Genomic DNA, 55,947 nt, shown 5'->3' on the forward strand with positions numbered 1-55,947 from the left:
TGTAGACCCGACCCCCGGGACGATACGAGCCGTCGTGGTCGTGTTACTTGCCTTCGCTTACGAACTTTAGATTTGGCCCCATCCTAACCGACAAAGGGCCCGGCGAACGACGGCCAAGGCTCCGCATCGCCAATATACAGGGTTTCAAAAACCTGCAATGGCGTTCTTTGCCCATCCGTTGAGCGTCCGGTTATCATACTTCAATTGCCTTGACTACAAGCCTCATTTCGCTCCGGAAACGGCCGTTTGCCGCATTCCGCACCGCCCATGTGGGCAGTGCGGAACGAAGCATCAGATCATGGCCATGCCGCCATTGACATGGATAGTTTGCCCGGTGACGTACGCCGCTTCGTTCGAACTCAGGTAGACGGCGGCAGCCGCGATGTCCTCGGGCGTCCCCAGGCGGTTGGCCGGAACCTTGGTCAGAATCGTTTCGCGCTGCTTGTCGTTGAGGGCGTCGGTCATCGGCGTCTTGATGAACCCGGGCGCGATGCAATTGGCGGTGACGCCGCGCTTGGCGTATTCGGCTCCCAGCGTCTTGATCATGCCGATCAGGCCCGCCTTCGAGGCCGTGTAGTTGCCCTGGCCGGGATTGCCGGTGACTCCGACCACCGAGGTGATGGCGATGATGCGGCCGAAGCGCTTGCGCATCATCAATTTGGTGGCGGCGCGGGCAAGCCGGAAGGTCGAGGTCAGATTGACGTTGATGACCTCCTCCCAATCCTCGTCACGGAGCTGCACGAAGAGATTGTCGCGGGTGATGCCGGCATTGGCGACGAGGATGTCGACCTGACCCATCGCCGCTTCCGCAGCAGGCACCAGTGCCTCGACCTCGTCGGCCTTGGAGAGATTGCAGGGCAATACGAAGGCACGCTCGCCAAGCTTGCCGGCAAGCTCATCCAGCACCTCCTTGCGCGTTCCTGATATCGCGACGGTGGCGCCCTGCGCGTGCAGCGCCTGCGCAATCGCCCCGCCGATGCCGCCGGTCGCGCCGGTGACGAGCGCCTTTTTGCCAGTCAGATCGAACATCGATAACAAACTCCCTCCAAAGCACGATCCGGAAAAGTGCGCAGCGGTTTTCCGACAAGATCGTGCGTAAACGATAGACTCAACCGCGATGACGAACCATCGTGGTTCAGCCCTGCTTCGCAGCGGCCAATGCATCCTTGGCGGCGGCAATATCGTTGGGACCGCCGACGGCGACGCCGACGGCACCGTCCGCAATGCGCTTGACCAGACCCGTCAGCACTTTGCCGGCGCCGATCTCGAAGAACCGGGTAACGCCCTGCCCTGCCATATAGGCAACCGACTCGCGCCAGCGCACGGTGCCGGTGACCTGCTCGACCAGGCGGCGCCGGATCTCGTCGGGATCGGTGATGGCGCTCGCCAGCACGTTCGACACCAGCGGCGCGGCCGGCGCCTTGATCGTGACCTTCGCGAGCGCGTCCGCCATGGCATCCGCCGCCGGCTGCATCAGCTTGCAATGGAACGGGGCGGATACCGGCAGCAGCATCGCGCGCTTGGCGCCCTTGGACTTGGCGATTTCGACGGCGCGATCGACCGCGGCCTTGTCGCCCGAGACGACCACCTGTCCGCCGCCATTGTCGTTGGCGGCCTGGCAGACTTGCCCCTGCGCTGCCTCCTTGGCGACCTGCATGGCAGCCTCGTAGTCGAGACCAAGCAGCGCGGCCATCGCGCCGGCGCCGACCGGGACCGCCTTTTGCATTGCGAGACCGCGGGTGCGAAGCAGACGGGCCGTATCTGAAATCGTCAGGCTGCCAGCCGCAGCCAGCGCCGAATATTCACCGAGCGAGTGGCCCGCGACGAAGGCCGCATCTCGTCCCACGGAAAAACCGGCCTCAGCCTCCAGCACGCGCAGGGTGGCGACGGACACCGCCATGAGTGCCGGCTGAGCGTTTTGGGTGAGCTGGAGGGTTTCGGCCGGACCATCCCAGATGATGGCCGTCAGCTTCTCGGACAGCGCAGCATCGACCTCGTCGAACACGGCGCGCGCTACCGGAAAAGCGTCGGCCAAGGCCTTGCCCATGCCAACCGCCTGGGATCCCTGCCCCGGAAATGTGAATGCTGCCGTCATCGGCGCCCCCTGCTTGTCGGGCACGATCCCTCCTAAGAACCGACAGCCGACGACGCGCGGCCTTGGGCCGTGGTTCCTTGGGCCGGGGTTCCTTGGACCATGTTTCGGGATGATGCTCCAAAGGGGGCCGTAGACACTGTCCGGGGCCGAACTGTCAAGCCGAGATGGGAACTCTGGCCGGCATTCGACCGGGGATAAGGCCGCTCAAAACCCGCCGGCGGTCTGGTTGGCGTCGACCTCCGAGCCGGCCTGCGCGCGGCGCGCGCTGTTCACCAACTGACCTGGCCGGTCATCGCGGTCGGGCTTCGCCGTCGCCAACCGCAGCACCGCTGCATAGCCCGGCTGCACCTCCATGCGGCCGGCATGCCGGCTCGCGCTCAGCAGCCGATGCACCTTCGGCAGATTGTAGCAGGGCACATAAAACAGCAGGTGATGTTCGAGGTGATAGTTCACGTAGTACGGCGCGATGAACAAGCGCTCGAGAAGATTGGCATGCGTGGTGCGGGTGTTGCGCAAGGGATCGCTGCTGTCGGGGACGACCGCGTGCTCAGCAATGTTACGGATGCGGGTGATGACCATCATCCAGGTCAGGAGCGGCACCAGCCATAGCAGCGGATAGGCCCACCACACGCCGGCGGCCGCAAGCGCTGCGAACATCACGGCATTGACGATGCATTGCGGACCGAGCTTGTCCCAGAAATGCGCCAGGCGCTGGCGCCACGGCCAGCCCTTCGAGCCGAGCGCGTTGAGCAGTTGCGCCTTGCGCTGCTGGTAGCCGGTCTGTCCGGTGATGTCGCGAATGAACTTGCGGCGGTAGCTCAGCTTCGTGATCGGAAACGGCGCCGACAGCACAAGATCGGGATCATCCTCCTGCTGCGTGCGCGCATGGTGCTGAAGGTGGTAACGCCGATAGCTTCGCGTCTCCGCAAACAACGGATAGGCACAGAACCACTGACTCAGGGTCAAATTGGTCTTCTCGTCGGCGGACAGGCAGCCATGGGCGCCGTCATGCATCAGGATCGCCAGGCCCAGCTGGCGCGAGCCGATGATGGCAACGGCGAGGACATAGGTGAGCGGATTGGGCCACCACGCGACCAGAGCGATCGCGGCAATGATCAGCGTCCAGGCGTGCGCGATCAGCGCAACGCCTTTCCAGGTCACACGCTGACGCACGTCGGCAAGCTGGTCGTCGGTCAGGAAATCGCGGGCACGCATGCGAAGCGCGGTCATGGCCTAACTCTCCCCATCCGAAGTGGTCGACGTGCCGCGCTCCTCAACGAGGCGCAGGCGCGCGGCATCGCCAGTGGATTTCGCCTGCTCGCCGAGCACGCGCAGCATCTCGGCGCAGAGCGCCTCGGGCGAACGGCCCATGGCGTAGCCTTCGAGAATGACGCCGATGGCGACGGCCCAGAACCGCCGCGAGCTTTCGTCGGGCGCGCGCAGCGAGCGCCAGCCGTGCCGCGCCACCTGGCTCGCATAGGCGCGAGCGCCTTCGCCGTGCAGGCGTTCGATCGTGCGCTCGACGAGCGGTGCAAGATCCTGCCGGCGCCGCGTCAATGTCAGCGCTTCGGCGAAGAAAGCGACTGAATCGCTCGCCGTCACGGTCCGCGCCAGCGCATGCGTGTAGTCCCGCGGCGTGCGCGCCTTCAACGCCGCCTGCTCGGTGGCGCGCGCCAGATACAGCAGCTCGCGGCAGGCGCATTCGACGAACAGCGCCTCCTTGGTGCGGAAATAATAGGTGATCTGGCTCGGGAACGCGTCCGCGGCGGCGGCGATGTCGGTGATCGCCGTGCCAGACAGCCCCCGCTCGCGAAATAGCGGGCTTGCCGCATCCAGCAGCAGCGAGCGCATCTTGCGGCCGGCCGAGCGCGTGGCTCGCGCGGCGTGCTTGGGGTCGCCTGCGGAGGCCTCCAGCGGAGCTTGGACCGATTCACCCGTCATCAGCACCTCCCGATTATTTGTTTGTATGACATACAAACAAGTAGGTCAAGCTGGTACGAGAGGATGGGTTCGGCCCCGTACCGGCACCAGCCGAAAACGCGGCGCTCCAACCTTGCCAAATCAGCCAAAATCCGTATAAGGCGCGCATCCGCAGACCCCGGCCGGGAGCTGAACGGACGGTCTCAGCAAATCATTCGTGATCTGGTGTGGCAGGGCCAGTCGGCCCGTCGTCCCGTGTTTCCGCCTTCTGAGCTTAATCCCAGAGTCCTTTCCGAAGGCCTCTTAAGGGCTTGACGCCGGGCGATGCGCCAACATGAGGAAAGGACCACCATGGCTCTTTATGAGCATGTTTTTCTCGCGCGTCAGGACGCGAGCACGCAGCAGGTCGAAGAACTGACTGCGCAGATGACCGGCATCGTCGAGGGTCTCGGCGGCAAGGTCACCAAGACCGAGAATTGGGGCGTGCGCTCCCTCACCTACCGCATGAACAAGAACCGCAAGGCGCACTTCGTGCTGCTCAACATCGACGCGCCGTCCGCGGCGATCGCCGAGATCGAGCGCCAGGAGCGTATCAGCGAAGACGTGATCCGCTATATCAGCGTGCGCGTCGAGGAGCTCGAGGAAGGCCCGTCCGCGATGATGCGCAAGGCCGACCGTGATCGCGAGCGTGACGATCGTGGCGGCGGCTTCCGCGGCGAGCGTGAAGGCGGCTTCCGTGGCGACCGCGAGGGCGGTTTCCGTGGCGGCGATCGCGACGGCGGTGGCTTCCGCGGTGATCGCGGGCCGCGCCGTCCGCGCGAAGAAGCTGCTGAAACCACCACGACGGATGGGGAGTAAGAACAATGGCTGAAGCTGGTGCACGCCGCCCGTTTTTCCGTCGTCGCAAGAGCTGTCCGTTCACGGGCGCCAATGCTCCCAAGATCGACTACAAGGACTCCAAGCTGCTGATGCGTTACGTCTCCGAGCGCGGCAAGATCGTGCCGAGCCGCATCACTGCCGTGTCCGCGAAGAAGCAGCGTGAGCTCGCTCGCGCTATCAAGCGCGCGCGGTTCCTGGGCCTCTTGCCCTACGTCATTCGCTAAGACGACAATTCGGCCGGCGGCCGTTGAGCCGCCGGTCGCCACTTTTCTGAACTCATAAGGCTTCCGGGTCGTCCGGTCGCCGATGGTTGGGGCCAGATGCCTCTAACCGCTCGAAGGGAGCGGGACAGCTGATGATGGCCTTTGTGCTGATAGCCGTGATCGCCGGCGCTGCGTCGGCCCTGATGTTCGCCTCGATCATTTCGGGCGCGCTGATCTCGCTCGTCCTGTTCTATCTCGCACCTCTGCCGCTGATGGTCGCCGCGATCGGCTGGGGGCCGCTATGCGCGAGCGTCGGCGGCATCGCTGCTGCGATCGGCCTCGGCGCTCTGTTCGGCCTGCCCTATTGCATCGCATTCGCCGTCACCGTCGCGCTGCCGGCCTGGTGGCTCGGCCATCTCGTTCTGCTCAGTCGGCCGGCGGAACATGTCACGCCAGACGCCGCCACCGCACCTGCCGCCGCGCCTGACCTCGAGTGGTATCCGGTCGGCCGCATCCTGCTGTGGCTCGCGGGCTTTGCTACGCTGACCACGATCGCCGCCCTGCTCACACTCGGAACCGACGCCGAGACCATCCTCGGCACGCTGCGGCGCGGCCTGATGCGTCTCCTCCGGTCCACCGACCCGCAAAGCTCCGGCGAAGCCGGTCACTTCGTCGACGCTCTGGTGCGAATCGCACCCGCCGGCGCCACCATCGTCGCGATGATGACGCTGACCCTCAACCTTTGGCTCAGCGCCAAGGTCACGGCGACGTCGGGCCGGCTACGGCGCCCGTGGCCGGACATGATGACGGCGGCGCTGCCGCCGATGACGCTGGTGGCGCTCTGCATCGCGCTGGCCTTCTGCTTCACCGGCGGGCTGCTTGCGATCGTCGCGCAGATCACCGCGGCGGCGCTGATGATGGGCTACGCGCTGACCGGCTTTGCCGTGCTGCATACGCTCACGCTGGCGCTGAAAAGCCGCACGTTCTGGCTCGGCTCGACCTACGCCGTCGTGGTCGTGTTCGGATGGCCGGTGATCGCGATGGTGATCCTCGGCCTTGCGGACGCCATGTTCGGTTTCCGCGAGCGCTTCCTGCGCAGCCGGCAGCCGCCGCCACTGCCGACACCTTAAGTTCAACCCCGAAAACTGAAACTCAGATCACTTCACAGGAGAACGAATATGGAAGTCATTTTGCTGGAACGCGTCAACAAGCTCGGCCAGATGGGCGAAGTCGTGAAGGTTCGCGACGGCTATGCCCGCAACTTTCTGCTCAAACGTGGCAAGGCACTGCGCGCCACCGCCGACAACAAGGCCAAGTACGACGGCATGAAGGCCGAACTCGAGGCTCGCAACCTTCAGAGCAAGGGCGAGGCGTCCAAGGTCGCCGAGAAGATCCAGGGCAAGAACATCATCGTGATCCGTCAGGCTTCGGAAGCCGGCCAGCTGTTCGGCTCGGTCAACGTGCGTGACATCGTGGTCGCGTTCGAAGCTGACGGCATTTCGCTGGCCCGCCCGCAGGTCCAGCTCGACGCGCCCATCAAGACCATCGGCAGGCGTTCCATCACTGTTGCCATCCACCCCGAGGTTGAAGTCGAGATCACCGTGACGGTCGCGCGCAGCCAGGACGAGGCCGAGCGCATCAACCGCGGCGAGGACATCTCGACCCGCAACGACGACCGCGACGCGGCCGCCGAGGCGATCGCCGCCGCCGGCGAGTTCTTCGATCCGGAAGCCGAGCGCGACGAGGCCGAGCCGGCGCCCGCTGAGGAAGAGAAGTAAGTACGTCAGCTCGTCATTCCGGGATGGTCCGAAGGACCATACCCAGAATCTCGAGAGTCTCCGGTGCGCAATTGCGCACCGGAGGTTCGATGCTTCGCATCGCCCCGGAATGACGGAGCAAAGAGCCCGGCTGCCTCAGGCGGCCGGGCTTCTCGTTTTGGAGGCGCCGTCATCGCTCAACATCGCGATCGAGGCCAACGCCGTTGCCGTGTGCTTTTCGACACCGTCGCTGACGCAGAACACGTCGGCCGCAACCACCGACACCTGACGGCCTGGCTTGATCACCCTCGCACGGCAGATCAGTTTCTCGCCGACTGCGGGCGCCAACAGATTGAGCTTGTATTCCGCCGTCAGCGCCGCCTGACCGCGCGAGGTGGCCGCTGCGATCGTCGTGGCGTTATCGACCAGGAAGGCGGTGACGCCGCCGTGGAAGAAGCCGTGCTGCTGCAGCAGCTCCGGCCGACGATCCACAGCAATCGTGCAGGTCCCGCGCGACAATTCCGAGAGCTCGGCGCCGACCAGGTTCATAAAGCCTTGACGGCCGACATTGGCGTGGATGCGCTCGGCAACGGCTGCGAATTCGGGATCAGCTTCGGCGCGCATGCAGTCTCTCCTCATTGCTTGTTGATGCGATCGAGCGGCCGGAGCGCACGGATGGCGCAGGCGATCAGCGTGTCGGCCTCGCTACGCGGATCAGTGCGGTCGCGTCCCGACAGGAACGCGCGGCAGAAAATCTGAGCCGGACCGATCAGCTGGCTGATGAACATCACCGGTTTCATCGCCAAGAGTTCGCCGCCCGCAACCAGTGGCGCCCGCCAGCGCTCGATACCCTCCGCGAGGCGCGCATTCTGTGCGCGCTGGGCGTCGCGCAAATCCTCGCCCCACTCGCTCCGGGAAATCTCGAAGAGGTAGCGCGCCTCACGACGGCTGGTGACGACCCAGTCGAGATGTGCCCGGATCAGCCGACCGATGCCCTGCTCCGCATCGGGCACCGGATCGAGCGCAGCGAGCACCGCGGCGTGATAGTGCTGCAAGACTTCCAGGAACAGCGCACCAGCAAGCTCCTTCTTGGAACCGAAGGCATGAAAGAAACTGCCATTGGAGGCGCGTGCCCGGGTGCGGATTGCAGCGACCGTCGCTGCCTCGAATCCGACGCGGTCGAACACGATCAGCCCGGCTGCCAACAGTTCGTCTCGCATGCTCGCCGTCATCGACGCCTCCTAGAGTATAACTCTAGAGCAATACTCTACTCTCGGTCAACACAACGCGGAGGCCGCGATGAACGCGGCCCCCGCCTGTTGAATTAAAAAGTAGCTGGCTTAACGCGAGATCGGCGGTGCCGGCGGACCGGCCGACTCGGCTGGGGCGGCGGGCGGAGCCGCAGCAGTCGCGGGCGGTGCCGGCTCCTGCGGCTTGGCCGCCGGTTCGGAGCTGGCCGCAGGCGCGGCCGCCTTGGGAGCAGCCTCTTCTGCGGGCTTGGGTGCGGCCGGCTCTGCAGGCTTCGCGGCGGCTGGGGCCGCCGGTGTGACCGGCGGGACCGGATCAGGCCGCAGGGCCGGAGCTTCACTGCCGCGGGGCTCGACCTTGGCGCTGTCCGGCCTGGTCTCAGCGGGCTTCTCCGATGCTTTGCTGATGTCGGGCTTGGCCTCATCGCGGCCGGACTCGACCTTGGCCGCGTCGGGCTTGGAATCGGGCTTGGGCTCGCTCTTCTTTTCTTCAGAGGCTGGCGCGGCCGTATCGACCTTCGGCGCCTCCTCAGGCCCGGGCTTGCCGCGGCGCTTGCCTTTGCGTCCCTCGGGCGACGCCTGTCCTTCGGGCTTCACACCGTCCTTCGCTCCGTCCTCGGCCGGCCGCGCCGCACGCTTTTGGCGGGCGCCCTCGGCCGCGGGAGCAGCCTCGCCGTCCGGCTTGGCGGCGTCCTGGGCGCGCGGGCGGCGTCCCTGATGCTCGCCCGCCTGCCCCGGAGCGGTGTTGGCTTCCTTCTCCCTGGCGCCGTCCTTCTTGTCCTTGCCGTCCTTCGCCTGGTAGCGGGTGTCGGTGGCGCCGTTGGAGACGAGATAGGAGGCGAGAATACCCGCCATGTCCGAGCTCGTGGTGTAGTGCTGGCGCAGGAAGCCTGGCAGCGAACCCGGCGCGACGGACTTCAGAAGTCCGCGCGGGCTCTTGTGGCAGGCATTGCAGGTCTGCGCGAAAAGCTGAGACGGGGTCTTGCCGGCCTCGAGGTTGGTCGCCTGCGCAAAAACGGTATCGGCCGCGCCGAAGCCGATCAGAAGCAATACCGTCGCGAGGCTGAGCGCTCGGCTCGACATTCCCGTCATCTCCATTGAATTCCGAGGGGTGCAGCCGGCCTCCGGCGCGGCGGCGGGTCACCTTTTATCCGATTGAGCCACGAATGGAAGCAGCCTCAAGGCGTAAGGATGTGATTAAGCGCTTTTGGAATATCGGCTTTGAACTCAGCGCAATAGCACCGCGCCCCTCCCTACCCAGATTGGATGCAAACGCATAGGAACCGCTGCGGCGCCTGGACGTCGGATCTGAAGGCCGGGTTAGTCGCATCTTTCGGGTTCGCTCGAGAGGCAATGTCGATGGACCGTTTGTTGCGTAGATTCCTGTCTCAATTCATCCGCCGCGGGTCGATGACGGTGACCGGCTCAAGCGGGGTGAAATTCACTGTCGGAGACGGCTCCGGCGTTCCGGTCGCGGTGCGCTTCGTTACTGCGGATGCCGAGCGGAAGATCCTCCTCAATCCCGAACTCGGGCTTGGCGAGTCCTATATGGACGGCGAGTTCGTGGTCGAGCGCGGCACCATAGCTGATGCCCTCGCGGTCCTGCTCGATCAACCCGACCTGTTGCCGCAGTGGGCAAAACCCTGGTGGCACCTGCGCTATCTGACGCGGCATCTGAAGCAGTTCAATCCGCGCTCGCGCGCCCGCGACAACGTCGCACATCACTACGATCTCGACGCCCGGCTCTATTCGCTCTTCCTGGATGCCGACAAGCAGTACAGCTGCGCCTATTTCGAGACGCCGGAGACGACGCTGGACGATGCGCAGCTCGCCAAGAAGCGGCACATTGCCGCCAAGCTGCTCGTTGGAAACGGGCAGCGCGTGCTCGACATCGGCTCGGGCTGGGGCGGGCTCGGGCTCTATCTCGCCGAGGTCGCCGGCGCCGACGTCACTGGCATCACGCTCTCGACTGAGCAGTTGCAGATCGCCAATGCGCGCGCCGCCGAAAGGGGCCTGACCGGCTCGGCCAGATTCCTGCTGCAAGACTATCGCGACATCGCCGGCCCGTTCGACCGTATTGTCTCGGTCGGCATGTTCGAGCATGTCGGCGCCCGCTTCTACGACACCTACTTCCAGCGCTGCGCCGAGCTCCTGAGCGAGGACGGCGTCATGCTGCTGCATTCGATCGGCCGTTCGCAGGGCCCGGACTCGACCAATCCCTGGATCGCGAAATACATCTTTCCGGGCGGCTACATCCCGGCCCTGTCGGAGGTGCTGCCGGCGATCGAGCGCGCGGGCCTGCTGATCTGCGACATCGAGATCCTGCGCCTGCACTACGCGGAAACGCTGAAAGCCTGGCGCGAGCGTTTCATGGCGCGGCGCGAGGATGCCGTGCAGCTCTACGACGAGCGGTTCGCCTTGATGTGGGAATTCTATCTCGCAGCCTGCGAGATGACGTTCCGCAAGCAGGGCATGATGAATTTCCAGATCCAGCTCACCCGCCGCCAGGGCGTGGTGCCGATGACCCGCGACTACATGCCGCGCGAGGAGCGCGGCTGCGCGCTCGCGAAAGCGCGATCGCGCCAAGGCTGAAACTGGCTGGTGAATAGGTCCTAGTGACGCAGGGTCGAAAGCTGGGAGGACCGGAAAAGCGCCGTTAACGCCAATTGCGCCCGCAGTTCAATCAGGATTTCGGGTGCCACAGGCTGGCGACGCACTTCGGGCCGTTCAGCGTGCTCCATGGCCGAAATCAGGCCCGACAGCCAAAGCCGGCTACCCGCCTCGCTTCGCCAGATCTGGTGCTGCCGTTCTGGCCGCATCGCTTGCCTCGTTCCCTGTTGGCGGACCGCGGGAGACAATTCCCTGCCCGTCCGCCTGTTCCGGTCATACCCCCGAAAGAATCCGGGAAGATGTGATCCACTTCACATAAGTCTGGTCGGCCCTGGCTTAGACCGTCGCCATGAGCAAAGAGACGCAAACCTCATTTGACGTGCAGGACGACCTCCGCACCGATTACGCCCTGATCGTTACCGGCGTCGGGGCGGCTCTGGTTGCGCTGGTCTACCTCCTGCTGGTCTGAACCGAGCCGAAAGCTTCCGGCGTGCGTCAATTCGCGCGCTATCCGGTAGGTCTGCGCGCCAATCCATTAGGTTCAGGGCTTCGGGATTTTGCCAGGGCGCACTCGCGGCCGCTTCAGGACGGCCCGGTTCCGCGAAAATCCGTCAAGCGCCGTGCGTGCTGCGACAGCCAATCATCCACCATTTTAATGAGCGGTTGATAGCGGTCAGCTTTCGCTTCCGCTTTGCACCAAGGCGGCGCTTTATCCCGGCCCCGCATCCGCCCCAGAAAATTGCTAAGCACGTCCGACCATGGCCCTCACTGATTCGAACGTTCTCAAACTCGCGCCCGACGCTGGAACTCCGGCCTATCGGAGCGCGCCGCACAATATCGAAGCGGAACAGAGCCTTCTGGGCGCCATCCTGGTCAACAACGACGCCTTCTACCGCGTCTCCGACTTCCTGGAGGCGAAGCACTTCTTCGAGCCGTTGCATCAGACCATCTTCGAGACCGCCGGCAGCCTGATCCGGATGGGCAAGATCGCGACGCCGGTCACGCTGAAGACGTTCCTGCCCGCCGATACCGATATCGGCGGCATGACCATCGGGCAGTATCTTGCGCGGCTCGCCGCCGAAGCGACCACCATCATCAACGCCCAGGACTACGGCCGCACGGTCTACGATCTGTCGCTCAGACGCGACCTGATCGGCATCGGCGAGGACATGGTCAACGTCGCCTACGACGCACCGGTCGATTTCCAGCCGCGGGCGCAGATCGAGGACGCCGAGCGCAAGCTTTACGAACTCGCCGAATCCGGCCGCTATGACGGCGGCTTCCAGAAGTTCTCGCAGGCACTGGCAGTCGCGGTCGATCTCGCTGCAAAGGCGTTCCAGCGCGACGGCAAGCTGTCGGGCATCTCGACGGGCCTGCGCGACCTCGATACCAAGATGGGCGGCCTGCAGGCCTCCGACCTCATCATCGTCGCGGGCCGTCCCGGCATGGGCAAGACGTCGCTTGCGACCAACATCGCCTACAACGTCGCGCAAGCCTATGTTCCGGAACTCCAGGCCGATGGCACCATGAAGGCCGCCAATGGCGGCGTGATCGGCTTCTTCTCCTGCGAAATGTCGGCCGACCAGCTCGCCACGCGTATCGTGGCCGAGCGCACCGGTGTTTCCTCCTCCCACATCCGCCGCGGCGGCATCTCGGAAGCCGATTTCGAGAAGATCCGGGAGGTCTCGATCGAGCTGCAGTCGCTGCCCTTCTACGTGGACGCCACCGGCGGTCTGTCAATCGCGCAGTTGATGGCACGCGCGCGCCGGCTGAAGCGCCAGAAGGGCCTCGACCTGCTCGTGATCGACTACATCCAGCTGCTCTCGGGGTCGGGCAAGCGGAGCGACAATCGCGTCCAGGAAATCACCGAGATCACGACCAGCCTGAAGGCGCTGGCCAAGGAGCTCAACGTTCCCGTCATCGCGCTGTCGCAGCTCTCGCGTCAGGTCGAATCGCGTGAAGACAAGCGGCCGCAGCTCTCGGACCTGCGTGAATCCGGATCGATCGAGCAGGACGCTGACGTCGTGCTGTTCGTTTACCGCGAGGAATATTACCTCGCGATGAAGGAGCCCCGCCCAGGCACGCCCGAGCACGAGAAGTGGCAGCTCGATATGAGTCTTGCGCACGGAAAAGCCGAGGTCATCATCGGCAAGCAGCGTCACGGCCCGACCGGCACCGTCGATCTGGCGTTCGAAGCCTCGGTGACGCGGTTCGGCGACCTCGCGCCTGACAGTCAGGTGCCGGCCCGCAGCGGTAACGACTACTGAGTTCCTTGAACCAGAACGGCCTCTTGCGTAAAACGGCGCCATGACAATGGCGTCCGACCCGAAAACTATCCCGCAATCCGGCCTTCTCTCCGCGGAGGCCAATCAGGCTGCCGCGCTCGCTGCCTATGGCGGCGTGCTGACCGTGGATCTCGACGCCATCATCGCCAACTGGCGCAAGCTCGAGAAAACGGCGGTGCCGGCCGAATGCTCGGCGGTGATCAAGGCCGACGCCTATGGCTGCGGTGCCGCCGAAGTGGCGCGTGCGCTGAGCAAGGCCGGCTGCAAGACCTTTTTCGTCGCTACCATCGAGGAGGCGCGCAAGGTGCGTGCGGCCGTCCCGGAGCCCACGATCTACGTACTCGGCGGCTATTTCCAGAACACCGGCGAGCACTACGCCAAGATCAATTGCCGGCCGGTGATCGGCGATCTCAACGAGCTCGCCGAATGGGACGTGTTCTGCCGTCGCACCGGCTGGACCGGGGGCGCGGCGGTGCACATCGACACCGGCATGAACCGGCTTGGGCTGACGCTCTCCGAAGCGCAGGCCATCATCCCCCGCATCAATGCCGGAGATCACGGCATCACGCTGGTGATGAGCCATCTAGCCTCGGCCGAGCAGCTCAACAGCCCGGTGAACGCCAAGCAGCTCGCTTCCTTCCGCGCTATCGCCAGCGAATTCTCCGGCGTGCCGGCGGCGCTCGCCAATTCCTCCGGCATCTTCCTCGGCGCGCCGTTCCAGTTCGACCTGGTGCGGCCGGGGGCTGCCCTCTACGGCGTCAACCCGACGCCCGAGGCCGACAATCCGATGCAGCCGGTGGTAGACCTCAAGGCGCGCATCGTGCAGACCCGCACCGTCGAGCGCGGCGAGAGCGTCGGCTATGGCGCCACCTGGACCGCGCGGCGGCCGACGAAACTCGCGATCATCGCAGCCGGTTATGCCGACGGCTATTTCCGCGCTGCCAGCTCCAATGACGGCACCCGCGGCGCCGAGGTCATCGTCGCCGGCAAGCGCTGCCCCGTCGCGGGCCGCGTCTCCATGGATCTCATCGCGATCGACATCAGCGATCTGCCGCCGAATGCGGCGCGGCGCGGCCACATGGTGACGCTGCTCGGCGAGGGCATCACCGTCGACGAGCTCGCGCATCATTTCGGTACCATCGGCTATGAGGTGCTGACCAGCCTCGGCCGTCGCTATGCCCGGCTCTACAAGGGCGGCAATGTGGAGGAGCCGCTGGCGCAACCGGCTCCGGCGAGCACGGCGGAACAACCGCCGTCCCCGCCGCCAATCCAGCAGCCGGCCCCGCCGCCCCTGCTGGGTTAACGGAAACGCGCGTGCCCCGGACGCAGCGCGGCGCTTCTTCAGCGGTGCGCTGCCGAGCCGGGGCCCATCCTGCATTTGACCGTTTCGCCTTCTGGGGCCCGGCTCTGCACCGCATCGCTTCGCGTTGCGGCTTGTCCGGGACACGAGACTAGCTAACTTATTTCTTCTTCCTGCTGTCCAGCGCCGTCTTGCAGGTCGCGCTGAGCTGGTCGCGCTTGTCGTTGAGGCAGGCGATGATCTTGCCGCCGCCGGGCGCGATGCCGGCGCAGAATTTGTCGTAATCTGCCTTGCACGCACCGCGCGGGTCCGGCGATTGTGCCGACGCCAGCCCGGAGAACGCGACAGCGACAAGGATAGCGGCAAAGTTCAACTTGGACATTGTATCTCCGGTGACGGGGCGGGAGGAGCCGGTAGCTCTACATGAAGATCGCGACATTCAACATCAACAACATCAACCGCCGCCTGCCCAATCTCTTGGCATGGCTGCGCACGGCGAAGCCCGATGTCGTCGCGCTTCAGGAATTGAAGGCAAGTGATGGCGAATTTCCGGCGGCTGCGATTGAAAAGGCCGGCTATGGCGCGGTGTGGTGTGGACAAAAGACCTGGAACGGGGTCGCCATCCTCGCCCGCAAGACCGAGCCCATTCTCACCCGCGACCGCTTGCCTGGAAGAGCCGGCGATCACGAAGCCCGCTACATCGAGGCCGCCGTGCGCGGCATCATCGTCACCAGCATTTATCTGCCCAACGGCAATCCGCAGCCGGGGCCGAAATTCGACTACAAGCTCGACTGGTTCGCACGGCTCAGACGCCACGCGAAGAGCTTCATCAAGCAGGATCTGCCGGTCGTGCTCGCCGGCGACTACAACGTCGCTCCCACCGCGATCGACATCTATCCGACGCGCTCATGGGACAAGGATGCGCTGATCCAGCCCAAGAGCCGCGCGGCTTTTGCCTCACTGGTCGAACAAGGCTGGTGCGACGCGATCCGCGAGCTGCATCCGGAGCAGCGCATCTACACCTTCTGGGACTACAAGCGAAACCGCTGGCCGCGCGATGCGGGCCTGCGGCTCGATCATCTCCTGCTCAGCCCTGCCCTGGCCTCACGGTTGGCCAAGGCTGGTGTCGATAAGCAGGTCCGCGGTGAGGAAGGTGCCAGCGATCACGCGCCGGGATGGGTGGTGTTGATATAAAACGAGGTGCCGTAGGGTGGGCAAAGCGAAGCGTGCCCACCAGATTCGTTTACAGAGACAGATGGTGGGCACGGCGCAAGCGCGCCTTTGCCCACGCTACAAGTAAGTGCAGTTCATCACCGCCCGTAATATTCCTGCACCGTATCCCATGCCGCCTTCTGCAGCAGCTGCGTCGTCTCCGCATCCAGCCCCATAACGTAGGCATTGCCGACCGGAGAACGTCCCGTCAGCGCGGCGAACGTCACGCCCGCCGCAAGATAGGTGCCCGCCGGACTGGGATGTCGCTTGTCGGGCGCGTAGAGATTGAGCTCCGGCTGGAGCTTGCGCACGCGCGCGAAGGCAAGGCCTGCGGGAATGACCAGCGCGTCATTGGCATTGCCGGCGACCGTATAAGCTTCGGCCAGCGCCTCCGTCATCTCAGGCTTGTCGGCATAGGCCCAGGACATGAACAGCACCGGCCGCATGTCGTGAGCGCGGACGATCTCGCTGTCTTTTTTGGCGAAGGTCGCAAATGCGTCCTTCAATTGCGGATGGATCGGACATTGGCTGCAATCCATCATCACGACGGTGTCGTACTGCCGGTCCGGCTTGTTGAAGATGACGTTGTTCTGCTCGTCGAAGGAATACGCACCGAGGCCGCCCGGCCGAAGCAGATTGTCCATGTCGTGCCAGTCGAGGCCGGAGCCGCCGATCGTCACCATGGTGTTGCGATACACCGCCTTGTTGCCGGGATCGGCAGCCCGCTCCATGAAGGTGAGATGCCCGGGCATGCCGTTATTATAGTAAAAGAAGCTGTTGCCGACGAACAGCGCGGCCTTGGGGAAATCCGGTCCGAGCGAAGTCACCTTCGGCTTCGTCTGCGCCTGGACATTGAAGCACGCTGCAACGGCCAGACACATTGCGAGCATCACTCGCGCAAAGAGACGCATCATGGTTTCCTCCCCTTTTTCCAGGGCCAGAACCAGATCAGCTTTTCAAAATGGCCTCAAGAGCACGAACGTGCAGCAGACATGCGCCTGACTCACCACAGATTCCTGCCGTCGATGACATTCACCGGCACGGCCTCCAGATCGATGTCGTCGAACAGGCGTGCATTCACGGCGACCCTGGGATTGTCGAAGTCGGGCTTGCCGGACGACCAGTCCGGCGACTCCGAATAGGTGCCGCAGCCACAGCTCGCGCAGAAATGATGTTTGACGGTGCGGCTGCCCCAGAGGTAGGTCGCGACGTTGTCCGCGGGCGACAGCAGGCGGAATTGCGCCGGCGTGTAATAGGCCCACAGCGCGCCGCGCTTGGCGCATAGCGTGCAGGTGCAGCGCGTCACGCTGGAAGGTGCCTCCGTCACCTCGAACACCGTCTCACCGCAATGACAGCTTGCCTCGATCGGCATCATCGCTCCCCGTTTGTCTGGAGACGGTCTTAGCCGGACCCTGCTGCCAACATGCTGTCAGCAGCGGGACGCCCGACCAAAAATTTGAAAACAACCCCATGCACAGTAGCCGCCCCGTGCTCGATCAATGACTTACGGGCGTTCCGAACTCAACTTGACTCCTCGGGGCAAAACACTGGCACGATGTCGCCGCGGGGGAATTCCCTGCATCGCAAAGAGAACTCTTCAGGCGGCCCTTTCCTCCGGTTGCGGGTTCCATGCCTCGTCGGCATTCGCGCTCCCTGCCCTCTCCGGCTAAACTTCCATGATTCCCGGAGCGGTTTCCCTTGACCTTTCTGTTCGTCCTCACCGTCGGCCTCATCGCCGGCACCATTTCCGGCATCGTCGGCACCGGCTCGTCGATCATGCTGATGCCGGTACTGGTCTATGCCTATGGGCCAAAGGAGGCCGTGCCGATCATGGCGGTGGCCTCCGTCATGGCGAATTTTTCGCGCATTTTGGCCTGGTGGCGCGAGGTCGACTGGCGGGCCTGCGCGGCCTATTCGGTGACGGGCATTCCGGCCGCAGCGCTCGGCGCGCGCACGCTGCTGGCACTACCCTCGCGCGCAGTCGATCTCTCCATCGGCCTCTTCCTGATCGCGATGGTGCCGATGCGGCACTGGCTGGCGCGGCACGACCTCAAGGCCAATCTCTGGCACCTCGCCATCGGGGGCGCCATCATCGGCTATCTTACCGGCATCGTGGTCTCGACCGGCCCGCTCAGCGTGCCGCTGTTCCTGTTCTACGGCCTGTCCAAGGGTGCCTTCCTCGCCACCGAAGCGGCCGCGTCGCTGGGGCTTTACCTCAGCAAGTCGGTCACGTTCGAACGATTCGGGGCGCTGACCGCCGATGTCGCTCTGAAGGGATTGATCGCGGGCTCGTCGCTGATGTCAGGCGCCTTCATCGCCAAGCGCTTCGTGCTGCACCTCAAGCCGGAGATGTTTCGCCTGCTGATGGACGGCATCATGCTGGCGGCCGGCTTGACCATGCTGTTGAACGCATTCTGACTGCCCCTCCGAGACATACTGCCGAGCAAAGGACCCGCATGCGCACCTTTCCCATGATCGCCGCCGCCGGCATCGTCCTATTCGCAAACCAGCCGGTGCTGGCCGCGCAGCCGTTCGACGGCTTGTGGGCGGCGACGAAGAAGGATTGCCGCGACAAGGATGGCCCTGACAGCAAGACGATGATCGACCTCGACAACGTCATTAAGGGCAAGCCGGCCCCGCTGGTCGACCGGTACGAGAACCACTGCCGCATCGACCGCAAGACACCGGCCAGCGACGGCCTTGTCCTGTCCGCCACCTGCTTCGAATTCTGGGACGATTACACCAAGGGCGTGAACGGCAGTAAGGTCACGATCAAGCTGGCCCCGGGCGCGACCGGCACGATCAAGATCGACGGGAAGCCCTACGTGCTGTGCAAGCGCAAGGATGAGCTGCCGAGAGCGCGCTAGCAAGGAACGCTTCGCACCCCTATCCTCGAACGTGCTAAGCACCCACGCCAGCGCAACGACTCGAAACATCCATGGCCAAGAGCACCCTCTCCTTTGTCTGCCAGAACTGCGGCGCCGCCTATAACCGCTGGCAAGGCAAGTGCGAGTCCTGCGGCGAGTGGAATACGCTTGCCGAGGAGGACACCAGCGGCAGCGTGCCGGTGTCGATCCGTTCCAAGCGCAAGGGGCGGACGTTCGCGCTAGAGAGCCTGTCCGGAAAAACCCAGGACGCCCCGCGCCTGTCCTCGGGAATGAGCGAGCTCGACCGCGTCACCGGCGGCGGCTTCGTCCGCGGCTCGGTGCTGCTGCTCGGCGGCGATCCGGGCATCGGCAAATCGACGCTGCTGACGCAGGCGACCAGCCTGCTGGCGCGCGCCGGCCACCGCGTGGTCTACATCTCCGGCGAAGAGGCAGTCGCGCAGGTGCGCCTGCGCGCCGAACGACTCGGCCTGTCGGACGCGCCGGTGCAGCTCGCCGCCGAAACCTCTGTCGAGGACATCGTCTCGACGCTGTCGGAGGGCGCGGTGCCGCGACTGATCGTGATCGATTCGATCCAGACCATGTGGACCGACACGGTGGAATCGGCGCCCGGCACGGTAACGCAGGTGCGCGCCTCGGCGCAGGCGCTGATCCGTTTCGCCAAGAAGACCGGCGCGGCCATCATCCTGGTCGGCCACGTCACCAAGGATGGCCAGATCGCCGGTCCCCGCGTGGTCGAGCACATGGTCGACGCGGTGATGTCGTTCGAGGGCGAGGGCTCGCAGCAATTCCGCATCCTGCGCGCCGTGAAGAACCGTTTCGGCCCGACCGACGAGATCGGCGTGTTCGAGATGACCGGCCTCGGCCTGCGCGAGGTCACCAACCCCTCGGAGCTGTTCCTGTCCGAGCGCGATCTCGGCACGCCCGGCACCGCAGTCTTCGCGGGTATCGAGGGCACGCGGCCCGTTCTGGTCGAATTGCAGGCGCTGGTGGCGCCGACCTCGCTCGGCACGCCGCGGCGCGCGGTGGTCGGCTGGGATCCGAGCCGGCTGTCGATGGTGCTGGCGGTGCTGGAGGCCCATTGCGGGGTCAAGCTGTCTGGCCACGACGTCTATCTGAACGTCGCCGGCGGCCTGCGCATCCACGAGCCGGCAGCGGACCTTGCCGCTGCGGCGGCGCTGGTGTCGTCCCTGGTTAATGCGCAATTGCCGACCGATGCGGTCTATTTCGGCGAGATCTCGCTGTCCGGCGTGGTGCGTCCGGTGGCACAGACCCCGGCCCGGCTCAAGGAAGCGGCAAAACTCGGCTTTCAGCGCGCCGTGCTGCCCGAATCGGCCCGCGGTGAGGCCGGCGGCGATGCCGGATTGACGCTGAATGCGGTCAACAGCCTGACGACATTGGTGGCCGAGATCGCTGCCCGCGGCTCCCGCAGGGGCGAATCGAACGCGCCGGCAGAGAAAAATGCCACACCGGCAAGATTCCGCCGCGGCGAGGGCTAGCCGGAGGTGACGCCGGAGGCCCCCGCCGCTATACAGCCGTCACAAAAGCAGCATGGGATTGCGTGGTTGCGGCCTTGCCGGGAACGCCGTCTGCCTCTCTTTTAAGGCAGCGGCCAAGCACCGATTCGGCTAGAGCACCTTTGAAGTACGAGCGGACCAGACCAGCCGATGCCAGTTACCATCCTCGACCTGATCCTGCTCGGTGTGATGCTGATTTCGGGCCTGCTTGCCTTGGTCCGCGGCTTCATGCGCGAAATCCTGTCGATCGCAGCGTGGGGCGCCGCGGCGATCGTGACGCTGTACTCGTTCTCGAAGCTGCTGCCGACCGCAAAGACCTACTTCAACAACGACACCGTCGCGACCGTGGTCGTGATCGCCGGCGTGTTCGTCGGCACTCTTGTCGTGGTCTCCGTGATCACGGTCCGGATCTCCGACATGATCCTGGATTCGCGCATCGGCGCGCTGGATCGCACCCTGGGTTTCCTGTTTGGCCTCGCTCGCGGCCTTTTGATCGTGGTTGTCGCCTACCAGTTCTTCATCTGGCTGGTTCCCGACAAGCAGCAGCCGGATTGGGTCCGCGGCGCAAAGTCCCGAACCGTGCTCGATTCGACCGGTGATTGGCTGAAGTCGCTCTTGCCGGATGACCCCGAGAACACCATCTTGAAGAGATTCAAGAAAAACAAACCAGATGATGATCAAGCTGATTCCGAACAGCAGCCTTCGGGCAGTGGCGACGGATACAGTAAACCTGCTCGTGACAGTTTGAAGAAACTGATCGAGAAACCTGCGGCGCGTTGATTGCCCCTAAAGAGAGGCGTGGACGAGATGCGACACCCTGACCAGGACGCCCAACTTGATCTCGATCCAAACGCCGGTCCGGGCCCGGCCGCGCTAGAGGTTCAGGACGATCTGGAGGGGGATACGCTGCGCGAGGAATGCGGTGTCTTCGGCATCTATGGTCACCCCGATGCCGCCGCCATTACCGCGCTCGGCCTGCACGCCCTTCAGCACCGCGGCCAGGAAGCCGCCGGCATCGTCTCCTACGACGGCAGCCGTTTCCACTCGGAACGCCGGCTCGGCCTCGTCGGCGACACCTTCTCCCGCCGCGAGGTGATCGACCGCCTGCCCGGCAACATGGCCGTCGGCCATGTCCGCTATTCCACCACCGGCGCCACCATCCTGCGCAACGTGCAGCCGCTGTTCGCCGAGCTCAATGCCGGCGGCCTCGCGGTCGCCCACAACGGCAACCTCACCAACGGCCTGACGCTGCGCCGCGAGCTCGTGAGGCACGGCGCGATGATGCAGTCGACCACCGACACCGAAGTGATCCTGCACCTGGTGGCGCGCTCCCGGCGCGGCCGCTTCATCGAACGCTATGTCGACGCGCTGCGCGAGATCGAAGGCGCGTATGCGCTGGTGTCGCTGACCAACAAGAAGCTGGTCGGCGCGCGCGATCCGCGCGGCATCCGTCCGCTGGTGCTCGGCGACCTCGACGGCTGCCCGATCCTGACCTCCGAGACCTGCGCGCTCGACATCATCGGCGCGCGCTTCGTCCGTGACATCGAGCCCGGCGAAGTCATCGTGTTCGACGAGAACGGCCAAGACATCCACAAGCCATTCCCTCCGATGGCGCCGCGCCCCTGCATCTTCGAATACATCTACTTCTCCCGTCCGGATTCCATCGTCCACGGCCGCTCGGTGTATGAAGTGCGCAAGGCCTTCGGCGCGCAGCTCGCGCGCGAAAGCCACGTGGCGATCGACGTCGTGGTGCCGGTGCCGGATTCCGGCGTCCCCGCCGCGGTCGGCTACAGCCAGCATTCCGGCGTGCCGTTCGAGCTCGGCATCATCCGCAATCACTATGTCGGCCGCACCTTCATCCAGCCGACGCAGGCGATCCGCGAATCCGGCGTGCGCATGAAGCACTCGGCCAATCGCGCCGCGATCGAAGGCAAGCGCATCATTCTGATCGACGACTCCCTGGTGCGCGGCACTACCTCGAAGAAGATCGTGCGCATGATGCGCGATGCGGGCGCGAAGGAAGTGCATTTCCGCCTCGCCTCGCCGCCGATCCTCTATCCCGATTATTACGGCATCGACCTGCCCGACCGCGGTGGCCTTCTGGCCGCGACGCATTCGCTGGAGGAGATGCGGGAGATCATCGGCGCCGACTCGCTCGCCTTCCTGTCGATCGACGGCATGTACCGCGCCATGGGCGAGCCCGGTCGCGACCCCGCCAATCCGAAATTCTCGGATCATTGCTTTACCGGGGCGTATCCGACCCACCTCACCGACCAGACCCAGACCGAGCAGCAGCCGCGGCAGCTGTCGCTGCTGGCTGAAGCGAGCTGACCAAGCATGGCGATGCCCCAGCCGGTAATTGCGATTATCGGCGGTTTATTGCTCATAGGGTTCATCTTCTTTGCCTTTCGACAAGGCATGAAGGTCTCTCCCGATGACCGCGAGGATCGCGGACCTTCGGTGGGAACAGGCAACGACTACTAACTCTAGCTTGTTTTCGTACGGTCGGGCTTGTCCCGGCCATCCACGCCTGTAAAACCCCGCCATGACAAAACCCCTCGCCGACCGCATCGCTCTCGTCACCGGCGCCTCGCGCGGTATCGGCTATGCCACCGCGCATGCGCTGGCCAGGGCCGGCGCGCATATCGTGGCGGTGGCACGCACGCAGGGCGGGCTGGAAGAGCTCGACGATGCGATCCGCACAGTCGGCGGCAGCGCCACCTTGGTGCCGCTCAACCTCACCGATTCCGACGGTATCGCACGTCTCGGCGCCGGCCTGCACGAGCGCTACGGCAAGCTCGACATCCTCGTCGGCAATGCCGGCGTGCTCGGCCCCTCTTCGCCGGTCGGCCATATCGAGCTCAAGACCTTCAACGACGTGATGGCCGTCAACGTCTCCGCGAACTTCCAGCTGATCCGCTGCATGGAGCCGCTGCTGAAGCAGTCCGATGCGGGGCGCGCCGTATTCATCACCTCGGGCGCCGCCAACAAGGCCACCGCCTATGTCAGCCCCTACGCGGCCTCCAAGGCGGCGCTGGAGACGCTGGCGCGCGCGTGGGCGCAGGAGACCGCGAACACGAAGCTGCGCGTCAATCTGTTCAACCCGGGCCCGGTCCGCACCCGCATGCGCGCCACGCTGATGCCCGGCGAGGATCCGGCGACGCTCGATCTGCCCGAACAGATCGCCGAGTTCATCGTGCCGATGTGCGTGCCCGACTGGACCGAGACCGGCAAGTTCTACGACTACAAGACCCGCCGCCTCATGAGCTTCCGCGCGCCGGCCTGATTGACTTGACGGCCTCCCCGCGATTGACTGCCCGCGCTTAGACGGCGGCAAGCCGCAAAGCCAAAAAAAGGGAGGTCGCCATGGCTCCATGGCATGATCGCGCAGGCTCCACGCGTGCGCTCGCAAATGTCTTTCACGCCGTCTCCATCGTGATCGCAGCCATCGCGCTTGTGCTTCCTGGCACCGCGACTGCGGGTGACGTGCCAACTTTCGCGGTCGATGCGGCCTGGCCAAAGCCGCTGCCGAACAACTGGATTCTCGGCCAGGTCGGCGGCATCACCGTCGATGGGCAGGGCCATATCTGGGTGATCCATCGCCCGCGCTCGCTCACCGATGACGAGAAAGGCGCAAGCCTCACCCCGCCCCGCTCGAAATGCTGCGTGTCGGCGCCGCCGGTGCTCGAATTCGACAGCGACGGCAATCTGCTGCGGTCCTGGGGCGGTCCGGGCCAGGGCTACGAATGGGTCGGCCGCGAGCACGGCATCGAGGTCGACGAACGCGGCTTCGTCTGGGTCGGCGGCAACGCCGACAACGACAACACGATCCTGAAGTTCACGCTCGACGGCAAGTTCGTCGGCCAGATCGGCAAGATCGCGCCGAGCCTCGGCAGCAACGACACGACGCAGCTCGGCAAGCCCGCCGAAACCGCGATCGACAAGGAGGCGAACGAAATCTACGTCGCCGACGGCTATGGCAACCGCCGCGTCATCGTGTTCGATGCGACTACGCTGGCCTACAAGCGGCACTGGGGCGCCTATGGCAACAAGCCCAACGACGACAAGCAAGGTCCGTATGACCCCAAGGCGCAGGTCGCACAGCAATTCGGCAATCCCGTTCACTGCGTGAAGCTCGCCAATGACGGGCTGGTCTACGTGTGCGACCGCATCAACAACCGCATCCAGGTCTTCAAAAAGGACGGCAGCTTCGTGAAGGAGTTCTTCTTCGAGAAGAACACGCTCGGCAACGGCGCGGTGTGGGATATCGCGATCTGGCCCGATCCGAAGCAGACCTATCTGCTCAGCGCCGACGGCGAGAACAACGAGATCAGGGTCATCAAGCGCGAGGACGGCAGCGTGGTCGGCAGCTTTGGGCACAGCGGCCGCAACGCCGGTCAGTTCCACTGGGTGCACGCCATTGCGATCGACGCCAAGGGTAACGTCTATACCGCCGAGGTCGACACCGGAAAGCGCATCCAGAAATTCAAGCTGACATCGGACGCGCTCAAATAGCGTCTTGACGCATTTTGCCCAAAGGTTAACCGAGCGATCACGCTTCGATGCAGCGTCATCCGGCTTTAGGCGCATTGCCGCCGGCCATGGGACAGGCTAGAGCCATCAGCCGGAACAAGGCTCCGCAAGAGAGCCGTCCGCATATTTGACAATGGAGGAACCTTTGATGACGACGACGTTCGCACGCCGCTCCGCGGCCCTTCTGGCCTGTGCCGCTTTCGGTTTTGCCACATCCGCCTTTGCCCAGGACAAGACCGTCAAGATCGGCGTGCTCAACGACATGTCGAGCCTCTATGCCGACATCGGCGGCCCGAACTCCGTGGTCGCGATCAAGATGGCGGTTGAGGATTCCGGGCTGCTCAAGAAGGGCTGGAAGATCGACGTGCTCAGCGGCGATCACCAGAACAAGCCCGACATCGGCGTCAACATCGCCCGGCAGTGGATCGACAACGACAAGGTCGACGCGATCGCCGACACGCCGAGTTCCGGCGTCGCGCTGGCGGTCAGCAACCTCGTCAAGGAAAAGAATGCGGTGCTGCTCAATTCGGGCGCGGCCACCGCGGACCTCACCGGCAAGGCCTGCACGCCGAACACGGTCTCCTATACCTACGATACCTACATGCTCGCCAACGGCACCGGCAAAGCGCTGACCAAGGCGGGCGGCGACAGCTGGTTCTTCCTCACCGCCGACTATGCGTTCGGTCATGCTCTGGAACGCGATACCGGCGCCGTCGTGACCGCCAATGGCGGCAAGCTGCTCGGCGGCGTCAAGCACCCGCTCAACACGGCGGACTTCTCGTCCTTCCTGCTCCAGGCGCAATCGTCGAAGGCCAAGATCGTCGGCCTTGCCAATGCCGGCGGCGACACAACCAACGCCATCAAGCAGGCCGCCGAGTTCGGCATCGTCCAGGGCGGCCAGAAGCTCGCCGCGCTGCTGCTCTTCATCAATGACGTGCACTCCCTGGGCCTGAAGACCGCGCAGGGCTTGACCTTCACCGAGTCGTTCTACTGGGACCTGAACGACAAGACCCGCGAATGGTCGAAGCGCTTCTCGGCGCAGGCCAGCAAGAACGCGATGCCGTCAATGACGCAGGCCGGCAATTACGCGATGGTGCTGCACTATCTCAAGGCGATGGAAGCACTCGGCAGCAATCCGCATGACGGCGCCAAGGTGGTGGCCAAGATGAAGGAGCTGCCGACCGACGATCCGCTGTTCGGGAACGGGCCGCTGCGCGAGGACGGACGCCGTCTCATCCCGGCTTACCTGTTCGAGGTGAAGAAGCCCGAGGAGTCGAAGGGACCGTGGGACTATTACAAGCAGATCGCCACGATCTCTGCGGAAGACGCCGCCAAGCCGCTCAAGGACAGTGAGTGTCCGCTGGTGAAGAAGTGACCGCATAGCGGTCGCATTCAGCTCCAACAACGTCATGCCCGGGCTTGTCCCGGGCATACACGTTTGGGGCTCTGGAAAACGCTGCCGTAGGGTGCGCAAAGCGACTTGTCGCCGTAGCTGGAAGAGCGAAGGCGGAAGCGTGCCCACGGCCATTTTATAGTCGCGCAGAGATGGTGGCACGGCGCTTGCGCGCCTTTGCCCGCCCTACCCGACTACGGGAGCGGTTTGATCCCACCCAGCGACCGCACCGCGATCGCCACGCAGACCACCATCAGCGCCGCCGCGAGCAGGAACGGCGCGCCCGGCAGATGCAGCGGCGCGCTGGCGCCGATGAAATATGAAAAGGTCAACGTGAACAGGAACGGGCCGACGAGCTGCGACACGCTCTGCACGCTCGCGGTCGCGCCCTGCAGCTGGCCCTGCTGATCGGGCGCAACCAGCCGCGTCATCAGCGCTTGCGAGGCGGCACCCGAAATGCCCCACAGCGCCAAGACGGGAATACCGAGCCAGGACAGCGGTCCTGTCGGGGCAGCGCCCAGGATCACGAATCCGAGCGCGCCACAACACAGCCCCAGCAACAATGCGTTTCTCTCGCCGAGCGCGCGCACGATCGGGCCGATGGCGAGCCCCTGCACCACCATGGCGCAGATGCCGACCATCGCCAGCGTCAGTCCCACGGTCTTGGAATCCCAGCCGTAGCGATAGGTCGCATAGAGCACGAAGGTCGAGGGCAGCACGACATGCGCGACCTGCGCGATGAAGTTGACGACCGACAAGGCGGAGAGCACCGCATTGGATCGCAACAGACGCAGCGCTCCCAGCGGACTGGCACTTCGCCAGCGGAACGGCGCGCGCTTGTCGGGTGCGAGCGATTCCGGCAGGACGAAGAGGCCGTAGAGCGCATTGGCGAAGCTGAGGGCTGCCGACGCCCAGAATGGCAGGCGCGGATCGATGTCGCCGAGCAGCCCGCCGAGCGCCGGCCCCAAGATGAAGCCGGCACCAAAGGCAGCGCCAATCCTGCCGAAGACCGCCGCGCGCCGCTCCGGCGGCGTGATATCCGAGATGTAGGCGAACGCGGTCGAGATGCTCGCCGAGGTGATGCCCGAGACCACGCGGCCGACGAACAGCCAGAGCAGCGACGGGGCCAGCGCCATCAGCACGTAGTCGGCGGCAAGGCCGAAATTCGACAGCAGCACCACCGGCCGCCGCCCGAAACGATCCGACAGCGCGCCGAGCAGCGGCGAGAACACGAACTGCATCAGCGCCCAGGCGGTGCCGAACAAGCCGAAGATGCGGGCTGCGTGCGCGGTGTCGTTGTCGACGAAGCTCTCGATCAGCTTCGGCAGGATCGGCATGATGACGCCGAGCGCGAGCATGTCGAGCAGGATGGTGACGAAGATGAAGGCGACCGCACCACGCCGGACCGGCGGCGCGCCTTGCGCTGTCGCCTCGGCGGCCCCGGTGCTCACGACGGCCGCTTGCGCTTATGAGCGAAGGGATTGGCCTTCTCGCGCAAGGTGATGCGCACCGGCGTGCCTGGCAGATCGAAAGACTCGCGCATCGAATTGGTGAGGTAGCGCAAGTAGGATTGCGGTACCGCGTCGGCGCGCGAGCAGAACAGCACGAAGCTCGGCGGGCGCGCCTTGTTCTGCGTGATGTAGTTCAGCTTCAGCCTGCGTCCGGACACAGCCGGTGGCGGATTGGCCTGGACCGCGTGCTCGAACCAGCGATTGAGCGCCGAGGTCGACACGCGCCTGTTCCAGACCGCATAGGCGTCCTGGATCGCCTGCATCAGGCGGTCGATGCCCTCGCCCATCAGGCCGGAGACGGCGACGATCGGTACGCCCTTGACCTGCGGCAGCAAGTGATCGGCATCGCGGCGCAGACCCGAGATCGCGCCGCCGCCCTTGGTTTCCATCAGATCCCATTTGTTGACGGCGAGCACGAGCGCCCGGCCCTCGCGCTCGATCAGATCCGCAATACGGAGATCCTGCTCCTCAAAACGGTTCTGCGTGTCCATCATCAGCACGACGACTTCGGCAAAGCGCACAGCGCGTAGCGCATCGGCGACCGAGAGCTTCTCCAGCTTCTCCTCGATGCGCGAACGCCGGCGCAGGCCGGCGGTGTCGAACACGCGAAAATCGCGGCCCTTCCAGTTGATCTCGACCGCGATGGAATCGCGCGTGGTGCCGGCCTCCGGGCTGGTCAGCAGACGCTCCTCGCCGAGCAGATGGTTGATCAGCGTCGATTTGCCGGCATTGGGCCGGCCGACGATGGCGACCCGGATCGGGCGCGTCGCCGCCTCCTCCTCCGTGAGCGGCGCGTCGTCGTCCTCGGTTTCGTCTTCGTGGACGGGCTCCGGCATCAGCTTGGCAAGCTCATCATAGAGCTCGCCCATGCCCTCGCCGTGCTCGGCCGAGACCTGAATGGGATCACCGAGGCCTAGCGCAAAAGCTTCCATCGCGCCGGCATCGCCGTGCTTGCCCTCGCTCTTGTTGGCGACCAGCAGCACCGGTTTATTAGCCTTGCGGGCGAAATCGGCGAAGGCGCGATCGGAGGGCGTGAGGCCGACGCGGGCATCGATGACGAAGAACAGCGCGTCCGCCTGCGCGATCGCGGTCTCGGTCTGCTCCTGCATGCGCGCGGTCAGCGATCCCTTGGCGCCCTCGTCGAGGCCGGCGGTGTCGATGATGGTGAATTCGAGATCACCCAGCCTGGCCTCGCCCTCGCGGCGGTCGCGGGTAACGCCCGGCAGGTCATCGACGAGCGCGAGCTTCTGTCCGACCAGGCGGTTGAACAGCGTCGATTTGCCGACATTGGGCCGGCCGATGATGGCGATCGTGAAGGACATCGGTCATTCGTGCGCTGCCGGGGCGGCGCCTGTCAATGTAATGGAAAAATTAGCGCGAGAAGGTGCCGCTCGGCAGCGGCGCGGGGAAACCACCCTGCGACTGCTGCTGGGTGGTTTGGGTCGGTTGCGCCTGCTGGACCGGCTGATCCGGCGGCGGCGCGGTGGTGCGCTTGCGGACGATCTTGTGCTTGGGCGGCGCAGCGGCCGTGGCCGGCGCCGCCTCCGGCTGCGCCTCGCCGTCAACTTCGCCTGCTGGCGCCTCAGCGGGCGCGACGGCTGCGGCAGCCGGCTGCCTGGTGCGCTTCGCCTTGGCGCCCTTCGACGGCCTGGCCGGCTCGGGCAGCGGCTCCGCAGGCAAAGCCGCAACCGCAGGCGCGTTCGGGTCGGGCTGTTGCTGCGCGCCCTTGTACAGGTCCTTCGGGACGCCCTGCTCGAGGCCAGGCACCCCCTCCGGGAAAACCGGCTTGCGGTCGCCCGGCAGCTTCTTCTTGGTGTCGAGGAAGTCGAGCATGTCGCTTGGATCGAAGCTGGAGCAGCCGCCCAGGGCGCCCGTGAAGGCGATCAGGACGGCGGCTGCGATCAAGCGTGGCGTGCGGCGCATCTTATGTCTCGTTACGTCAGAGGTCCGTCGTCAGCTCGTCTTGCTCAGCTCTTGGCGACGGGCGGCAGCAGGGCCTGGAGGGCCTCGGCGCGCGAGCGCAGGCCGGGCGGCGTTTCGCCGTCTTCACCAATCGCGTCGAGCCATTTGCGGGCCGCCGTCATGTCGTTGTTTCGCCAGGCCGACAGCGCCAGCATCTCGCGGGCACTGTGGCGGAAGGTCGACTTGGGCGCGGCGGAGGCTTCCAGCCGCTGCTGCATGTCGGCATAGCCAACGCTGTCGAGCAGCAGGCCGGCGGCGCGGATCTTCGCCAGATCCTGCCACTCACCGCCGATCCCGCGGTCGGCAGCCAGCTCGTCATACATATTCGCGGCGGCCTTGGGATCGCGGCTAGCGGCCTCGGCGGCGGCGCGCAGCCGCGCCAGGGTGCGATAGCCCGACGGCGCCTTCGCGGCGAGCTCGGTGAAGGCGGCCTCCGCCTCCGCATGCTTGTCCTGATCGGACAGCTCGGCGGCCTTCTCGAAAGCGGCGCCGGCCTCGGCAGCCTTCTTGGCCTCCAGATATTGGTAGCCGCGCCAGCCGCCGACGGCGGCCACGACCAGCACCATCAGGGCGATGAAGACAATCGAATATTTATCCCACAGCTTCTTGAGCTGTTCGCGACGTACTTCCTCGTCGACTTCGTCAAATAATTCAGCCACTTATGCTAATCCCATGCCCATCCGGGTGCGCGCGCCGAAGCGCCCGCGTCAGGAATCCCGTCCCCCACGTGGCGGCGAGGTACCCTAACGATATGGCGCTGGCAAGGCAAAGCGAGCCCGATCAAGGCGTTAACCACCCGGGAGAGCCCGGTGCGGCCTGCCCGGCTCAAGCCCCCAGGAGCTCGCGAAGCTGCCGTTTCAGCACCTTGCCGTTGGCATTGCGCGGCAGCGGATCCGCCGTGACCACCATCGTCTCGGGAACCTTGTAGTCGGACAGGCGCTCCGCACACCAGGTCCGCAGCGCCTCGACCGCGACCGGCTCCCGCGTCACCACCACGGCGTGGACGCGCTCGCCGAGCACCGGACAGGCCTTGGCGATGATCGCGCTCTCGACCACGGCGGGATGGCCGGCCAGCACGGATTCGACCTCGGCCGAATAGATCTTCAGGCCGCCGCGATTGATCATGTCCTTCTGCCGGTCGAACACGCGGACGAACCCTTCCGCATCGACCGAACCGAGATCGCCCGAATGCCAGAAGCCGGCGGTAAAGCTTTCGGCGGTCGCCTTCGGGTTGTTCCAATAGCCCTTGATGACTGAGGCGCTCTGGATCCAGAGCTCGCCGATCTCGCCGCGCGGCAACTCGCGCCCATCCGAATCCATCGCCGCGATGCGGGCGCCAGGGCACGGCAGGCCGACGCTGTCGATATGGCTCTCGGTCAGCTCGCCTGGCATGATCGTCGACGGTGAGGTCGTCTCGGTCGCGCCGTAGCAGTTCATCAGCTTCAGGCCGGGAATCTTCGCCTTGAGCTTCTCGATGGTCGCAACCGGCATCGGCGCGCCGCCAAAACCGCCGATGCGCCAGCTCGACAGATCGTAGCTGTCGAAATCGGGCTGCAGCAGGCAGAGATTGTACATCGCCGGCACCATCACCGTGTAGGTGACGCGCTCGCGGGCGGCGAGCTTGAGGTAATTGGCCGCCTTGAATTCCGGCATGATGATCAGCGCGCCAGTGCTGCGGATCATCGTCGTGATGTTGGCGACGACGCCGGTGACATGGCCGAGCGGCACGGCAGCGATCGAGCGATCCGCTTCGGTCAATTGCAGGCAGGACACGAACACCATCGAGGAATGGACGATGTTGCAATGGGCCAGCATCGCCCCCTTCGGCTTGCCCGTGGTGCCGGAGGTGTAGAGGATCATCGCGGTGTCCTCTTCGCTGACCTCGACCGGCGCCAAGGCTGGCGGGCTGGCGGCGAGCGCGGTGAAGCGCGAGCGAGCCGGATCGTCGTCGAGGGCGATGCGGTGGATCAGATCGGGCACGTCCTGCGCACCCGGCAGCCGTTCGGCGAGCGCCGCCTCGTGGATCAGGATCTTGGCGCCGCAATCGGTGAGCACATAGGCGATTTCGGGCTTCTGCTGGCGCGTGCTGAGCAGCACGGTGACCAGCCCCTCATGCGCGGCGGCGAAAAGCAGCAGCGGGAATTCGATGCGGTTGCCGAGCAGGATCGCGACGCGGTCGCCGCGCTGCAATCCCAGTTTGCGAAAACCCGCCGCGATCCGCCTCGCCTGCTCCACCGCCTGCCGCCAGCTCAGCCGGACATTGCCTGCGATCAGCGCCTCGCCATCGGCGTTACGGGCGCAGGCGTCCGTAATCATCGCCCAGAGGCTCGCCGGCCGGTCGCAAAAGGCCTGTAACACCCGATCGCCAAAGCGCGCCTCGAGTCGCATCGGCGGGATATGAGATTGCGACCAGTCCATCGGAACGTCCTCGGCGTCGTTTTGTCGGCTTCCGCGCACTTGTATGCGGATCACGTCTTGTGCTGACCGGCTAAACCCCGATGACGGGAGCGCCGATCACGACCGGATGGAACGCGAAGGCCAGCGCCAGGTAGGCGACGACACCGACTGCGACGGCGATCAGATCGTTGGTGACGCCGCCGACGGGTATAGGCGGGCCGCCGGCGTCGCTGCGATGCTTCAGCGAGATGCGATCATACACCGCCCAAGCCAGGAACGAGCCGAACAGGATGATGGAGCCGAGGTCGCCATTGGCGAGCAGATGCGCCGCAGCCCACAGCTTGATGCCGGCCAGCATCGGATGCTTCAGCGTCGCATAGATGCGGCCGCGCAAATAAGAGGCGACCACCAGGATCACCGCGGGCAGCATCAGCGCGATCGCAATGTGCTTCATCGCCTTCGGCGGATACCAGACGTCGATCCAGCCGGAGCTGCGGTAATGGGCGAAGCCCCAGATGATCAGCGCGAGCCCCGCGAGCGAGACCACGGTGTAGAGGATCTTGTAGGTCCCCTCGCCCAGCCTCGCAATGGCCCGCGCGCGCGCCTCACGTTTGGTGGTGAACACATGGGTCGCGAAAAACAGCACAAGCCCCAGGATCATGACCAGCAGACCCACGACATCCTCCCCTTTAGCCGACGCCCTGCCTCTGAGGTACCATCGATTGGCCGCTGGTCGCAACTCGTGCTCCCCGTGGTGAGGAGGCGCGAAAGCGCCGTCTCGAACCATAGAGGCCCCGCTGCAACACCCCTGCGTTCATCCTTCGAGACGCGCGTGAAGACGCGCTCGTCAGGATGATGGCCTACAGCAATCCTGGCGGCTACTTACCGAGCTCGCGATTATCGACATAACGGATCGCGATCGGCCGGCCGGCCAAGGCACCACCGAGGCCGGCAGTGAATTTCAGCGGCAGACAGGCTTTCAGCGATGCGTTGATCGCGTTGAGATAGGTGGTTCGGGTCTCTGCGGGCACGCCCGCAGTCACATATGTGAGGCGCGGCGGGCCGATCAGGCCACCCGCCTTGTTGAAGCTGAAGCGCACCGACATCTGCATGCCCGCGCGGGCATTATCCGATGGCGGCGACCAGCAGCTGCGCAACTCGGCGAAGAGATCGCCGATCGTGTCAAGATCGTGATCGGGCTTCCGGTATTGGGCGCGGTCGGCCTCTAATGGAACGCTCTGGATGGTGAGCTGGAGGTTCTGGCCGTAAGGGTAATCGATCTCGGGAATGCAGGGGCCGGGCTCGAGCGGGCTGCAATAGGACGGCGTGCAGGGCCGTCCGTCGAGCACGCTGCACGGCTCGTGCGCAAACGGGATCGGATTGATCTGGCGGGGTCGCGCGTCGGCGCCGGCTGATACCGCCAGCAGGACAGGAATGAAGATGCCGCGCCACATGCTCTGAGCTCGCATTGTCGTCTAGACAGACGTGGCGTCGTGAATGAACGCGTCAAGCTCCCGGCTGTTCACATGCTCGCGCGCGAACGGCAGGCGTACCCTACCCCTTCTTCTTGACGTCCTTGACGTTGGTGAATTCGATGCCCTCGGCGCGCTCCTTGGTGTAGCCGAGATAGAACTCGTTCCTGGCCAGATACACGGGATCGCCATCCACATCGTCGGCGATGCTGGAGGTGTTGGCGCCGATGAAGGTGTCGAGCTTCTTGCGGTCCTCGGAGGAGACCCAGCGCGCCAGCTGGAATTCGCTGACTTCGAACTCGACCGGCAATGAATATTCCGCCTCCAGCCGCGCCTTCAGCACGTCGAGTTGCAGTGCGCCGACGACGCCGACCAGCGCCGGTGCGCCGTCGCGCGGGCGGAACACCTGCACCACGCCCTCTTCCGACATCTGCTGCAGCGCTTCCTTCAGCTTCTTCGCCTTCATCGCGTCGGTGAGACGGACGCGGCGGACGATTTCCGGCGCGAAGCTCGGCACGCCGACGAAATTGAAATCCTCGCCCTCGGTCAGCGTGTCGCCGATGCGCAGCGTGCCGTGATTGGGGATGCCGACGACGTCGCCGGCGAAGGCTTCATCCGCGACCGAGCGATCCTGCGCGAAGAAGAATTGCGGGCTCGACAGCGGCATGCTCTTGCCGGTGCGCACCAGCTTCGCCTTCATGCCGCGGCTGAGCTTGCCCGAGCACAGGCGCGCGAAGGCGATCCGGTCGCGGTGGTTCGGATCCATGTTGGCCTGGATCTTGAACACGAAGGCGCTCATGCGCGGATCGGTGGCCTCGACCCTGCGCTGGTCGCTATCCTGCGCGCGCGGCTCGGGCGCGAACTTGCCGAGGCCTTCAAGGAGGTCGCCGACGCCGAAATTGCGCAGCGCGCTGCCGAAATAGACCGGCGTCAGATGACCCTCGCGAAACGCTTCCAGCTCGAACGGTTTTGAAGCCGCGGTGACGAGCTCGAGCTCGTCCTTCACGGCGGACATGTCGAGATTGGCGTTGAGCTTGGCAAGTTCTGCGATCTCGATCTGCTGCGCCGCACCGGTCTTGGCGCCGCCGCCTTCGAGCAGGCGCACGCCGCCATTGGCGACGTCGTAGGTGCCGAGGAAGTCGCGGCCGCGGCCGACCGGCCAGGTCATCGGCGTGGTGTCGAGCGCCAGCGTCTTCTCGATCTCGTCGAGCAGCTCGAACACGTCGCGGCTTTCGCGGTCCATCTTGTTGATGAAGGTGATGATCGGGATGTCCCGAAGACGACACACCTCGAACAGCTTTCGAGTGCGCGCCTCGATGCCCTTGGCGGCGTCGATCACCATCACGGCGGAATCGACTGCCGTCAGCGTGCGATAGGTATCTTCCGAAAAGTCCTCGTGGCCCGGCGTGTCCAGGAGGTTGAACACGAGCCCTTCGAACTCGAAGGTCATCACAGAGGTCACGACCGAGATGCCGCGCTCGCGCTCGATCTTCATCCAGTCCGAACGCGTGTTGCGCCGCTCGCCCTTGGCCTTGACCTGGCCGGCGAGATTGATGGCACCGCCGAACAGCAGCAGCTTCTCGGTCAGCGTGGTCTTGCCGGCGTCCGGATGCGAGATGATCGCAAACGTGCGGCGCCGCGCCACTTCAGCGGCAAGCGGGGAACGGGCCGGCGATTCGGCGGTGGTGGTGGCGATGTCGGACATGGCGGGAGCGTGTGGCAGGGAAACTGAGCCTGATCAAGCCTCATTTGGTGATTGCGGAGCCCCTCGGCCAGCCCCATATCGGGCCTGAGAAGATAGCCTTGGGAGGGACGGCCCTCCCGCTCATCAGCCGACAGCCGCGGGGACGACCCTGCCTTGAACGGAGGGTCGTCATGGCCTGGAGCATCCTGTTCGTCGCCGGTCTTCTCGAGATTACCTGGGCGATCGGCCTGAAATACACCGAGGGCTTCACCAGGCTTGTTCCGTCCGTCGTCACGCTCGCGGCCATGGCCGGCAGCGTCATCCTGCTCGGACTTGCTCTCAAGTCGCTGCCCGTCGGAACCGCCTATGCAGTCTGGACCGGTATCGGCGCCGTCGGCACCGCGACGCTGGGCATGGTCCTGTTCGGCGAGCCGGCCACGGCCCTCCGCCTTGCCAGCATCGCCCTGATCGTCGCCGGGATTGCCGGACTGAAGCTCGTTACTTGACGAAGATCTTGACCGCCCACCAGGTCAGCGCCGCGACGATGGCCGAGGCCGGCATCGTGATCACCCAAGCATAAACGATCGAGCTGGCGACATTCCAGCGCACCGCCGAGAGGCGTCTGGCGGCGCCAACGCCGACAATGGCGCCGGTGATGGTGTGGGTGGTCGAGACGGGAACTCCGAGGAAGGTTGCCATGAACAGGGTCGTGGCGCCGCCGGTCTCGGCGCAAAAGCCCTGCATCGGAGTCAGCTTGGTAATGCGCAGGCCCATGGTCCGAACAATGCGCCAGCCGCCCATCAGCGTACCCATGGCCATTGCGGCTTGGCACGACAGCACCACCCAAAAGGGCACGAAAAATTCGCCGCCAAGGTGGCCCTGCGAATACAGGAGCACGGCGATGATACCCATGGTCTTCTGCGCGTCGTTGCCGCCATGGCCGAGCGAGTAGAGCGAGGCGGAGGCGAATTGCAGGATGCGGAAGGCGCGATCCACGGCGAAAGGCGTTGAGCGCACCGAAGCCCAGGAGACGATCGCAACCAGCACCATCGCGAGCAGGAAACCGACGAGCGGCGAGAGCACGATTGCGATCACCGTCTTGGACAATCCGCTCCAGACCACCGCCGAAATACCGGCTTTGGCCACGCCGGCACCAAACAAGCCGCCGATCAATGCGTGAGACGAGGACGACGGGATGCCGAGCGCCCATGTCACGAGGTTCCAGACGATGGCCCCGACCAGCGCTGCGAAGATCACCTGGGCATCAACGATCACGGGATCGATGATGCCGGTGCCGATGGTCTGGGCGACGTGCAGCCCGAACACCAGGAAGGCGACGAAATTGAAGAACGCGGCCCAGAATACCGCGAATTGCGGCCGCAGCACGCGGGTCGAAACGATGGTCGCGATCGAATTTGCCGCGTCGTGCAAGCCGTTCAGGAAGTCGAACAGCAGCGCGACGGCGATCAAGCCGACCAGGACGGGAAGACCCAACGCAGCATCCACGGCGCGGCCCTGCCCCTAAAGTTGGCGCATGATCGGAACGGAAAACCGCTGCACACTTTTCCGGATCATGCGCTAAACCTGCTCGATGACGATGCTGTTGATCTCGTTCGCGACGTCGTCGAATCGATCGGCCACCTTCTCGAGGTGGTCGTAGATTTCGGCGCCGACGATGAAGTCCATCGCGTTGCCATCGCGATGCTTGAGAAACAGCTCCTTCAGCCCGATGTCGTGGAGATCGTCGACGCGGCCCTCCAGCTTGCCCAGCTCTTCCGTGATGGCGGTCAGCATGGCCACGTTCGGGCCGATCGACTGCATCAGCGGCAGCGCACGACCGACCAGATTGGCGCATTCGATCAGAAGCCCGCCGATCTCGCGCATCGGCGGCTCGAAGGTGCGGACCTCGAACAGCATCACGGCTTTGGCCGTCTGCTGCATCTGGTCGATGGCGTCGTCCAGCGACGTGATCAGGTTCTTGATGTCGCCGCGGTCGAACGGGGTGATGAAGGTGCGGCGCACCGCCGTCAGCACCTCGCGCGTGATATTGTCGGCGTCGTTCTCGAACTGGTTGACACGCTGGCAATAGACCGGCGTCTCCTCGCCCCCGTTGAGCATGCTCTGGAGCGCGATCGAGCCCTGGATCACCGTCTGTGCATGCCGGTCGAACAGGTCAAAGAACCGTTCTTCCTTGGGCAGGAAAGCACGAAACCATCGCATCATGGGGATAGGCTACCGGTTGGAAATGGCTCGGCCCGAGGGGCCGTTATGAAACTGTCATAGACCATTTTCGATCCGCGCGCGTGTCATCTCACGTCCGCGGAGCCGGATCATCCACCGGATTATCGCACCAGTGGAATTGGTGCGATATCAATCATTTAGAGGGATCGCCGGAAGTAATGGGCGATTTCGCCGATGACGCCGCGGCGGAAGGTGAGCACGCAGACCACGAAGATCGAGCCCTGGATCACCGTCACCCACTGGCCGAAACCCGCCAGATATTGCTGCATGGCGATGATTACAAAAGCGCCGACCACCGGACCGAAGATGGTGCCGAGGCCGCCGACCAGCGTCATCAGCACGACCTCGCCCGACATCGACCAATGCACGTCGGTGAGCGAGGCGTTCTGCGCCACGAACACCTTCAGCGCACCGGCAAAACCGGCCAGCGTCCCCGACAGCACGAAGGCCAGGAACTTGTACTGGTCGGTCCGGTAGCCAAGCGAGATCGCCCGCGGCTCGTTCTCGCGGATCGCCTTCAGCACCTCGCCGAACGGCGAGTTGATGATGCGGAAGATCAGCAGGAATCCGGCGAGGAACCCGACCAGCACGACGTAATAGAGCACCGTCGGCTTGGACAGATCGAAGATGCCGAACATGCGTCCCTGCGGGATGCCCTGGATGCCGTCCTCACCGTGGGTGAACGGGGCCTGGAGGTAGATGAAGTACAGCAGCTGCGACAGCGCCAGCGTGATCATCGAGAAATAGATGCCCTGGCGGCGGATCGAGATAAAGCCGGTGATGAGCGAGAGCACGAAAGCCGCGGCGATGCCGACGAGGATGCCGAGTTCGGGCGGCAACGCCCACACCTTCAGCGCATGCGCGCTGCAATAGCCGGCGGTTCCCAAGAACATCGCATGGCCGAACGACAACAGGCCGCCATAGCCGACCAGCAGATTGAAGGCGCAGGCGAGCAATGCAAAGCACAGCGCCTGCATCACGAAGAACGGGTAGACTCCCGTGAATGGCACCGCCGCGAGCAGCAGCGCCATCACCACGAACACAATCATCTCGTCGCGTATGGCGCGAGGGGTCACCGGCAGCGTGTCGTCCGTCAGGGTTGTCATATCAGGCCGCCCTTCCCGTCAATCCCGTTGGCTTCACCAGGAGCACCAGCACCATCAGAACGAATACGACGGTGTTAGAGGCCTCGGGGTAGAAATACTTGGTCAGACCCTCGATCACGCCGAGCGCGAAGCCGGTGATGATGGAGCCCATGATCGATCCCATGCCGCCGATCACGACCACCGCGAACACGACGATGATGAGATCCGCGCCCATCAGCGGGCGCACCTGGTTGATCGGCGCCGAAAGCACGCCCGCGAGCGCCGCAAGACCGACACCGAGGCCGTAAGTGAGCGTGATCATGCGCGGCACGTTGATGCCGAAAGCGCGCACCAGAGTGGGATTTTCGGTGGCGGCGCGCAGATTAGCGCCAAGCTGCGTCTTCTCGATCAGGAACCAGGTTGCAAGACACACGATCAGCGAGAAGATCACCACCCAGCCGCGATACACGGGGAGGAACATGAAGCCCAGATTCATGCCGCCCTTGAGCTGGTCCGGAATGGCGTAAGGCAGGCCAGAGGAGCCGAAATAGTTCTGGAACACGCCCTGCACGATCAGCGCGATGCCGAAGGTCAGGAGTAGCCCGTAGAGGTGATCGAGCCCGGTCAGCCATTGCAGCATGGTCCGTTCCAGAATCATGCCGAAGATGCCGACGATGATGGGCGCCAGCAACAGCGCCCACCAATAATTGATGCCGCCGAGGTTGAGGAGGAAGTAGGCGACGAAGGCGCCCATCATGTAGAGCGCGCCATGGGCAAAATTGATGATGTTGAGCATGCCGAAGATGACGGCAAGCCCGAGACTGAGCAGCGCGTAGAACGAGCCGTTGATCAGTCCCACCAGTAGCTGAGCGTATAGAGCCTGCATCGATTTCGCACCCGGTCCCTTCGGCGTTCCCTGAAAGTCGCCCGCGAGCCTCAAGGCCCGCGGGCGCTCATCTTACTTCTTCAAGAGCGCGCACTTGCTCTCGGACAGCGGTGTGAAGGCCTGGTCGCCCGGCACCGTGCCCACCAGCTTGTAGAAGTCCCACGGCCCCTTGGATTCGGAGGGCTTCTTCACTTCGAACAGATAGGCGTTGTGGATGGTGCGCCCGTTGGGCTGGATCTCGCCCTTGCCGAACAGATCGTCTTCCGTCGGCATCGACTTCATTTTCTCGACGATCTTGACGCCGTCATGGGAATTGCCGCCCATGGCTTCGAGCGCCTTGAGATAGTGACGCACGCCCGCATAGACGCCGGCCTGCACCATGGTGGGCGGCGCGTTGTTCTTCATCTTGTCGGCGAAGCGCTTCGAGAACGCCCGGGTCTGGTCGTTCATGTCCCAGTAGAACGTCTCGGTGAAGCTGAGGCCCTGCGCCGTCTCGAGGCCGATCGCCTTGATGTCGGTAAGGAAGAGCAGCAGCGCCGCGAGCTTCTGACCGCCCTTGCCGATGCCGAACTCGGCCGCCTGCTTGATCGTGTTGGTGGTGTCGCCGCCGGCATTGGCAAGACCGATGATCTTCGCCTTGGACGACTGCGCCTGGAGCAGGAAGGACGAGAAGTCCGGCGTATTCAGCGGGTGCTTGACGCCACCGACCACCTTGCCGCCGTTGCTGGTGACGACCGCCGTGGTGTCACGCTCGAGCGCTGCGCCGAAGGCGTAGTCCGCAGTGAGGAAGAACCAGGTGTCGCCACCGGCCTTCACCAGCGCCTGGCCCGTGGTATGGGCCAGCATGTAGGTATCGTAGGTCCAGTGCACGGTGTTGGGCGAGCACTGCGCGTTGGAGAGGTCCGAGGTCGCCGCACCCGAATTGACGTAGACGCCGTTCTTTTCCTTGATGACGTTGTTGACGGCGAGCGCGACGCCCGAGTTCGGCACGTCGACGATGGCGTCGACCTTCTCGACGTCGAACCATTGCCGCGCAATTGCGGTGCCGATGTCCGGCTTGTTCTGGTGATCACCGGAGATGATGTCGATCTTCCAGCCCTTCGCAGCGAGGCCGGAGTCTTCAACCGCCATCTGCGCGGCGAGCGTCGAGCCGGGACCGCCGAGATCGGCGTAGAGGCCGGACTGATCGGACAGTGCGCCGATCTTGACGGTCTTGTCTTGCGCGGACGCGACGCCTGCTGCGGCGAAGGTGAGCGCGGTGGTTAGCAGCAATGACGCAATCGACCTGGTGTTCATGCAACTTTCCTTTTTGAATTTTTTCGTTGGTAGTCCTAGACGCCGAGATAGGTGTGGAGCTTGTCCATGTTCGCGGCCAGCTCGGAATTGGAAAATCCGTCAATGATCTTGCCGTGCTCGACCACGTAATAACGGTCGGCGACGGTCGATGCGAACCGGAAGTTCTGCTCCACCAGGAGGATGGTGAAACCCTCCTTCTTGAGCCGCGCAATCGTGTGCCCGATCTGCTGAATGATGACGGGCGCAAGACCCTCGGTCGGCTCGTCCAGCATCAGGAAGTTCGCACCGGTACGCAGGATGCGCGCGATCGCCAGCATCTGCTGCTCGCCGCCCGACAGCTTGGTGCCCTGGCTGTTGAGCCGCTCCTTCAGGTTTGGGAACAGGTCGAAGATCTGATCGAGCGGCAGTCCGCCTGCACGGACCACCGGCGGCAGCATCAGATTCTCCCGCACGTCGAGACTGGAGAATATTCCGCGCTCTTCCGGGCAGAACGCAATGCCCATGCGCGCGATCTTGTCGGAAGTCGCGCGGATGATGTCCTGGTTGTTGAACTTCACCGAGCCGGTGCGCTTGCCGATGATGCCCATGATCGACTTCAGCGTGGTCGTCTTGCCGGCGCCGTTTCGCCCCAGCAGGGTGACGACCTCGCCCGCGTTCACGTCGAAATTGATCCCGTGCAGGATGTGGGACTCGCCGTACCAGGCTTCGAGGTTGCGGACCTGGAGGATGTTTCCGCCGGTCGCAGCCTTGGCCGGAGCCTCGGCAATCGCAGTGTCAGGCATGACCGGCTCCCAGATAGGCTTCCTTGACGCGCTCGTCCTTGGTGAGCTCGCTGTAATGGCCTTGCGCGAGCACCTGCCCGCGCGTCAGCACGGTGATGATGTCGGAGAGGTTGGCCACGACGCTCAGATTATGCTCGACCATCAGGATGGTATATTTCGCGGAGATACGCTTGATCAGCGCCGCGATCTTGTCGATGTCCTCGTGGCCCATGCCGGCCATCGGCTCGTCCAGCAGCATCATCTCCGGGTCGAGCGCGAGCGTGGTTGCGATCTCCAGTGCACGCTTGCGCCCATAGGGCATCTCGACCGCGGGCGTGTTGGCAAACTCGTTGAGGCCGACATCGTTCAACAATTCGCGCGCGCGATCGTTGAAGCGGTTGAGCACCGACTTGGAGCGCCAGAAATCGAACGAAGAGCCGTGCTGGCGCTGAAGTGCGACACGGACGTTCTCTTGCGCGGTGAGATGCGGAAACACCGCCGAAATCTGGAACGAACGAACCAGCCCCAGGCGCGCCACGTCGGCCGGCGCCATCGCGGTGATGTCCTGCCCCTTATAGAGGATTTTCCCGGCAGACGGTTTCAGGAACTTGGTCAGAAGATTGAAGCAGGTCGTCTTGCCGGCCCCGTTCGGGCCAATCAACGCGTGAATGCTGCCACGGCGAACCTTGAGCGCGACGTCGCGGACGGCGAAGAAGCCCGCAAACTCCTTGGTCAAGCCTTCCGTTTCGAGAATAAACTCATCGGCCAAACAGATTTCCCCCTGCCCGCGCGGCGCGCGTGGCTATCCTTGTTGCTTCGGCTTTCCGGAGGCCTTGGTGCCTACCCGGAACGCCGCCTCCGGGCGCGGAATATGCCGGAGGTGACGGGGGTTAGGCAAGGCGGAAAGCTGAGCAGATCAGGGCTCCGGCTGGGATACAAATGCTCCCTTAGTCGGAGACGTTGTGACGTCGAGCCTGCCCGGCCTCCCGGTTGGCGAAGGCACCCGTCGTCAAGCCGTCGTTAACGGTGTTTCGCTTGGCGCGCCAGCCTTCATACAAAATTTTCCTCCAAAGGGGATCATGCGCGGGTTTTGACGTTCCGGGAATATTGTCTTGGATTTCACAAGCGCCGCTCCGCCCGTCGTCAAGTCGATCAAGCAGCGTGATCTCCTGAACACGTGGCTGCGCCTTTACGCGCGCGAGCAGATCGTGCCTGCGGTCTGGGAGTATCAGCCTGCGCGGCTGGAGGAAGAGCTGTCCGATCTCATCTATTACACGGTGGAGGCTGCGGCGCCCGCGCCGCGCCTCACCATTCAGAGCGAAAACACGCGCATCTCGCGCGCCTATGGACATACCGGCAAGGGCGTTCTGCTCGAAGACTATCTCGGGCCGCGACTCGCGCCATTCGTGATGCCGATCTATCACCAATGCGTGGCGCGCGGGCTGCCCGTCTACAGCGTTGCGGAGGTCGACGACATCTACGGGCGCATCGTCGCCTATGAACGGCTGCTGCTGCCGTTCCAGACCGACGGCACGGTCTGTCACATCATCGCCTCGGTCAAGACGTTCTGCGAGGACGGTGGCTTCGAGATCAAGAACCTGATGCGCGGAAATGACGCGCTGCCGCGTCCAAAGCTGCGCGCCGTGATCGACCGCGAGCTCTTCCATCGCGCGCCTGGCCGCATCGCGACGGCCGAACTGGTCGAGTTCGGGGACCAGCCCGGCGTCACCTCCGATGTCATCGAGCTGAACTAGCGCGCTTTGCCGCCGACCTCCCTGGCATAGATATCCGGCTTGAAGCCGACCAGCAGCTTGCCGCCGATTTCCAGCACCGGCCGCTTGATCATCGATGGTTGCGCTAGCATCAGCGCCAGCGCCTTCTTCTCGTTCAAGCCTTCCTTGTCGGAATCAGGGAGCTTCTTGAACGTCGTCCCGGCGCGATTGAGCAGCGTCTCCCAGCCGAGCTGGTCGCTCCACTGCTTGAGCTTGTCCTTTTCCACGCCCGCGGCCTTGTAGTCGTGAAACGCGTAAGGCACGCCATTTGTGTCGAGCCAGGCGCGCGCCTTCTTCATGGTGTCGCAGTTCTTGATGCCGTAGATGATGGTGGGCAAGACGTTCCTCGCGCATGGCATGTCGTGATGTGCGCGGCGTTGTACGAAACTCCGGTTCGCGCGACAATATTGCGAATGACGCCAACTCGCCGAACGGACATCCCATGCACGTCACCCACGATCCCGCAGCCGCCGCCACGCCGAGCATCGACTTCAACAGCTTCCTCGCGGTCGATATCCGCGTCGGCACCATCGTCGATGCCAAGCCGTTCCCCGAGGCGCGCAAGCCGGCCTTTCGGCTATGGATCGACTTCGGACCCGCCATCGGTGTGCGCAAGAGCTCGGCCCAGATCACGGAACACCATCCGCTCGAGACCTTGGTGGGGCAACAGGTGGCGGCCGTCGTCAACTTCCCGCCGCGCCAGATCGGACCTGTTATCTCGGAGGTGCTGACGCTCGGTTTCCCCGATGCCGGCGGCAAGGTCGTGCTGGTGCAGCCGAGCAAGCCGGTGCCGAACGGCGGACGGCTGTTCTAGCCGGATCGAAGCCGCGGTGCCGCCTCGGGCGCGGCATTCGCGACGCTGGCCGGCGATCATCGGCATTCTTGCCGGTCTCTGGATCGGCACCGATCTCGGCGCACGCATGGCCAGTGGGGCCAGCAAATTGGCGCTGCGCCGGGTCATGATGGCGTTCATCTTGCTGATGGCGCTCTACATGACCCACAAGGCACTGACCTGATCTTAGGGCCGCTGTGGAATGCTCAGCCCGCGCTGCACCGCCGGACGCGCAAGCCCGCGTTCGAGCCAGGCACCGACCGACTTGAACTGGCTGAATTCGACGAGATCACCGGCGCCGTAGAAGCCGATGAGATTGCGCACCCAGCCGAGCATGGAGATGTCGGCAATGGTGTAGTCGTCATCCATGAACCATTGCCGGCCGGCCAGATGCGTCTCCATCACGCCGAGCAGGCGCATGGCTTCGGCGACGTAGCGGTCACGGGGCCGCTTGTCCTCAAAATCCTTGCCGGCGAATTTGTGGAAGAAGCCGACCTGGCCGAACATCGGCCCGACGCCGCCCATCTGGAAATGCAGCCAGGCGAGCGTCTGGTATCGGCGCGCGGCGTCCTCTGGCAGGAGCTTGCCGGTCTTCTCGGCGAGGTATTGCAGGATCGCGCCCGACTCGAACAACGGCAGCGGCCTGCCGCCGGGACCGTCGGGATCGAGGATCGCCGGAATCTTGCCGTTCGGATTGAGCGAGAGGAACTCCGCCGTCTTCTGGTCGTCCTTGCCGAAATCGACGAGATGGACCTCATACGACAGTCCGATCTCCTCCAGCATGATCGAGACCTTGACGCCGTTCGGCGTCGGCAGTGAATAGAGCTGCAGCAGTTCCGGATGCTTGGCCGGCCAGCGCTTGGTGATGGGAAAGGCGGAGAGATCGGACATCGGGACCTTTGGTGCACGGAGTGAGGCGCGCCTAATCTAGGCGAGACGCCGCACCGCGCAAGTCACTCTTCGTCCCGGCGCCTCCCGCATCTAAGGCGGCAGCGTCGCCATCGCCACGGTCGGGATTCTCGCTTGATGTTGCCGTCGGTCCTCGGTGAACCGTTGCCCCGTCATCAACAGCAGGACCGTAAAGGCAATCGCAAGCATCGCGGTTGCCCATTGGCAGACGTCGTTCATGGTGTCGCGTCCCTCAGCAGCTGTTGCCTAAACGTCGCTCCAAGGACCATGTTCCTGCTCCGCTCGAGAATCTTGCTACATTTTCCCGGTCTGTTGCCTGAGAGCTGTCGCCATAGGAGGGGACCATTCCGCCTTCCAAGCGTTGTCGCCAGATGAGCATCGAGAAGCGCGCCCTACTCGACCATGCTGAACGGTGTCGCAGCGTCGCTGGCGAGCTGGCGCATCGCCAAGCCGCGCGGCGGCTGCAGGAGATGGCCGACGACTACGAACAGAGAGCAGCAAGCCTGGACGACGATGGCGTCTGCCCGAAGCAAAATCGTCATCATCGCGGCTCTCCGGGAGACGGAAACTCGCGCGAGAGATGACCGGCTTCAATAATTGATCTCCATGCGCAATCCCCGCGGATCGATCTCGTCGCTCCAGAGGTCGCGGCGCGCACCAAGGAAGACCGCGGGGCCCATCAATTCGCGCGCACGCAGATCGCAAGGGCGATAGCCGCTCGGATTCAATCCGATCGGCATGTCGATCATCGCATGCGCGTGCGGGATCGCAAGCAAGCGCGTCAGGCTCGGCGAACAGTCGAAGCCGTGATCGCCGCCCTCATCGATCCAGGCTGCAACCCAACCAAAGCGGAATCCATCCGTCGAGGCCGAGATAGTTAGGCACGCCAGGCGTCCGTGATTCAGTTTTCACGCGTGCCTCTGTATCTCTCTCTTCGTCGGTCAGATCTCATCTCGTCAGATATCCCCGCATCAAGGCGCGGGCGCGATGCAGGCGAGCCTTTACGGTCTGCCGGGTCGCACCGAGCGCGGCGGCAATTTCATGGATGTCATTTCCTTGACGTCGCGCATCAGTAAACCACTGCCGCGACCGCTAGCGCGACGCCCAGGCCGATCCGCACCGTCTGCTGCAGTCCGCCGATGTTCTTCCTGTAAAATGCCATTGCATCCTCCGGGATGAGCCGAGGCTGACGGCCTCGACCACCAAGAGGGCGCGCCGGCCGAAAAGGATTCGCGGGCGCGCACAACTTTTCGCGGGTCAGCCTCCGACGGCCTGATAGGCCAGGCGCTTGAACTCGAAGAAGAAGGGATTCCAGAAGCCCATGTAGCGCTGGGTCATCAGCACGCCAGCAGTATTTGCCTGCGGGCAGATCCACCAATGGGTGCCGGCAAGGCCGCCCCACTGGAATTCGCCGGTGGAGTTCGGAGGATCAAACGGCGTCGGCGCGAAGGTGACGGCACCGCCGAGGCCAAAACCCTTGCCGGGCATCGGACCGAGATTGGCGAAGCGAATGGTCTGGCCCGCGGGCAGCTGGTTCGTCATCATCAGCCGCAGCGTCTCCGGTTTCAGCAGCGCATCCGAACCAGGCAGCAGCGCGCGGACCAGCGCCAGCATGTCGGGAAGGGTCGAGACCAGACCACCGCCGCCCGAGAGCCGCGGGAACGGCCGCCGATAGGCTTGGGGATAAGGCAGATGGTCGGCCCGCGTGAGGCCCGGCTTCATTGGATCGAACACGTCGGCGCCGTTATAGAGCGCGACCAACCTGCCCTGCTCCGCTTCGGACACGTGGAAACCGGTATCGGTCATGCCGAGCGGAGCGAAGATGCGCAGCTTCAGGAAGGCATCGAGCGCCTGGCCGGAGACGACCTCCACGACGCGGCCGAGCACGTCGGTGGCCACCGAATACTCCCAGGACGTGCCCGGCTGAAACGACAGCGGCAGATCGGCGAGGCTGTCGATCAGGTCAGTCAGCGGCGTCAGCGGATTGAGCACGCGCGCCTCGTTGTAAGCTTTGAACAGCACCGTGCCGGGATCGAAGACGCCGTAGCTGAGACCGGAGGTGTGGGTCAGAAGCTGGCGGATCGTGATCGGGCTTTTCGCCGGCTCGACGTCGGCAAGACCAGCCGCGCCCTCCTTCAGCACCTTGCGATTGCCGAGTTGCGGCAGGAATTTCTCGACCGGGTCATCGAGCCCGATGCGGCCTTCCTCGACCAGCAGCATGATCGCGCAGGTGACGAAGATCTTGGTGTTGGAGAACGCGCGAAAGATATGATCGGGCCGCAGCGCAGTGTTGGCCTCGCGGTCGGCAAAGCCGAGGCATTGCTGGTCGACCACCTCGCGCCCGCGCAGCACGGCCCAGGATGCGCCCGGAATGATCTCCTGATCGACGTAGCGCTGCATTGCCGTCCGCGCGGCGGAAAAATCGCTGACCCTGGCGTCCATGTGTCTCCCCGAATTTGTGGTTGGGATGGATATAGCGCGAAGAAGTCCACGCCGCAGCTTATTCCTCCTTCATCAGCGCAGTGACGTGCAGGCGACGCCGGATGCGCATTCCCTGCCGCTGGTAGAGGGCGATGGCGGACGTGTTGTGGGAAAACACGTGCAGGAACGGAATTTCGCCGCGCGTCTCAATCCGGCGCGCCACCGCTGCGAGCAGTGCCTGCGCATAGCCGCGGCCGCGATGCTCGGGATGAACACAGACCGCCGTCATCTCGACGAACTTTCCTGGCTTCATTCGTTCGCCCGTCATTGCGACCAGTTCGCCGCCGGCACGGATGCCGAGGAACGTGCCGAGCTCGTGGGTCCGCAGCGCAAATGGACCCGGCTTGGTCAGCTCCGTCAGCGCCATCATCGCGGGAACGTCGGCAGCCCCCAACGTGACGATCTCGGCATCGCGAAGCGGGCTGTCGGCCGGCGAGCCGATCATCTGCTCGCCGGTCTCGGCCAGCACGACCTTGAAACCGGCGGGAACTTGGACGGGCTCCGGCGTGAACAGCGCGGCGACCTGCGCGCCCGACATGAGATCGCCGAGCGCTGCAAAGCTCCCCGCGGACATGTCGACCATGTCGGCAAACGGCGTCATGTCCACGGGATAGCGCAGCGCCCGCGGTCCACCCTCGGCCAGATGCTTGTGGCTGGTCGTCAGCGCGCTCCAGATCGGACGATCCAGCAGCGCCTCATCGCTGTCGGACACCGGTCTAGTCCTTGTCGAAGCTGACGATGACGGCGGCGTTGGCAATCAGGATGGGATCGTTGGCCACTTCCGTGGCTGAGGGAATCTCCAGCCCACCCTTGACCGCGGTCACGGTCACGGTGCCGTAAGGAAGCTCCTTGGCGACTGCGTCCTTGTCGACCGCTTCCGGATTGGGCACGGCGATCGTGACGTCGACGAACATGTCGTTGGCGGTCTTGCCGATCATCCGGAAGAATCCGAGGCTGGAATGCCGGATCGCATCCGACACTGCCCGCTTCGCTGCCTTGGTGGCGTCCCTGCCGTGGACGTCGACGCCCATGCCCATCTCGGTGATACAGCGAACGCGAGTCATTTCATATTCCTGTGGTTGGTTTGGTGATTAGAGTGTCGGCGATCGGGACGCGCAACACAAGTATAGCCGCTCCTCTCGTGTCCCGAACGCGCTGCAACGCCATAACCTTTCGAAGACGCGCGTAGACGCGCTTGTGGCGTTGCTGCGCAGAGCCGAGACCCAGAAGGCCGCGGAGCTCGCTGACGCATGGGCGCCGGCTCTGCAGCGCACCGCCGAAGAGGTGCTGCGCTGGGTGCGGGACGAGACTGAGTCTTCACGCCTTCGTCTTCTCATGCGCCCGCAATTCGTCGACGAGCACCCGCACATTCTCCGAATAGTCGATCGGGATCACGACCAGATGCACGCCGCCCTCCCTAAAGGCGGCATCGAGCGTCGGACCAAAACCATCAATGCTCTGGATCCGATGCCCCTTCGCCCCGTAAGCCTTCGCGTAGAGCACGAAATCGGGGTTGCCAAAGGTCATGCCGTAATCGGCAAAATGATCCACGGCCTGCTTCCAGCGGATCATGCCGTAGGCATTGTCCTCGAGCACCAGCACGACGAGGTTGAGCTTGAGACGGACGGCGGTCTCCATCTCCTGGCTGTTCATCATGAAGCCGCCGTCGCCGGCGACCGCGAGCACGCGGCGGTCGGGATAGAGCATCGCGGCCATCATTGCCGACGGCAGGCCGGCGCCCATGGTCGCGAGCGCATTGTCGAGCAGCAGCGTATTTGCAACGCGGGTGCGGTAGTTGCGCGCAAACCAGATCTTGTACATGCCGTTGTCGAGCGCAACGATGCCGTTCTCGGGGATCACCTGCCTGATGTCGTGCACGATGCGCTGCGGCGTCGGCGGCCAGCGCGCCTCGGTGGCGCGGTCGGCGATGTGGTTGAGGATTTCTTCGCGTAGCGGCAGCAGCGCCGCGGCTTGCGGCAGCTTGCCTTCGAGCCGATCGGCGAGCAGCTCCAGGCTCGGGCCGACATCGCCGACAAGCTCGGCGTCGGGAAAATAGACCTGTTCGACGCTCGCCGACGTGTAGCTGACGTGGATGACCTTCGGCCCCGACGGGCCCATGATGAAGGGCGGCTTCTCGATCGGGTCGTGACCGATCGCGACGATCAGGTCGGCGGCGTCGATAGCGTCGTGGACATAGTCGCGCTCGGACAGCGCGGCAGTGCCCATGTAGAGATTGGTGCCGCCGGGCACAGTGCCCTTGCCCATTTGCGTCGTGAAGAACGGAATGCCGGTGCGTCGCACGAAGCTTGCGATTCCGTGGGTCGATCGCGGCCGGCTGGTTGCCGCGCCCATCATCACCAGCGGGCGCTTTGCGGCCAAAATCATCTCGGCCGCACGGTCGAGCGCAGCGCGATGGGCGACCGCGGTCTCGATCGGATGGACCGGGATCACGGGAACGGCGGGCACCTCGTCGCCTGCGACGTCCTCGGGCAGCTCGAGATGCACCGGCCCGGGACGCTCCTCCATCGCGACGCGGAAGGCGTCGCGCACCACGGTCGGAATGCTGGAGGCGTTGATGATCTGCCGCGACAGTTTCGTCAGCGGCTTCATGGTCGCGACCACGTCCACGATCTGGAAGCGCGCCTGCCGGCTGCTCATGATCGGCTTTTGGCCGGTGATCAGAATCATCGGCATCGCGCCGAGATGCGCATAGGCCGCGCCCGTCGACAGGTTGAGTGCGCCAGGGCCGAGCGTCGACAGACAAACGCCGGGCTTGCCGGTCAGCCGGCCATGCGTGGCGGCCATGAAAGCCGCGGCCTGCTCGTGGCGGGTCAGGACCAGCTCGATTTTGGAGGTGCGCAGCGATTCCACCACATCGAGATTCTCCTCGCCGGGGACGCCGAAGATGCGGTCGACACCCTCGTTCTCCAGCGCGGCGACAAACAGGTCGGATCCCTTTACTTTGCGTTCCTGCCCACTCATGGCGTCTCCGATTGCTGTGCTGGCTCTCAAGTTCCGAGAGCCGGTGCAGGGTAGCGGTTCGCGACCGCGGCACAACTCACAAAGAGCGGCACATGGCATCGACTTCGCCATCGCCATGCGAAACAGGAAACAATTGAGCCTCCCATTCCGCGGGGCCGATAGCACAAACGTTGCATGCTGCGCGCAACCTGCTATCGCTTCGGCCATGCCGCCCAAGACTTTCGAAACCCGCTGCCTGCGCCTGCCCGCCGTCACCAAGGTGGTGCAGTGGGAGGGCACGTCCGTGTTCAAGGTCGGCGGCAAGATGTTTGCGCTTGGCGGCGGCTTTGCCGCGCGCTCCGGCGGCTACATGTTCAAGGTCTCCAACATGGCCTATGCCATGTTGATCGAGCACGGCCTCGCGCGACCGGCGCCGTATCTGGCGCGCGCCAAATGGGTGCAGCTCATCAGCACCGGCAGCCTGTCGGACGCCGAGCTCACCACCTATCTCGCGCAGGCCCATGCGCTGATCGTGGCCAAGCTGACGCGGAAGACCCGCAAGGAACTTGGGCTCGTGTCGCCGGAGGCCGACCGGCATGACCATCCCCACGTGCAGCGCACCGATCGCTCGCGGCGACATTGAGCTTTCATCCTTCCCCGATATACTACCGGCCCAGGATTCGATTTGGGATGTCGGTGTGGCGATTGATCTGAAAGCGGTCGAGCAACTCGCTACCGATCAATCCTCGCTCAAGGCGGCGGCCGCCCTTGCAAAGCCCGCCAAATGGTCCGGCGTCGGCGCAAGTCAGGACGGCGCACTGATCTGGGGCGAATGCGCGGGATCCGGCGCCAATCCGTATCGCGTGATGGCCGATTTGCGCGACCTCGGCAACAAGTGCACCTGCCCTTCGCGCAAATTCCCCTGCAAGCACGTGCTCGGCCTGTTGTGGCTGAATGCGGAAGCGGTGGTGCCGTTCGTGCCGGCAGACACGCCGGCCTGGGTCAGCGACTGGCTGGGGCGCCGCCGCGGCACAACTGCGGCAAAGCCTGCAAGCAACGCGCCATCCACCGAGAAGGATTTAGGTGCCGCACGCGCCGGCGAGCCTGAGGTCGCCGAGGACCCGAAAGATGTGGCGCGGCGCGAGGCCCAGGCGGCCAAGCGCAACGAAGACACCGAACGCGCCATTTTCGACGCGCTCGATGCGCTCGAGCAATGGATCGGCGATCAGCTGCGCATGGGGTTGGCCGGCTTCATCGACGACGCGACGGCGCGATGCCGGAGGATCGCGGCGCGGCTGGTCGATGGCAAGGCCGCGGTGCTCGCCGGCAGGATCGACGAACTGCCGTCCCGCCTGCTCGCGCTGGCCGCGGGTGATCGGCCGCGCGGCGCCGTCGTCGAGCTCGGCAAGCTGGTCCTGCTTGCGCGCGCCTTCCGCGCCGCGCCGCGCGACGCCGAGATCAGGCGCGCCGTTGCCGCATCGGAGACGCGCGAGATTGTGCTAGCAGACCCGCAGGCCCAGCGGGTCGATGCGCGCTGGGAGGTGCTGGCCGAGCAGGTCCAGACGCGCCGCGACGGACTGGTTTCGCAGACCACCTGGCTGCTCAATCTCGCCGTGACCGGCCCGCGCTTTGCGATGCTGCTCGACTTCTTCCCGGCAAGCGCCGGACGACGCGGCTCGGTCTTCACGCCCGGCGAGAGATTCCAGGCCGAACTTGTATTCTACCCGTCGCAGCAGCCGCTGCGCGCCCTGCTCGTTCGCCGCGATGCGAGCGAGGCGATATCTGCGCTGGAATGGCCAGCTTCAGACACCGCGCTCAGCGATGCACTGACCCGTCCCCTGCTCGCGGAGCCCTGGGTGATCGAGACTCCGCTGCTGCTGCCAAAGGGGCGAATCGCGCGCGATGATGCCGGACAGATGTGGTGGCGATCAGCCGATGGCACGGCGACGCTGCCGATCGCCTCCGAAGTTGACGGTCTGCTTTGCGGCACCGAGCTCTCGCGCGCAGCTGCAATCTGGTCGGGCAACCGGCTCACCATCCTGGCCGCACGGACCCGTTGGGGACGGATCGGCTGCCATGAGTGACGCGATCACGGCCGAAACAATCTACGATGCGATGGGTGCGGTGCTCACGCGCTGGACGATGGGCTCTATGGCCGCGCCGGCAGCCTCGTTCTGGCGCGCCGAGCTTGGCGACGATCCGGCCGAGGCCGAGTTGCGGCTGCTTGCGCTTGCGGGCCAGTTCCTCAGCACCGCCGTGACAACCGAGCCGAGCGCGGCTCTGCGAGTTCTGCCCGACATTCCCGCGCTGGCACTGCCAACCGTGCCCGAGACCCTGCGCCCGCTCGTGCGGCGCATCCTGGCCACCAAGAAGCAGGGCAAGGTCAAGACCGATCTCCTCTACTTCCTCGCGGCGCGCGGCTGGACGAGCCATCCCGCCGATTGGATGCCTGAAGCCGATGACGAAGATGCGCCCGACGTGTACGCAAAGTGGCGCGACTGGGCGGCGATCGCAGCGTCCAACAGTGCGGCACGGCGGCAGACGGACGACCGGCTCACTGCCGAGAATTGGGACGATTTTTGGCCGGCGGCGCGCAAAGTGGCGTTGATAGAGCTCAGGCGCCGCGAGCCGTCCGCGGCGCGCGCGGTGCTCGAAGCACGGCTTGCGGGCGAAAACGCCGATGTGCGATGGCGCCTGTTGTCGTTGCTGGCAGAACGGCTCTCCGATGACGACCTCACCTTCCTCGAAGCCATCGCGGCGAACGATCGCGCTCCCAGGGTCAAGGCGCTTGCGACCTCGCTGCTCGCACGTCTCGGCCGTGGTTCCGCCGCCGGCGAAGATACAGCAGAGCTCGCGGGGTTTTTCGCGGTGAAGACCATGGGGCTGTTGCGCCGCGCGCGCGTGGTCCAGGCCGAACCACTCAAGACACCAGCGCAATCGCTGCGCCGAAAGGCGCTGTTCGATGGCGCCGACTTCGCCTCGTTTGCCGACGCGCTCGGCCTTGCGCCGCAGGAGCTGATCGCCGCGTGGGACTGGAACGCGGACCGGGCCGCCGATGCGGCGCTGGTCGATCTGATCATGGCGACAGGAACCGACGCGCAGGTCACGCAAGCGGCAGACGCCGTCAACGAACGCGATGCGCCCGGTCTCATCATATCGTTAGCTGAACGGCTTGCGCCTGGTGAGCGTGCCAGGCACGCCGAGGCGGCTCTGAACACACGCGACATCCGGTTCGAGCTGGTGCAGCTAATTGCGGGAACGGCGGCGCGACTTCGCGATCCGCTATCCGCGACGACGGGCAAGGCGCTGCTTGCCGCGCTCCAGCGCGACGATGCGAAGCCCTCCGACCATACAGAAGAACTTCATGCGCTGGGCCTGATCGTCTCGCGCGAGGGAGCGCGAGGCGCGCTCGAACGTCTGACCGGCGCGGGGCTGCTGCACGGCGACCCGCGCCTCGACATGCTGCGGCTCAACGCCGCGTTGGACGACAAGGGAGCGAAACCATGAGCGAGAAACTGCGCCTGCCCGCCGAGGAGAGCTATACGGCGGAGCTGAAAGCGCTCGCCGCTGCCGATCAGCCTCGGCCGGCGGGCTGGGCGCTCGCGCCGCGGCAGGTCGTGACTTATCTCATGGGCGGCAAGGCGGCCGACGGCACAATCATCACACCGAAATATGTCGGCGACCGCAGGCTGATCGAGACCGCCGTCGCAACGCTTGCGACCGATCGCGCATTGTTGCTGCTGGGCGTACCCGGCACGGCCAAATCCTGGGTCTCCGAGCATCTTGCCGCCGGCATCACCGGCGATTCCACGCTGGTGATCCAATGCACCGCGGGGACCGACGAGAACCAGATCCGCTACGGCTGGAACTATGCCCAATTGCTCGCACACGGGCCGCGCCGCGAAGCTCTCGTCGCCACTCCGCTGATGCGCGCAATGGAGGGTGGCAAGCTCTGCCGTTTCGAGGAGCTGACGCGGATGGGCAGCGACGTGCAGGACACACTGATCACCGTGCTGTCCGAAAAAATGATGCCGGTCCCCGAGCTCAACACCGCCGTCTACGCCCAACGTGGCTTTAACATCATCGCGACCGCCAACAACCGCGACAAGGGGGTCAACGAACTGTCGTCGGCGCTCAAGCGCCGCTTCAACGTCGTCGTGCTGCCCCTGCCCGACAGCGCCGAGGAGGAAGTGGCGATCATCGTCAAACGCGTCGGCGAAATGGCGCAAAACCTCGACCTGCCGGCGCCGAAGAACGTCGCCGACGAGGTGGCGCGGGTGGTTTCGATCTTCCGCGAGCTGCGCTCGGGCTCGACCGAGGACGGCAAGGTCGCGTTGAAGTCGCCCTCGGGCGGCCTGTCTACGGCCGAAGCGATCGCGGTGATGATCGGCGGTATTAGCCAGGCGACCTTCTTCAATGACGGCAAGCTGACGCCGGAAACGCTCGCCAGCAATATGATCGGCGCTGTCGTGAAGGATCCCGTGCAGGACACGGCCGTGCTCGGCGAATATCTCGAGACCGTGCTGAAGAAGCGGCGCGGCTTCGAAGGCTATTATGCTTCGCTGACCGACCTGATCTGACAGACGCGCCCGATGGCAGGCGAGGTCTCCCTCTTCGGCATCCGGCATCACGGCCCTGGCTCCGCCCGGCGGCTGGTGGAAGCGCTCGATGCGCTGAAGCCGGTCGCGGTGTTGATCGAGGGCCCGGCGGATGCATCAGAGCTGCTGCCGATGCTCGCCGATCCCGATATGGTGACGCCGGTGGCGCTACTCACCTATGCCGAGGACGATCCGGCAAACGCCAGCTTCTTTCCCTTTGCCGGCTATTCGCCGGAATACCAGGCCGCACGCTGGGCGGTGCGCCACGGCGCGACCTTGCGCTTCATCGATCTGCCGGCATCGGACAGGCTGGGTGCTGCCGCCGGCGATGTCGCGGAGGAAATTGCAGCAAGGGCCGACGCCGATCCGGTCAGCCACGACCCGATCGGCGCGCTCGCTACCGCCGCCGGCTATGACGACGGCGAGTCCTGGTGGTCCGACGTCATCGAGGAGAATCCCGCAAGTGGCCCGATCTTCGCGGCCGTTGCGGACGCGATGACGGCGCTACGCGCAGACGAAAAATCACTGTCGGCCCGCGAAGCCGCGCGCGAAGCGCATATGCGGATCGAGATAGCGAAGGCGACAAAGGAATGCGACGGCAATGTTGCCGTCGTCTGCGGCGCCTGGCATGTGCCGGCGCTCACCGAGCGCCGCAGCCTTGCCGCCGATCGCGAATTGCTCAAGGGCCGGCCGAAGACGAAGATCAGGGCGACCTGGGCGCCGTGGACGGCGCCCCGCCTGTCGCGCGCCAGCGGCTATGGCGCAGGTGTGGTGGCGCCGGGATGGTGTGCGCATGTCTGGGATACGCGCGAGCGCGATCGCGCCGCCGAGTGGCTCGCCAAGGTAACGCGCGTGCTGCGCGATCGCGGCCACTTCGTATCGACCGCATCGGTGATCGAGGCCCAGCGCCTGGGGACGGCACTCGCGGCGCTGCGCGGCCGCCCTGCGCCGGGTTTCGCAGAGCTGCGCGAGGCGGCAATCGCCTGCCTCTGCAACGGCGAGCGCGCGATGTGGGACGACATTTCGGCCGAGCTCCTGATCGGCGCGGGCGTCGGCGCGATCCCGGCGTCGACGCCGCTCGCGCCGCTGCTCGAAGATCTGCAGCGGCAGCAGAAGGCGACACGGCTCAAGCCGGAGGCGCTGGAGCGGGCGCTGACGCTCGATCTGCGCAGCGAAAGCGGCTTGATGCGCTCGACGCTGCTGCACCGGCTGAACGCGCTCGAAGTGCCCTGGGGACGGCTGACGGATTCGGGGCGCAGTCGC

At 64.7% G+C, this 55,947-nt stretch carries 58 protein-coding genes and 4 pseudogenes (1 of these 62 running past the window's edge); 26 read left to right on the top strand and 36 right to left on the bottom strand.

Translation table 11 applies throughout. The features are described 5' to 3' along the window. Positions 1-291: 291 nt before the first annotated feature. The 4 genes from fabG to IVB28_RS17780 form a co-directional block, all read right to left on the bottom strand. Positions 292-1,029, bottom strand: a complete 738-nt coding sequence (fabG, locus tag IVB28_RS17765) for a 3-oxoacyl-[acyl-carrier-protein] reductase (RefSeq protein WP_247527822.1) — start codon at positions 1,027-1,029, stop codon at positions 292-294. Positions 1,030-1,135: 106 nt separating this feature from the next. Then, entirely contained in the window at positions 1,136-2,095 is a 960-nt protein-coding gene (gene fabD / locus IVB28_RS17770) for an ACP S-malonyltransferase (protein WP_247528584.1), read from the bottom strand. Positions 2,096-2,299: 204 nt separating this feature from the next. Further along, a complete protein-coding gene (locus IVB28_RS17775) occupies positions 2,300-3,325 on the bottom strand; it encodes a fatty acid desaturase family protein (protein ID WP_247527823.1) in 1,026 nt (341 codons plus the stop codon). Positions 3,326-3,328: 3 nt separating this feature from the next. Continuing rightward, complete coding sequence (locus IVB28_RS17780; RefSeq protein ID WP_247527824.1) at positions 3,329-4,036, bottom strand: TetR/AcrR family transcriptional regulator C-terminal domain-containing protein; 708 nt, start codon at positions 4,034-4,036, stop codon at positions 3,329-3,331. A 330-nt stretch (positions 4,037-4,366) separates the two neighbouring features. On the opposite strand from IVB28_RS17780, the gene rpsF reads away from it, so the two are divergent. From rpsF to rplI, 4 genes are all read left to right on the top strand, one after another. Next, positions 4,367-4,873 (top strand): 30S ribosomal protein S6, encoded by a 507-nt coding sequence (gene rpsF / locus IVB28_RS17785; RefSeq protein ID WP_247527826.1) that lies wholly within the window; start codon positions 4,367-4,369, stop codon positions 4,871-4,873. Between the two features lie 5 nt (positions 4,874-4,878). After that, positions 4,879-5,118 carry a 30S ribosomal protein S18 gene (gene rpsR, locus IVB28_RS17790; protein WP_007592020.1) on the top strand — a complete coding sequence of 80 codons (240 nt, stop codon included), beginning with the start codon at positions 4,879-4,881 and terminating at the stop codon, positions 5,116-5,118. Positions 5,119-5,249: 131 nt separating this feature from the next. Further along, positions 5,250-6,227, top strand: a complete 978-nt coding sequence (locus tag IVB28_RS17795) for a hypothetical protein (protein ID WP_247527828.1) — start codon at positions 5,250-5,252, stop codon at positions 6,225-6,227. Between the two features lie 48 nt (positions 6,228-6,275). Beyond that, positions 6,276-6,875 (top strand): 50S ribosomal protein L9, encoded by a 600-nt coding sequence (rplI, locus tag IVB28_RS17800; RefSeq protein WP_247527829.1) that lies wholly within the window; start codon positions 6,276-6,278, stop codon positions 6,873-6,875. A 135-nt stretch (positions 6,876-7,010) separates the two neighbouring features. On the opposite strand, the gene IVB28_RS17805 is transcribed toward rplI, so the two are convergent. The 3 genes from IVB28_RS17805 to IVB28_RS17815 all read right to left on the bottom strand — a co-directional run bounded on the left by IVB28_RS17805 (position 7,011) and on the right by IVB28_RS17815 (position 9,184). Next, complete coding sequence (locus tag IVB28_RS17805) at positions 7,011-7,478, bottom strand: PaaI family thioesterase (protein WP_247527831.1); 468 nt, start codon at positions 7,476-7,478, stop codon at positions 7,011-7,013. A gap of 11 nt (positions 7,479-7,489) precedes the next feature. After that, entirely contained in the window at positions 7,490-8,086 is a 597-nt protein-coding gene (locus tag IVB28_RS17810; RefSeq protein ID WP_247527834.1) for a TetR/AcrR family transcriptional regulator, read from the bottom strand. A 108-nt stretch (positions 8,087-8,194) separates the two neighbouring features. Beyond that, entirely contained in the window at positions 8,195-9,184 is a 990-nt protein-coding gene (locus tag IVB28_RS17815; protein WP_247527836.1) for a hypothetical protein, read from the bottom strand. 276 nt (positions 9,185-9,460) lie between these two features. Here IVB28_RS17815 and IVB28_RS17820 point away from each other — a divergent pair. From IVB28_RS17820 to alr, 3 genes and pseudogenes are all read left to right on the top strand, one after another. Then, a pseudogene (locus tag IVB28_RS17820) lies at positions 9,461-10,710 on the top strand (cyclopropane-fatty-acyl-phospholipid synthase family protein). Positions 10,711-11,469: 759 nt separating this feature from the next. Next, positions 11,470-12,978, top strand: a complete 1,509-nt coding sequence (locus IVB28_RS17825) for a replicative DNA helicase (protein WP_247527840.1) — start codon at positions 11,470-11,472, stop codon at positions 12,976-12,978. Positions 12,979-13,024: 46 nt separating this feature from the next. Continuing rightward, positions 13,025-14,299 (top strand): alanine racemase, encoded by a 1,275-nt coding sequence (alr, locus tag IVB28_RS17830; RefSeq protein ID WP_247528586.1) that lies wholly within the window; start codon positions 13,025-13,027, stop codon positions 14,297-14,299. A 157-nt stretch (positions 14,300-14,456) separates the two neighbouring features. Here the strand turns inward: alr and IVB28_RS17835 are convergent, their stop codons facing one another. Beyond that, a complete protein-coding gene (locus IVB28_RS17835; RefSeq protein ID WP_247527842.1) occupies positions 14,457-14,678 on the bottom strand; it encodes a cysteine rich repeat-containing protein in 222 nt (73 codons plus the stop codon). A 41-nt stretch (positions 14,679-14,719) separates the two neighbouring features. Between IVB28_RS17835 and IVB28_RS17840 the strand changes: the two genes are divergently transcribed. Continuing rightward, positions 14,720-15,490, top strand: a complete 771-nt coding sequence (locus tag IVB28_RS17840; RefSeq protein WP_247527844.1) for an exodeoxyribonuclease III — start codon at positions 14,720-14,722, stop codon at positions 15,488-15,490. Positions 15,491-15,606: 116 nt separating this feature from the next. Here IVB28_RS17840 and IVB28_RS17845 read toward each other — a convergent pair whose 3' ends face one another. Then, the gene (locus tag IVB28_RS17845) at positions 15,607-16,422 is read right to left on the bottom strand and encodes a hypothetical protein (RefSeq protein ID WP_247527845.1); all 816 of its coding nucleotides are present in this window, start codon (positions 16,420-16,422) and stop codon (positions 15,607-15,609) included. An 89-nt stretch (positions 16,423-16,511) separates the two neighbouring features. Then, positions 16,512-16,880 carry a GFA family protein gene (locus IVB28_RS17850; protein ID WP_247527847.1) on the bottom strand — a complete coding sequence of 123 codons (369 nt, stop codon included), beginning with the start codon at positions 16,878-16,880 and terminating at the stop codon, positions 16,512-16,514. A 326-nt stretch (positions 16,881-17,206) separates the two neighbouring features. Here IVB28_RS17850 and IVB28_RS17855 point away from each other — a divergent pair, with 326 nt between their 5' ends. The 9 genes from IVB28_RS17855 to IVB28_RS17895 all read left to right on the top strand — a co-directional run bounded on the left by IVB28_RS17855 (position 17,207) and on the right by IVB28_RS17895 (position 25,818). Next, the gene (locus IVB28_RS17855) at positions 17,207-17,926 is read left to right on the top strand and encodes a sulfite exporter TauE/SafE family protein (protein ID WP_247527850.1); all 720 of its coding nucleotides are present in this window, start codon (positions 17,207-17,209) and stop codon (positions 17,924-17,926) included. A 38-nt stretch (positions 17,927-17,964) separates the two neighbouring features. Further along, complete coding sequence (locus IVB28_RS17860; RefSeq protein WP_247527851.1) at positions 17,965-18,375, top strand: hypothetical protein; 411 nt, start codon at positions 17,965-17,967, stop codon at positions 18,373-18,375. 71 nt (positions 18,376-18,446) lie between these two features. Beyond that, positions 18,447-19,892 (top strand): DNA repair protein RadA, encoded by a 1,446-nt coding sequence (gene radA, locus IVB28_RS17865; RefSeq protein WP_247527852.1) that lies wholly within the window; start codon positions 18,447-18,449, stop codon positions 19,890-19,892. A gap of 168 nt (positions 19,893-20,060) precedes the next feature. Continuing rightward, positions 20,061-20,690 (top strand): CvpA family protein, encoded by a 630-nt coding sequence (locus IVB28_RS17870; protein ID WP_246926558.1) that lies wholly within the window; start codon positions 20,061-20,063, stop codon positions 20,688-20,690. 27 nt (positions 20,691-20,717) lie between these two features. Further along, positions 20,718-22,241, top strand: a complete 1,524-nt coding sequence (gene purF, locus IVB28_RS17875; protein WP_247527853.1) for an amidophosphoribosyltransferase — start codon at positions 20,718-20,720, stop codon at positions 22,239-22,241. 6 nt (positions 22,242-22,247) lie between these two features. Beyond that, complete coding sequence (locus IVB28_RS17880) at positions 22,248-22,394, top strand: hypothetical protein (protein WP_247527854.1); 147 nt, start codon at positions 22,248-22,250, stop codon at positions 22,392-22,394. A 61-nt stretch (positions 22,395-22,455) separates the two neighbouring features. Beyond that, positions 22,456-23,196, top strand: coding sequence for an SDR family NAD(P)-dependent oxidoreductase (locus tag IVB28_RS17885; RefSeq protein ID WP_247527855.1), 741 nt, complete (start codon positions 22,456-22,458; stop codon positions 23,194-23,196). A gap of 80 nt (positions 23,197-23,276) precedes the next feature. Then, a complete protein-coding gene (locus tag IVB28_RS17890) occupies positions 23,277-24,425 on the top strand; it encodes a hypothetical protein (RefSeq protein ID WP_247527856.1) in 1,149 nt (382 codons plus the stop codon). 166 nt (positions 24,426-24,591) lie between these two features. After that, complete coding sequence (locus tag IVB28_RS17895; protein WP_247527857.1) at positions 24,592-25,818, top strand: ABC transporter substrate-binding protein; 1,227 nt, start codon at positions 24,592-24,594, stop codon at positions 25,816-25,818. A 212-nt stretch (positions 25,819-26,030) separates the two neighbouring features. On the opposite strand, the gene IVB28_RS17900 is transcribed toward IVB28_RS17895, so the two are convergent. From IVB28_RS17900 to IVB28_RS17935, 8 genes are all read right to left on the bottom strand, one after another. After that, entirely contained in the window at positions 26,031-27,287 is a 1,257-nt protein-coding gene (locus tag IVB28_RS17900; RefSeq protein ID WP_247527858.1) for a TCR/Tet family MFS transporter, read from the bottom strand. After that, positions 27,284-28,669: a ribosome biogenesis GTPase Der gene (gene der / locus IVB28_RS17905; protein WP_247527859.1), complete on the bottom strand. Its 1,386-nt coding sequence runs from the start codon at positions 28,667-28,669 to the stop codon at positions 27,284-27,286. Before der ends, IVB28_RS17900 begins: the two co-directional genes overlap by 4 nt. A gap of 49 nt (positions 28,670-28,718) precedes the next feature. Further along, on the bottom strand, positions 28,719-29,270 hold the full coding sequence (locus tag IVB28_RS17910; RefSeq protein ID WP_247527861.1) for a hypothetical protein: 552 nt from the start codon (positions 29,268-29,270) through the stop codon (positions 28,719-28,721). Between the two features lie 44 nt (positions 29,271-29,314). After that, positions 29,315-29,968 (bottom strand): tetratricopeptide repeat protein, encoded by a 654-nt coding sequence (locus IVB28_RS17915; protein ID WP_247527862.1) that lies wholly within the window; start codon positions 29,966-29,968, stop codon positions 29,315-29,317. A 166-nt stretch (positions 29,969-30,134) separates the two neighbouring features. Continuing rightward, positions 30,135-31,727, bottom strand: a complete 1,593-nt coding sequence (locus IVB28_RS17920; RefSeq protein ID WP_247527863.1) for a class I adenylate-forming enzyme family protein — start codon at positions 31,725-31,727, stop codon at positions 30,135-30,137. A gap of 70 nt (positions 31,728-31,797) precedes the next feature. Beyond that, entirely contained in the window at positions 31,798-32,382 is a 585-nt protein-coding gene (locus tag IVB28_RS17925) for an NnrU family protein (protein ID WP_247527865.1), read from the bottom strand. A 202-nt stretch (positions 32,383-32,584) separates the two neighbouring features. Continuing rightward, positions 32,585-33,160, bottom strand: a complete 576-nt coding sequence (locus IVB28_RS17930) for a hypothetical protein (protein ID WP_247527866.1) — start codon at positions 33,158-33,160, stop codon at positions 32,585-32,587. Between the two features lie 100 nt (positions 33,161-33,260). Next, a complete protein-coding gene (locus IVB28_RS17935) occupies positions 33,261-34,883 on the bottom strand; it encodes a peptide chain release factor 3 (RefSeq protein ID WP_247527868.1) in 1,623 nt (540 codons plus the stop codon). A gap of 170 nt (positions 34,884-35,053) precedes the next feature. On the opposite strand from IVB28_RS17935, the gene sugE reads away from it, so the two are divergent. After that, on the top strand, positions 35,054-35,368 hold the full coding sequence (gene sugE / locus IVB28_RS17940; protein WP_247527871.1) for a quaternary ammonium compound efflux SMR transporter SugE: 315 nt from the start codon (positions 35,054-35,056) through the stop codon (positions 35,366-35,368). Here the strand turns inward: sugE and IVB28_RS17945 are convergent. From IVB28_RS17945 to IVB28_RS17975, 7 genes are all read right to left on the bottom strand, one after another. Then, positions 35,361-36,368 carry an inorganic phosphate transporter gene (locus IVB28_RS17945; protein ID WP_247527873.1) on the bottom strand — a complete coding sequence of 336 codons (1,008 nt, stop codon included), beginning with the start codon at positions 36,366-36,368 and terminating at the stop codon, positions 35,361-35,363. The two genes, sugE and IVB28_RS17945, sit on opposite strands and share 8 nt — an antisense overlap. 72 nt (positions 36,369-36,440) lie before the next feature. Beyond that, positions 36,441-37,085: a DUF47 domain-containing protein gene (locus tag IVB28_RS17950; protein WP_247527875.1), complete on the bottom strand. Its 645-nt coding sequence runs from the start codon at positions 37,083-37,085 to the stop codon at positions 36,441-36,443. A gap of 155 nt (positions 37,086-37,240) precedes the next feature. Then, positions 37,241-38,209 carry a branched-chain amino acid ABC transporter permease gene (locus IVB28_RS17955; RefSeq protein WP_247527877.1) on the bottom strand — a complete coding sequence of 323 codons (969 nt, stop codon included), beginning with the start codon at positions 38,207-38,209 and terminating at the stop codon, positions 37,241-37,243. 1 nt (position 38,210) lies between these two features. Next, complete coding sequence (locus IVB28_RS17960) at positions 38,211-39,074, bottom strand: branched-chain amino acid ABC transporter permease (RefSeq protein ID WP_247527878.1); 864 nt, start codon at positions 39,072-39,074, stop codon at positions 38,211-38,213. A gap of 72 nt (positions 39,075-39,146) precedes the next feature. Then, the gene (locus IVB28_RS17965) at positions 39,147-40,370 is read right to left on the bottom strand and encodes an ABC transporter substrate-binding protein (RefSeq protein ID WP_247527879.1); all 1,224 of its coding nucleotides are present in this window, start codon (positions 40,368-40,370) and stop codon (positions 39,147-39,149) included. 35 nt (positions 40,371-40,405) lie between these two features. Then, positions 40,406-41,152, bottom strand: a complete 747-nt coding sequence (locus IVB28_RS17970) for an ABC transporter ATP-binding protein (RefSeq protein WP_247527880.1) — start codon at positions 41,150-41,152, stop codon at positions 40,406-40,408. After that, positions 41,145-41,900, bottom strand: a complete 756-nt coding sequence (locus IVB28_RS17975; protein WP_247527881.1) for an ABC transporter ATP-binding protein — start codon at positions 41,898-41,900, stop codon at positions 41,145-41,147. The genes IVB28_RS17970 and IVB28_RS17975 overlap by 8 nt, the downstream gene beginning before the upstream one ends. Positions 41,901-42,243: 343 nt before the next feature. Between IVB28_RS17975 and IVB28_RS17980 the strand changes: the two genes are divergently transcribed. Continuing rightward, complete coding sequence (locus IVB28_RS17980) at positions 42,244-42,885, top strand: hypothetical protein (protein ID WP_247527882.1); 642 nt, start codon at positions 42,244-42,246, stop codon at positions 42,883-42,885. On the opposite strand, the gene IVB28_RS17985 is transcribed toward IVB28_RS17980, so the two are convergent. Further along, positions 42,882-43,241: an ArsC family reductase gene (locus IVB28_RS17985; RefSeq protein WP_247527883.1), complete on the bottom strand. Its 360-nt coding sequence runs from the start codon at positions 43,239-43,241 to the stop codon at positions 42,882-42,884. The two genes, IVB28_RS17980 and IVB28_RS17985, sit on opposite strands and share 4 nt — an antisense overlap. 104 nt (positions 43,242-43,345) lie before the next feature. On the opposite strand from IVB28_RS17985, the gene IVB28_RS17990 reads away from it, so the two are divergent. Beyond that, on the top strand, positions 43,346-43,717 hold the full coding sequence (locus IVB28_RS17990) for a tRNA-binding protein (RefSeq protein WP_247527884.1): 372 nt from the start codon (positions 43,346-43,348) through the stop codon (positions 43,715-43,717). A gap of 16 nt (positions 43,718-43,733) precedes the next feature. Then, positions 43,734-43,919, top strand: coding sequence for a hypothetical protein (locus IVB28_RS17995; protein WP_247527885.1), 186 nt, complete (start codon positions 43,734-43,736; stop codon positions 43,917-43,919). 2 nt (positions 43,920-43,921) lie between these two features. Here IVB28_RS17995 and IVB28_RS18000 read toward each other — a convergent pair whose 3' ends face one another. The 10 genes and pseudogenes from IVB28_RS18000 to IVB28_RS18045 form a co-directional block, all read right to left on the bottom strand. Next, on the bottom strand, positions 43,922-44,626 hold the full coding sequence (locus IVB28_RS18000) for a glutathione S-transferase N-terminal domain-containing protein (RefSeq protein WP_247527887.1): 705 nt from the start codon (positions 44,624-44,626) through the stop codon (positions 43,922-43,924). 90 nt (positions 44,627-44,716) lie between these two features. Beyond that, positions 44,717-44,863, bottom strand: coding sequence for a hypothetical protein (locus IVB28_RS18005; RefSeq protein WP_247527889.1), 147 nt, complete (start codon positions 44,861-44,863; stop codon positions 44,717-44,719). 173 nt (positions 44,864-45,036) lie between these two features. Further along, entirely contained in the window at positions 45,037-45,189 is a 153-nt protein-coding gene (locus IVB28_RS18010; protein WP_247527891.1) for a hypothetical protein, read from the bottom strand. Positions 45,190-45,279: 90 nt separating this feature from the next. Then, positions 45,280-45,529 (bottom strand): annotated as a pseudogene (locus IVB28_RS18015) (DUF429 domain-containing protein); the annotation flags it as partial. 63 nt (positions 45,530-45,592) lie between these two features. After that, a pseudogene (locus IVB28_RS29505) lies at positions 45,593-45,717 on the bottom strand (sigma factor-like helix-turn-helix DNA-binding protein); the annotation flags it as partial. Further along, a pseudogene (locus tag IVB28_RS18025) lies at positions 45,717-45,806 on the bottom strand (DUF2892 domain-containing protein); the annotation flags it as partial. The pseudogenes IVB28_RS18025 and IVB28_RS29505, both read right to left, overlap by 1 nt. A 95-nt stretch (positions 45,807-45,901) precedes the next feature. Beyond that, positions 45,902-47,086 carry a serine hydrolase domain-containing protein gene (locus tag IVB28_RS18030; protein ID WP_247527893.1) on the bottom strand — a complete coding sequence of 395 codons (1,185 nt, stop codon included), beginning with the start codon at positions 47,084-47,086 and terminating at the stop codon, positions 45,902-45,904. Positions 47,087-47,144: 58 nt separating this feature from the next. After that, complete coding sequence (locus IVB28_RS18035; protein ID WP_247527894.1) at positions 47,145-47,837, bottom strand: GNAT family N-acetyltransferase; 693 nt, start codon at positions 47,835-47,837, stop codon at positions 47,145-47,147. A 4-nt stretch (positions 47,838-47,841) separates the two neighbouring features. Then, positions 47,842-48,189 (bottom strand): Lin0512 family protein, encoded by a 348-nt coding sequence (locus IVB28_RS18040; protein WP_063983745.1) that lies wholly within the window; start codon positions 48,187-48,189, stop codon positions 47,842-47,844. Between the two features lie 253 nt (positions 48,190-48,442). After that, positions 48,443-50,107, bottom strand: coding sequence for an acetolactate synthase large subunit (locus IVB28_RS18045; RefSeq protein WP_247527895.1), 1,665 nt, complete (start codon positions 50,105-50,107; stop codon positions 48,443-48,445). Between the two features lie 205 nt (positions 50,108-50,312). On the opposite strand from IVB28_RS18045, the gene IVB28_RS18050 reads away from it, so the two are divergent. The 5 genes from IVB28_RS18050 to IVB28_RS18070 form a co-directional block, all read left to right on the top strand. After that, positions 50,313-50,729 (top strand): MmcQ/YjbR family DNA-binding protein, encoded by a 417-nt coding sequence (locus tag IVB28_RS18050; RefSeq protein ID WP_247527896.1) that lies wholly within the window; start codon positions 50,313-50,315, stop codon positions 50,727-50,729. A gap of 55 nt (positions 50,730-50,784) precedes the next feature. Further along, positions 50,785-52,170 (top strand): SWIM zinc finger family protein, encoded by a 1,386-nt coding sequence (locus IVB28_RS18055; protein WP_247527897.1) that lies wholly within the window; start codon positions 50,785-50,787, stop codon positions 52,168-52,170. A 130-nt stretch (positions 52,171-52,300) separates the two neighbouring features. Continuing rightward, entirely contained in the window at positions 52,301-53,593 is a 1,293-nt protein-coding gene (locus IVB28_RS18060; protein WP_247527898.1) for a DUF5691 domain-containing protein, read from the top strand. Then, positions 53,590-54,666, top strand: coding sequence for an AAA family ATPase (locus IVB28_RS18065; RefSeq protein ID WP_247527899.1), 1,077 nt, complete (start codon positions 53,590-53,592; stop codon positions 54,664-54,666). Before IVB28_RS18060 ends, IVB28_RS18065 begins: the two co-directional genes overlap by 4 nt. Before the next feature lie 12 nt (positions 54,667-54,678). Continuing rightward, positions 54,679-55,947, top strand: the 5' portion of a protein-coding gene (locus IVB28_RS18070) for a DUF5682 family protein (protein WP_247527900.1). 957 nt of this gene lie beyond the right edge of the window; only the first 1,269 of its 2,226 coding nucleotides appear in the window; it begins with the start codon at positions 54,679-54,681; the stop codon falls past the right edge of the window.

Origin of the sequence: Bradyrhizobium sp. 199 (assembly GCF_023073355.1) — a bacterium.
GTDB lineage: Bacteria > Pseudomonadota > Alphaproteobacteria > Rhizobiales > Xanthobacteraceae > Bradyrhizobium.

Bases quoted from the DNA above. Each gene is read 5' to 3' on its own strand.
- fabG (WP_247527822.1), bottom strand. From the start codon at position 1,029: ATGTTCGATCTGACTGGCAAAAAGGCGCTCGTCACCGGCGCGACCGGC.
- fabD (WP_247528584.1), bottom strand. From the start codon at position 2,095: ATGACGGCAGCATTCACATTTCCGGGGCAGGGATCCCAGGCGGTTGGC.
- IVB28_RS17775 (WP_247527823.1), bottom strand. From the start codon at position 3,325: ATGACCGCGCTTCGCATGCGTGCCCGCGATTTCCTGACCGACGACCAG.
- IVB28_RS17780 (WP_247527824.1), bottom strand. From the start codon at position 4,036: ATGACGGGTGAATCGGTCCAAGCTCCGCTGGAGGCCTCCGCAGGCGAC.
- rpsF (WP_247527826.1), top strand. From the start codon at position 4,367: ATGGCTCTTTATGAGCATGTTTTTCTCGCGCGTCAGGACGCGAGCACG.
- rpsR (WP_007592020.1), top strand. From the start codon at position 4,879: ATGGCTGAAGCTGGTGCACGCCGCCCGTTTTTCCGTCGTCGCAAGAGC.
- IVB28_RS17795 (WP_247527828.1), top strand. From the start codon at position 5,250: ATGATGGCCTTTGTGCTGATAGCCGTGATCGCCGGCGCTGCGTCGGCC.
- rplI (WP_247527829.1), top strand. From the start codon at position 6,276: ATGGAAGTCATTTTGCTGGAACGCGTCAACAAGCTCGGCCAGATGGGC.
- IVB28_RS17805 (WP_247527831.1), bottom strand. From the start codon at position 7,478: ATGCGCGCCGAAGCTGATCCCGAATTCGCAGCCGTTGCCGAGCGCATC.
- IVB28_RS17810 (WP_247527834.1), bottom strand. From the start codon at position 8,086: ATGACGGCGAGCATGCGAGACGAACTGTTGGCAGCCGGGCTGATCGTG.
- IVB28_RS17815 (WP_247527836.1), bottom strand. From the start codon at position 9,184: ATGTCGAGCCGAGCGCTCAGCCTCGCGACGGTATTGCTTCTGATCGGC.
- IVB28_RS17825 (WP_247527840.1), top strand. From the start codon at position 11,470: ATGGCCCTCACTGATTCGAACGTTCTCAAACTCGCGCCCGACGCTGGA.
- alr (WP_247528586.1), top strand. From the start codon at position 13,025: ATGGCGTCCGACCCGAAAACTATCCCGCAATCCGGCCTTCTCTCCGCG.
- IVB28_RS17835 (WP_247527842.1), bottom strand. From the start codon at position 14,678: ATGTCCAAGTTGAACTTTGCCGCTATCCTTGTCGCTGTCGCGTTCTCC.
- IVB28_RS17840 (WP_247527844.1), top strand. From the start codon at position 14,720: ATGAAGATCGCGACATTCAACATCAACAACATCAACCGCCGCCTGCCC.
- IVB28_RS17845 (WP_247527845.1), bottom strand. From the start codon at position 16,422: ATGATGCGTCTCTTTGCGCGAGTGATGCTCGCAATGTGTCTGGCCGTT.
- IVB28_RS17850 (WP_247527847.1), bottom strand. From the start codon at position 16,880: ATGCCGATCGAGGCAAGCTGTCATTGCGGTGAGACGGTGTTCGAGGTG.
- IVB28_RS17860 (WP_247527851.1), top strand. From the start codon at position 17,965: ATGCGCACCTTTCCCATGATCGCCGCCGCCGGCATCGTCCTATTCGCA.
- radA (WP_247527852.1), top strand. From the start codon at position 18,447: ATGGCCAAGAGCACCCTCTCCTTTGTCTGCCAGAACTGCGGCGCCGCC.
- IVB28_RS17870 (WP_246926558.1), top strand. From the start codon at position 20,061: ATGCCAGTTACCATCCTCGACCTGATCCTGCTCGGTGTGATGCTGATT.
- purF (WP_247527853.1), top strand. From the start codon at position 20,718: ATGCGACACCCTGACCAGGACGCCCAACTTGATCTCGATCCAAACGCC.
- IVB28_RS17880 (WP_247527854.1), top strand. From the start codon at position 22,248: ATGGCGATGCCCCAGCCGGTAATTGCGATTATCGGCGGTTTATTGCTC.
- IVB28_RS17885 (WP_247527855.1), top strand. From the start codon at position 22,456: ATGACAAAACCCCTCGCCGACCGCATCGCTCTCGTCACCGGCGCCTCG.
- IVB28_RS17890 (WP_247527856.1), top strand. From the start codon at position 23,277: ATGGCTCCATGGCATGATCGCGCAGGCTCCACGCGTGCGCTCGCAAAT.
- IVB28_RS17895 (WP_247527857.1), top strand. From the start codon at position 24,592: ATGACGACGACGTTCGCACGCCGCTCCGCGGCCCTTCTGGCCTGTGCC.
- der (WP_247527859.1), bottom strand. From the start codon at position 28,669: ATGTCCTTCACGATCGCCATCATCGGCCGGCCCAATGTCGGCAAATCG.
- IVB28_RS17910 (WP_247527861.1), bottom strand. From the start codon at position 29,270: ATGCGCCGCACGCCACGCTTGATCGCAGCCGCCGTCCTGATCGCCTTC.
- IVB28_RS17920 (WP_247527863.1), bottom strand. From the start codon at position 31,727: ATGGACTGGTCGCAATCTCATATCCCGCCGATGCGACTCGAGGCGCGC.
- IVB28_RS17930 (WP_247527866.1), bottom strand. From the start codon at position 33,160: ATGTGGCGCGGCATCTTCATTCCTGTCCTGCTGGCGGTATCAGCCGGC.
- IVB28_RS17935 (WP_247527868.1), bottom strand. From the start codon at position 34,883: ATGTCCGACATCGCCACCACCACCGCCGAATCGCCGGCCCGTTCCCCG.
- sugE (WP_247527871.1), top strand. From the start codon at position 35,054: ATGGCCTGGAGCATCCTGTTCGTCGCCGGTCTTCTCGAGATTACCTGG.
- IVB28_RS17950 (WP_247527875.1), bottom strand. From the start codon at position 37,085: ATGATGCGATGGTTTCGTGCTTTCCTGCCCAAGGAAGAACGGTTCTTT.
- IVB28_RS17955 (WP_247527877.1), bottom strand. From the start codon at position 38,209: ATGACAACCCTGACGGACGACACGCTGCCGGTGACCCCTCGCGCCATA.
- IVB28_RS17960 (WP_247527878.1), bottom strand. From the start codon at position 39,074: ATGCAGGCTCTATACGCTCAGCTACTGGTGGGACTGATCAACGGCTCG.
- IVB28_RS17965 (WP_247527879.1), bottom strand. From the start codon at position 40,370: ATGAACACCAGGTCGATTGCGTCATTGCTGCTAACCACCGCGCTCACC.
- IVB28_RS17970 (WP_247527880.1), bottom strand. From the start codon at position 41,152: ATGCCTGACACTGCGATTGCCGAGGCTCCGGCCAAGGCTGCGACCGGC.
- IVB28_RS17990 (WP_247527884.1), top strand. From the start codon at position 43,346: ATGCACGTCACCCACGATCCCGCAGCCGCCGCCACGCCGAGCATCGAC.
- IVB28_RS18000 (WP_247527887.1), bottom strand. From the start codon at position 44,626: ATGTCCGATCTCTCCGCCTTTCCCATCACCAAGCGCTGGCCGGCCAAG.
- IVB28_RS18005 (WP_247527889.1), bottom strand. From the start codon at position 44,863: ATGAACGACGTCTGCCAATGGGCAACCGCGATGCTTGCGATTGCCTTT.
- IVB28_RS18010 (WP_247527891.1), bottom strand. From the start codon at position 45,189: ATGATGACGATTTTGCTTCGGGCAGACGCCATCGTCGTCCAGGCTTGC.
- IVB28_RS18030 (WP_247527893.1), bottom strand. From the start codon at position 47,086: ATGGACGCCAGGGTCAGCGATTTTTCCGCCGCGCGGACGGCAATGCAG.
- IVB28_RS18040 (WP_063983745.1), bottom strand. From the start codon at position 48,189: ATGACTCGCGTTCGCTGTATCACCGAGATGGGCATGGGCGTCGACGTC.
- IVB28_RS18045 (WP_247527895.1), bottom strand. From the start codon at position 50,107: ATGAGTGGGCAGGAACGCAAAGTAAAGGGATCCGACCTGTTTGTCGCC.
- IVB28_RS18050 (WP_247527896.1), top strand. From the start codon at position 50,313: ATGCCGCCCAAGACTTTCGAAACCCGCTGCCTGCGCCTGCCCGCCGTC.
- IVB28_RS18065 (WP_247527899.1), top strand. From the start codon at position 53,590: ATGAGCGAGAAACTGCGCCTGCCCGCCGAGGAGAGCTATACGGCGGAG.